General features: G+C 39.9%; 54 protein-coding genes and 1 pseudogene (2 of these 55 running past the window's edge). 37 read left to right on the top strand and 18 right to left on the bottom strand.

Annotation, left to right across the window (positions count from 1 at the left end; genetic code table 11):
- From ICN28_RS03935 to ICN28_RS03890, 10 genes and pseudogenes are all read left to right on the top strand, one after another.
- Positions 1-1,103, top strand: partial view of a mannose-1-phosphate guanylyltransferase/mannose-6-phosphate isomerase gene (locus tag ICN28_RS03935; protein WP_216286378.1) — the 3' portion only. 352 nt of this gene lie to the left of the window's left edge; the window shows 1,103 of its 1,455 coding nt (coding positions 353-1,455); its start codon lies off the left edge, out of view; it ends in the stop codon at positions 1,101-1,103.
- Positions 1,104-1,105: 2 nt separating this feature from the next.
- Positions 1,106-2,191, top strand: a complete 1,086-nt coding sequence (gene gmd / locus ICN28_RS03930; RefSeq protein WP_216286375.1) for a GDP-mannose 4,6-dehydratase — start codon at positions 1,106-1,108, stop codon at positions 2,189-2,191.
- A gap of 14 nt (positions 2,192-2,205) precedes the next feature.
- Entirely contained in the window at positions 2,206-3,135 is a 930-nt protein-coding gene (locus ICN28_RS03925; protein WP_216286373.1) for a GDP-L-fucose synthase, read from the top strand.
- A complete protein-coding gene (locus tag ICN28_RS03920) occupies positions 3,135-4,301 on the top strand; it encodes a DegT/DnrJ/EryC1/StrS aminotransferase family protein (RefSeq protein ID WP_216286371.1) in 1,167 nt (388 codons plus the stop codon). The genes ICN28_RS03925 and ICN28_RS03920 overlap by 1 nt, the downstream gene beginning before the upstream one ends.
- Before the next feature lie 370 nt (positions 4,302-4,671).
- A pseudogene (locus tag ICN28_RS09655) lies at positions 4,672-4,836 on the top strand (DapH/DapD/GlmU-related protein); the annotation flags it as partial.
- A gap of 86 nt (positions 4,837-4,922) precedes the next feature.
- On the top strand, positions 4,923-5,834 hold the full coding sequence (locus ICN28_RS03910; protein ID WP_216286369.1) for a glycosyltransferase family 10 domain-containing protein: 912 nt from the start codon (positions 4,923-4,925) through the stop codon (positions 5,832-5,834).
- An 82-nt stretch (positions 5,835-5,916) separates the two neighbouring features.
- On the top strand, positions 5,917-7,347 hold the full coding sequence (locus ICN28_RS03905; RefSeq protein WP_216286367.1) for a hypothetical protein: 1,431 nt from the start codon (positions 5,917-5,919) through the stop codon (positions 7,345-7,347).
- Positions 7,337-8,197 (top strand): alpha-1,2-fucosyltransferase, encoded by an 861-nt coding sequence (locus tag ICN28_RS03900; protein ID WP_216286365.1) that lies wholly within the window; start codon positions 7,337-7,339, stop codon positions 8,195-8,197. The genes ICN28_RS03905 and ICN28_RS03900 overlap by 11 nt, the downstream gene beginning before the upstream one ends.
- Positions 8,198-8,225: 28 nt before the next feature.
- The gene (locus ICN28_RS03895; protein ID WP_216286364.1) at positions 8,226-9,152 is read left to right on the top strand and encodes a glycosyltransferase; all 927 of its coding nucleotides are present in this window, start codon (positions 8,226-8,228) and stop codon (positions 9,150-9,152) included.
- A gap of 4 nt (positions 9,153-9,156) precedes the next feature.
- Positions 9,157-10,185, top strand: coding sequence for a glycosyltransferase family 2 protein (locus ICN28_RS03890; protein ID WP_216286363.1), 1,029 nt, complete (start codon positions 9,157-9,159; stop codon positions 10,183-10,185).
- Here ICN28_RS03890 and ICN28_RS03885 read toward each other — a convergent pair.
- Complete coding sequence (locus tag ICN28_RS03885) at positions 10,147-11,385, bottom strand: O-antigen ligase family protein (RefSeq protein ID WP_216286362.1); 1,239 nt, start codon at positions 11,383-11,385, stop codon at positions 10,147-10,149. The two genes, ICN28_RS03890 and ICN28_RS03885, sit on opposite strands and share 39 nt — an antisense overlap.
- Before the next feature lie 161 nt (positions 11,386-11,546).
- Between ICN28_RS03885 and ICN28_RS03880 the strand changes: the two genes are divergently transcribed.
- From ICN28_RS03880 to ICN28_RS03850, 7 genes are all read left to right on the top strand, one after another.
- The gene (locus ICN28_RS03880) at positions 11,547-12,413 is read left to right on the top strand and encodes a glycosyltransferase (RefSeq protein WP_216286361.1); all 867 of its coding nucleotides are present in this window, start codon (positions 11,547-11,549) and stop codon (positions 12,411-12,413) included.
- Positions 12,410-13,375: an NAD-dependent epimerase/dehydratase family protein gene (locus ICN28_RS03875; protein ID WP_216286360.1), complete on the top strand. Its 966-nt coding sequence runs from the start codon at positions 12,410-12,412 to the stop codon at positions 13,373-13,375. The genes ICN28_RS03880 and ICN28_RS03875 overlap by 4 nt, the downstream gene beginning before the upstream one ends.
- A gap of 9 nt (positions 13,376-13,384) precedes the next feature.
- On the top strand, positions 13,385-14,215 hold the full coding sequence (locus ICN28_RS03870; RefSeq protein WP_216286359.1) for a glycosyltransferase: 831 nt from the start codon (positions 13,385-13,387) through the stop codon (positions 14,213-14,215).
- The gene (locus tag ICN28_RS03865; RefSeq protein ID WP_216286358.1) at positions 14,212-16,137 is read left to right on the top strand and encodes an HAD-IIIA family hydrolase; all 1,926 of its coding nucleotides are present in this window, start codon (positions 14,212-14,214) and stop codon (positions 16,135-16,137) included. Before ICN28_RS03870 ends, ICN28_RS03865 begins: the two co-directional genes overlap by 4 nt.
- Before the next feature lie 10 nt (positions 16,138-16,147).
- Positions 16,148-17,134, top strand: a complete 987-nt coding sequence (locus ICN28_RS03860; protein ID WP_216286356.1) for a GHMP kinase — start codon at positions 16,148-16,150, stop codon at positions 17,132-17,134.
- Between the two features lie 6 nt (positions 17,135-17,140).
- Positions 17,141-17,707, top strand: coding sequence for an SIS domain-containing protein (locus ICN28_RS03855; RefSeq protein WP_216286354.1), 567 nt, complete (start codon positions 17,141-17,143; stop codon positions 17,705-17,707).
- A 169-nt stretch (positions 17,708-17,876) separates the two neighbouring features.
- The gene (locus ICN28_RS03850) at positions 17,877-18,872 is read left to right on the top strand and encodes an NAD(P)-dependent oxidoreductase (RefSeq protein ID WP_216286352.1); all 996 of its coding nucleotides are present in this window, start codon (positions 17,877-17,879) and stop codon (positions 18,870-18,872) included.
- Between the two features lie 154 nt (positions 18,873-19,026).
- Here the strand turns inward: ICN28_RS03850 and ICN28_RS03845 are convergent, their stop codons facing one another.
- Positions 19,027-19,632 (bottom strand): tyrosine-type recombinase/integrase, encoded by a 606-nt coding sequence (locus tag ICN28_RS03845; RefSeq protein WP_216286350.1) that lies wholly within the window; start codon positions 19,630-19,632, stop codon positions 19,027-19,029.
- Positions 19,633-19,641: 9 nt separating this feature from the next.
- Positions 19,642-19,941, bottom strand: coding sequence for a hypothetical protein (locus ICN28_RS03840; RefSeq protein ID WP_216286348.1), 300 nt, complete (start codon positions 19,939-19,941; stop codon positions 19,642-19,644).
- A gap of 64 nt (positions 19,942-20,005) precedes the next feature.
- On the opposite strand from ICN28_RS03840, the gene ICN28_RS03835 reads away from it, so the two are divergent.
- The 6 genes from ICN28_RS03835 to rfbC all read left to right on the top strand — a co-directional run bounded on the left by ICN28_RS03835 (position 20,006) and on the right by rfbC (position 24,915).
- Positions 20,006-20,239, top strand: a complete 234-nt coding sequence (locus ICN28_RS03835) for a DNA-binding transcriptional regulator (RefSeq protein ID WP_216286346.1) — start codon at positions 20,006-20,008, stop codon at positions 20,237-20,239.
- Between the two features lie 9 nt (positions 20,240-20,248).
- Positions 20,249-21,076 carry a hypothetical protein gene (locus tag ICN28_RS03830; RefSeq protein WP_216286345.1) on the top strand — a complete coding sequence of 276 codons (828 nt, stop codon included), beginning with the start codon at positions 20,249-20,251 and terminating at the stop codon, positions 21,074-21,076.
- Between the two features lie 173 nt (positions 21,077-21,249).
- Positions 21,250-22,317, top strand: a complete 1,068-nt coding sequence (gene rfbB, locus ICN28_RS03825) for a dTDP-glucose 4,6-dehydratase (RefSeq protein WP_216286344.1) — start codon at positions 21,250-21,252, stop codon at positions 22,315-22,317.
- Between the two features lie 73 nt (positions 22,318-22,390).
- On the top strand, positions 22,391-23,383 hold the full coding sequence (gene rfbD, locus ICN28_RS03820) for a dTDP-4-dehydrorhamnose reductase (protein WP_216286343.1): 993 nt from the start codon (positions 22,391-22,393) through the stop codon (positions 23,381-23,383).
- A 50-nt stretch (positions 23,384-23,433) separates the two neighbouring features.
- Positions 23,434-24,315, top strand: a complete 882-nt coding sequence (gene rfbA, locus ICN28_RS03815) for a glucose-1-phosphate thymidylyltransferase RfbA (RefSeq protein WP_216286342.1) — start codon at positions 23,434-23,436, stop codon at positions 24,313-24,315.
- A gap of 48 nt (positions 24,316-24,363) precedes the next feature.
- Positions 24,364-24,915: a dTDP-4-dehydrorhamnose 3,5-epimerase gene (gene rfbC / locus ICN28_RS03810; protein ID WP_216286341.1), complete on the top strand. Its 552-nt coding sequence runs from the start codon at positions 24,364-24,366 to the stop codon at positions 24,913-24,915.
- Here rfbC and ICN28_RS03805 read toward each other — a convergent pair whose 3' ends face one another.
- Entirely contained in the window at positions 24,916-26,154 is a 1,239-nt protein-coding gene (locus tag ICN28_RS03805) for an O-antigen ligase family protein (RefSeq protein ID WP_216286340.1), read from the bottom strand.
- 195 nt (positions 26,155-26,349) lie between these two features.
- The gene (locus tag ICN28_RS03800) at positions 26,350-27,174 is read right to left on the bottom strand and encodes a glycosyltransferase family 2 protein (RefSeq protein WP_216286338.1); all 825 of its coding nucleotides are present in this window, start codon (positions 27,172-27,174) and stop codon (positions 26,350-26,352) included.
- A 36-nt stretch (positions 27,175-27,210) separates the two neighbouring features.
- Here ICN28_RS03800 and ICN28_RS03795 point away from each other — a divergent pair, with 36 nt between their 5' ends.
- Positions 27,211-28,086 (top strand): beta-1,4-mannosyl-glycoprotein beta-1,4-N-acetylglucosaminyltransferase, encoded by an 876-nt coding sequence (locus tag ICN28_RS03795; protein ID WP_216862361.1) that lies wholly within the window; start codon positions 27,211-27,213, stop codon positions 28,084-28,086.
- Here ICN28_RS03795 and ICN28_RS03790 read toward each other — a convergent pair.
- The 5 genes from ICN28_RS03790 to ICN28_RS03770 are packed head-to-tail and all read right to left on the bottom strand — an operon-like array spanning position 28,073 to position 32,451.
- A complete protein-coding gene (locus ICN28_RS03790; RefSeq protein WP_216286337.1) occupies positions 28,073-29,044 on the bottom strand; it encodes a glycosyltransferase in 972 nt (323 codons plus the stop codon). The two genes, ICN28_RS03795 and ICN28_RS03790, sit on opposite strands and share 14 nt — an antisense overlap.
- 12 nt (positions 29,045-29,056) lie before the next feature.
- Positions 29,057-29,614 carry an acyltransferase gene (locus tag ICN28_RS03785; RefSeq protein WP_216286335.1) on the bottom strand — a complete coding sequence of 186 codons (558 nt, stop codon included), beginning with the start codon at positions 29,612-29,614 and terminating at the stop codon, positions 29,057-29,059.
- Positions 29,615-29,622: 8 nt separating this feature from the next.
- The gene (locus tag ICN28_RS03780) at positions 29,623-30,732 is read right to left on the bottom strand and encodes a DegT/DnrJ/EryC1/StrS aminotransferase family protein (protein ID WP_216286333.1); all 1,110 of its coding nucleotides are present in this window, start codon (positions 30,730-30,732) and stop codon (positions 29,623-29,625) included.
- The gene (locus ICN28_RS03775) at positions 30,729-31,682 is read right to left on the bottom strand and encodes a WxcM-like domain-containing protein (protein ID WP_255536116.1); all 954 of its coding nucleotides are present in this window, start codon (positions 31,680-31,682) and stop codon (positions 30,729-30,731) included. The genes ICN28_RS03780 and ICN28_RS03775 overlap by 4 nt, the downstream gene beginning before the upstream one ends.
- A gap of 22 nt (positions 31,683-31,704) precedes the next feature.
- Complete coding sequence (locus tag ICN28_RS03770; protein WP_216286331.1) at positions 31,705-32,451, bottom strand: FkbM family methyltransferase; 747 nt, start codon at positions 32,449-32,451, stop codon at positions 31,705-31,707.
- A gap of 87 nt (positions 32,452-32,538) precedes the next feature.
- Between ICN28_RS03770 and ICN28_RS03765 the strand changes: the two genes are divergently transcribed.
- A complete protein-coding gene (locus ICN28_RS03765; RefSeq protein WP_216286329.1) occupies positions 32,539-34,542 on the top strand; it encodes an acyltransferase family protein in 2,004 nt (667 codons plus the stop codon).
- A gap of 5 nt (positions 34,543-34,547) precedes the next feature.
- Here ICN28_RS03765 and ICN28_RS03760 read toward each other — a convergent pair whose 3' ends face one another.
- The 3 genes from ICN28_RS03760 to ICN28_RS03750 are packed head-to-tail and all read right to left on the bottom strand — an operon-like array spanning position 34,548 to position 37,386.
- On the bottom strand, positions 34,548-35,549 hold the full coding sequence (locus tag ICN28_RS03760) for a hypothetical protein (RefSeq protein ID WP_216286326.1): 1,002 nt from the start codon (positions 35,547-35,549) through the stop codon (positions 34,548-34,550).
- A gap of 1 nt (position 35,550) precedes the next feature.
- Positions 35,551-37,017, bottom strand: coding sequence for an MBOAT family protein (locus ICN28_RS03755; protein WP_216286323.1), 1,467 nt, complete (start codon positions 37,015-37,017; stop codon positions 35,551-35,553).
- A 24-nt stretch (positions 37,018-37,041) separates the two neighbouring features.
- Complete coding sequence (locus tag ICN28_RS03750) at positions 37,042-37,386, bottom strand: zinc ribbon domain-containing protein YjdM (protein ID WP_216286321.1); 345 nt, start codon at positions 37,384-37,386, stop codon at positions 37,042-37,044.
- A gap of 152 nt (positions 37,387-37,538) precedes the next feature.
- Here ICN28_RS03750 and ICN28_RS03745 point away from each other — a divergent pair, with 152 nt between their 5' ends.
- The 3 genes from ICN28_RS03745 to ICN28_RS03735 are packed head-to-tail and all read left to right on the top strand — an operon-like array spanning position 37,539 to position 41,204.
- Positions 37,539-38,015 (top strand): hypothetical protein, encoded by a 477-nt coding sequence (locus ICN28_RS03745; RefSeq protein WP_216286319.1) that lies wholly within the window; start codon positions 37,539-37,541, stop codon positions 38,013-38,015.
- 26 nt (positions 38,016-38,041) lie between these two features.
- Positions 38,042-39,151 (top strand): lipopolysaccharide heptosyltransferase I, encoded by a 1,110-nt coding sequence (waaC, locus tag ICN28_RS03740; protein WP_216286317.1) that lies wholly within the window; start codon positions 38,042-38,044, stop codon positions 39,149-39,151.
- A 49-nt stretch (positions 39,152-39,200) separates the two neighbouring features.
- Positions 39,201-41,204, top strand: a complete 2,004-nt coding sequence (locus ICN28_RS03735) for an acyltransferase family protein (protein WP_216286315.1) — start codon at positions 39,201-39,203, stop codon at positions 41,202-41,204.
- Between the two features lie 38 nt (positions 41,205-41,242).
- Here ICN28_RS03735 and ICN28_RS03730 read toward each other — a convergent pair whose 3' ends face one another.
- Positions 41,243-42,784 carry a Fic family protein gene (locus tag ICN28_RS03730; protein ID WP_216286313.1) on the bottom strand — a complete coding sequence of 514 codons (1,542 nt, stop codon included), beginning with the start codon at positions 42,782-42,784 and terminating at the stop codon, positions 41,243-41,245.
- Between the two features lie 381 nt (positions 42,785-43,165).
- Between ICN28_RS03730 and ICN28_RS03725 the strand changes: the two genes are divergently transcribed.
- The 3 genes from ICN28_RS03725 to ICN28_RS03715 all read left to right on the top strand — a co-directional run bounded on the left by ICN28_RS03725 (position 43,166) and on the right by ICN28_RS03715 (position 47,217).
- Positions 43,166-45,571: a Tex family protein gene (locus ICN28_RS03725; protein ID WP_216286889.1), complete on the top strand. Its 2,406-nt coding sequence runs from the start codon at positions 43,166-43,168 to the stop codon at positions 45,569-45,571.
- A gap of 126 nt (positions 45,572-45,697) precedes the next feature.
- Positions 45,698-45,967, top strand: a complete 270-nt coding sequence (locus ICN28_RS03720) for a transcriptional regulator (RefSeq protein WP_216862360.1) — start codon at positions 45,698-45,700, stop codon at positions 45,965-45,967.
- A complete protein-coding gene (locus tag ICN28_RS03715) occupies positions 45,967-47,217 on the top strand; it encodes a HipA domain-containing protein (RefSeq protein WP_216286311.1) in 1,251 nt (416 codons plus the stop codon). The genes ICN28_RS03720 and ICN28_RS03715 overlap by 1 nt, the downstream gene beginning before the upstream one ends.
- Before the next feature lie 106 nt (positions 47,218-47,323).
- Here ICN28_RS03715 and ICN28_RS03710 read toward each other — a convergent pair whose 3' ends face one another.
- A complete protein-coding gene (locus tag ICN28_RS03710; RefSeq protein ID WP_255536115.1) occupies positions 47,324-48,847 on the bottom strand; it encodes a TolC family protein in 1,524 nt (507 codons plus the stop codon).
- Between the two features lie 269 nt (positions 48,848-49,116).
- Here ICN28_RS03710 and ICN28_RS03705 point away from each other — a divergent pair, with 269 nt between their 5' ends.
- From ICN28_RS03705 to trmB, 5 genes are all read left to right on the top strand, one after another.
- A complete protein-coding gene (locus ICN28_RS03705; RefSeq protein ID WP_216286309.1) occupies positions 49,117-50,409 on the top strand; it encodes an efflux RND transporter periplasmic adaptor subunit in 1,293 nt (430 codons plus the stop codon).
- Between the two features lie 28 nt (positions 50,410-50,437).
- Complete coding sequence (locus tag ICN28_RS03700) at positions 50,438-51,160, top strand: ABC transporter ATP-binding protein (RefSeq protein WP_216286307.1); 723 nt, start codon at positions 50,438-50,440, stop codon at positions 51,158-51,160.
- Complete coding sequence (locus tag ICN28_RS03695; protein ID WP_216286305.1) at positions 51,160-52,380, top strand: ABC transporter permease; 1,221 nt, start codon at positions 51,160-51,162, stop codon at positions 52,378-52,380. Before ICN28_RS03700 ends, ICN28_RS03695 begins: the two co-directional genes overlap by 1 nt.
- An 87-nt stretch (positions 52,381-52,467) precedes the next feature.
- Positions 52,468-53,355 carry an undecaprenyl-diphosphate phosphatase gene (locus tag ICN28_RS03690; RefSeq protein ID WP_216286303.1) on the top strand — a complete coding sequence of 296 codons (888 nt, stop codon included), beginning with the start codon at positions 52,468-52,470 and terminating at the stop codon, positions 53,353-53,355.
- A gap of 16 nt (positions 53,356-53,371) precedes the next feature.
- Entirely contained in the window at positions 53,372-54,187 is an 816-nt protein-coding gene (gene trmB / locus ICN28_RS03685; protein ID WP_216286302.1) for a tRNA (guanosine(46)-N7)-methyltransferase TrmB, read from the top strand.
- 13 nt (positions 54,188-54,200) lie between these two features.
- Here trmB and ICN28_RS03680 read toward each other — a convergent pair whose 3' ends face one another.
- On the bottom strand, positions 54,201-55,607 hold the full coding sequence (locus ICN28_RS03680; protein WP_216286301.1) for an NAD-dependent succinate-semialdehyde dehydrogenase: 1,407 nt from the start codon (positions 55,605-55,607) through the stop codon (positions 54,201-54,203).
- A 467-nt stretch (positions 55,608-56,074) separates the two neighbouring features.
- Here ICN28_RS03680 and ICN28_RS03675 point away from each other — a divergent pair, with 467 nt between their 5' ends.
- Entirely contained in the window at positions 56,075-56,887 is an 813-nt protein-coding gene (locus ICN28_RS03675) for a transglycosylase SLT domain-containing protein (RefSeq protein WP_216286300.1), read from the top strand.
- A gap of 85 nt (positions 56,888-56,972) precedes the next feature.
- On the opposite strand, the gene nusB is transcribed toward ICN28_RS03675, so the two are convergent.
- Together nusB and ribH are read right to left on the bottom strand one after the other, a co-directional pair.
- Positions 56,973-57,413, bottom strand: coding sequence for a transcription antitermination factor NusB (gene nusB / locus ICN28_RS03670; RefSeq protein WP_216286882.1), 441 nt, complete (start codon positions 57,411-57,413; stop codon positions 56,973-56,975).
- 72 nt (positions 57,414-57,485) lie between these two features.
- Positions 57,486-57,671 carry the final stretch of a 6,7-dimethyl-8-ribityllumazine synthase gene (ribH, locus tag ICN28_RS03665; protein ID WP_216286299.1) on the bottom strand. 306 nt of this gene lie beyond the right edge of the window, so only the last 186 of its 492 coding nucleotides appear in the window; its start codon lies off the right edge, out of view; its stop codon occupies positions 57,486-57,488.

The following is a 57,671-nucleotide window of genomic DNA, read 5'->3' as shown; positions in this document are numbered from 1 at the left end:
TGGTGACGCCTGCAGATCAAACAGTGGTGGATGGCGCAGCCTTTACAGAGGCTTTACAAAAAAGTATTAGAGTTGCTGATACGGGCGCAATTGTTATTTTAGGTATCACACCCACCAAACCTGAAACTGGTTATGGCTATATACAGCGCACAGGAACTATTGGTAGCTTTGGCGAATATACCGTTGCTCAGTTTGCAGAGAAACCTGATTCAGAAACTGCACAAGGTTATTTAGCGAGTGACGACTATTCGTGGAATGGTGGCATGTTTGTTTTGAAGGCGAGTGTTTGGTTAAAAGCTTTAAAACAATTTAGACCGGATATTGCACAGGCTTGCGAAAAGTCTTGGGCTGATAAAAAAACAGATGCACCTTTTGTGCGACCTCATAAAGAATCATTTACTGCGATTCCATCCGAATCGATTGACTATGCAGTCATGGAAAAATGTCCGCGCTCTGATATCGCGATCAAGATGATGCCGCTCAATGCGGGTTGGAATGATTTGGGTGCTTGGGATGCTGTTTGGCAAGTAGGTGTCACTGATGGCGATGGTAATGTGACAAATGGCGATACGCTCTTAGTAGATACCACTAATACCTATATCCATGCCAGCACTCGTTTAGTAAGTGCTGTTGGTTTAGATAATCTAGTGATTGTTGAGACAGCTGACGCTATTTTGGTGGCTGATAAGAATCAAAGCCAGCATGTTAAAAAAATTGTTACTCAATTAGAGCAACAAAAACGTGAAGAAAAAGATCTTCATCGTAAAGTGGCTCGCCCTTGGGGTTGGTATGACAGTATTGATGAAGGTGAGCGATTTAAAGTAAAACGCATCATGGTGAAACCTGGCGCTTCATTAAGTCTACAGATGCATCACCATCGTGCTGAGCATTGGATTGTGGTGAGAGGTACAGCTGAAATTACGAATGGTGAAAATGTAATTATGTTGGCTGAAAATCAATCAACTTATATACCGCAGGGGCAAACTCATCGCCTAAGAAATCCTGGTGTTGTTCCTCTAGAAATTATTGAGGTTCAGTCAGGTAGTTATTTGGGTGAAGATGATATTGTTAGATTTGAAGATACATATGGAAGGACTAATTAAATATGGCTAAAGTAGCCTTAATTACTGGTGTTACTGGTCAAGATGGAGCATATCTTGCTGAAATGTTGCTCGATAAAGGTTATGAGGTGCATGGCATTAAGCGCCGCAGCTCATTATTTAATACTGCACGTATAGATCATTTGTTTCATGATGTACATGAAAAAGGAAGACCCTTTTATTTACATCATGGCGATATGACTGATTCGTCTAGCCTAACACACATTATTCAGAAGGTTCAGCCTGATGAAATCTACAATTTGGCAGCGCAGAGCCATGTGGCTGTATCTTTTGAGGAGCCTGAATATACGGCAAACTCAGATGCTCTTGGTGCGTTACGAATTCTAGAGGCAATTCGAATCTTAGGATTGACTAAAAAAACTCGTTTTTATCAAGCATCAACATCTGAATTATACGGATTGGTTCAGGAGATTCCACAAAAAGAAACAACCCCTTTTTATCCAAGAAGTCCTTATGCTGTTGCAAAACTTTATGCCTATTGGATAACTGTTAACTATCGTGAAGCTTATGGTATTTATGCCTGTAATGGAATTTTGTTTAATCACGAATCACCTATTCGTGGTGAAACATTTGTTACTAGAAAGATTACTCGTGCTTTAGCCAGAATTAAATTAGGTCTTCAAGAATGTTTGTATTTAGGGAATATGGACTCTTTGCGGGATTGGGGTCATGCCAAAGATTATGTTGAAATGCAATGGATGATGCTTCAACAAGAAAATCCAGAAGATTTTGTTATTGCTACGGGTGTTCAATATAGCGTTAGAGATTTTGTAAATGCAGCAGCAAAAGAGCTTGGTATCGATATTGTATGGTCTGGCCGTGGTGTTGAAGAGAAGGGTTTTGATGCATCTGGAAAATGTATTGTTGCAGTTGATCCCCGTTATTTTAGGCCTACAGAAGTAGAAACACTTCTCGGAGATGCCACTAAGGCAAGAGAAAAACTTGGTTGGACGCCAAAAATTACATTTAATGAGTTAGTGACTGAGATGGTTCAAGAAGACTTAATTGGCGCAGAGCGTGATGAGTTGATTAGGAAGAATGGTTATGCTGTATTCCGGCCACAAGAGTAACTTGGTTAGATGTGATGACTAAACTAAAAGTTCTATTAACCGGTGGTGGTGGAATGGTTGGGCGAAATATTCTTGAGCATTCAGCAATTGATGAGTTTGATATCCTAGCTCCTCGAAGTGCCGAACTTGATCTTCGGAATTTTGATGCCATTAAAACCTATTTAGACAAGTATCGACCAAATTTTGTAATTCATGCTGCTGGAAAAGTTGGTGGCATCCAGGCAAATATGCGAGAACCAGTCGGATTTTTATTGGAAAATTTGGATATGGGCCGTAATATTGTCTGGGCATCACGCCAAGCAGGTATTAAGAAATTTATTAATTTAGGTAGTTCTTGTATGTATCCACGTGGACATGAAGAACCACTAAAGGAAGAGATGATTCTTAAGGGGGAGCTTGAGCCTACGAACGAGGGATATGCTTTAGCTAAAGTGTTGACTGCAAAGCTATGTGAATATGTTACTCGAGAGGATGCATCTTACCAATATAAGACACTAATCCCATGTAATCTTTATGGGCGGCATGATAAGTTTGACCCTAAGCATTCGCATCTTTTGCCAGCAATTATTCATAAGGTACATCAAGCCAAAAAAAATAATGAAAAAACTGTAGAAATTTGGGGAGATGGCACAGCACGTCGTGAATTTATGTACTCCGGTGATTTAGCGGATGCGGTTATTGAGTCCATTAATCAGTTTGATTCATTGCCTTACTATATGAACATAGGGTTGGGACATGATTACACAATCAATGAGTACTATCAGACTGTTGCTGAAGTAATGAATTTTCAGGGAACATTCATTCATGACCTTACTAAGCCTGTTGGCATGGCGCGTAAATTAGTTAATGTGAATCGTCAGATCTCATGGGGTTGGACTGCTAAGCATGATCTAACTGCTGGGATTAATAAAACTTATGAATTTTATTTGAAGGAATATATGTAATGGCTATTAGATTTCCATTGGCTACAGCAACTTGGGGGCAAGAAGAGCAGGACGCAATGCAGAGAGTTATTGCATCGGGTATGTTCACTATGGGTGAAAACGTTAAAGCATTCGAAAATGATTTTGCTAAGTATGTTGGAAGCAAATATTGTGTAATGGTGAATTCTGGGTCATCGGCCATTTTGTTAATGGTTGCTGCGTTGTTTTACACTAAAAACTTAGATCTGAAACTGAAGCGTGGTGATGAAGTTATTGTCCCTGCTGTATCTTGGAGCACAACTTTTTATCCTTTGTATCAGTATGGTTTGAAAATCAAGTTTGTGGATATTGATTTAAATACATTAAATTATGACCTCGATCAATTAGCACAAGCTGTCACCGATCAAACAAAGGCTATTATGGCCGTTAATTTGTTGGGTAACCCTAATGATTTTAGACGTATTAATGAAATTATTGGTGACCGAAAAATAGTGTTACTAGAAGATAATTGCGAGTCAATGGGGGCAAGATATGAAGGTAAGCAAGCTGGTACCTTCGGGGTTATGGGTGGGTATAGTTCTTTTTTTAGCCATCATATTTCCACAATGGAGGGCGGGATAATTGTCACTGATGATGAAGAGTTATATCAAATTCTTCTCTCTCTTAGAGCGCATGGTTGGACGCGTAACTTACCCCAGAAAAATCTAGTTTGCAGTGATAAAAGTGATGATCCGTTTGAGGAGTCTTTCCGTTTTATTTTGCCTGGGTATAACGTCCGACCACTTGAAATTGAGGGTGCATTAGGTGTGGAACAGGTAAAACGTCTGCCTACTTTAATCGAGTCTCGTAGAGAGAATGGAAAATTATTGCAACTTACGATGGCTAATCACCCAGAGCTAATAATTCAACAGGAAATTGGTGAAAGCAGTTGGTTTGGCTTTAGTTTAGTTATACGTCCAGGAAGTAAGTTAACGAGAAAATTATTGATTTCTAAGTTGAACAAATTTGGCTTTGAATGCCGCCCTATAGTAGCGGGAAATTTTTCGAAGAATGAGGTTGTAAAATACTTTGATTCAGAAGTACATGGAAATTTGAAAAACGCTGATCATATTGATCGAAATGGCTTGTTTGTAGGTAATCACCATTACCCAATACACGATGCCATAAATATTCTAGGATCTATCTAAATTGTTAGATAAGTTGCTAAATTTATATAGAGTATACCGCCCCACAATAAGAGGATTAATACACGTTTTTTTATATAAAAATTTGTATAAAACAATAGGAAATAAAATTTACATAGGTGAATATACATACATAAAAAATAAAAAAAACATAAAGTTTGGAAACTCTGTTTCAGTCCCTAGTTATTGCCACATTGATCCAATTAGTCTAGAGGTAGGAAATAATACTTGGCTTGGAGTTCGCTCTTTCATATGTGGAGTTGTTAAGATTGGAAGTGATGTTGCAATAGGTCCCGGAGTCTCTATACCTGGCGCAAGTCATAAAATAAAGCCATGTTATATAAAAATAGTTGACAATGAATTGGAAATTTTGGGAACGGTTATTGAAGATGATGTGTGGATAGGGTCAAATGTGACCATAGTTGATGGAGTTAGAATAGGCAGAGGCGCGGTAATCGGAGCCGGTTCAGTTGTGACAAAGGATGTGGAAAGTTACTCTATTTATGCAGGGGTTCCTGCAAAGAAAATCGGTGCTCGAAATTGAGAAAAATACTTCTTATAGATTGGACTGAGGGCAAAGATGTAATTTTTTCAGATAGTTACATCGGCAATAGAGATAACTGTTTGAATTATGTTCGTTATTTAAAGTCTTATTTTAAAGAGCGCGGCTATGATTTATCAAATAATCATAAAAATCATAATGACGCCGTTTTAAATATTACAGGGCTGTATGCAGGACATAAAGAAGAATATGGTGTTATTTTTGAAACTAAATACATACAAAAAAAAGCCTACAAAAAAGATAACCTAAAAAAATTTAAAAAAATCTATACCTGGAATGAGGAAATTCTTAACATTTACAAATCAAGGTATGTAAGTTTCCCTAATAATATTAATGTAAATAATGATTTTTCTAATAGCTTTGATGACAGAAAGAAATTTTCTGTTATGGTTGCGGGAAACAAAATAGCTGAATTACCTTCATCTAAAGTTCTATATCAAGAGCGATTTAAAATAATAAAGTGGTTTGAAAAAAATAACATTGATTCATTTGAGCTCTATGGTTCAGGTTGGGATGCACCTTTCCTATTTAATAATGTGATTAAAAAGCTATTTAATATTTTAAAAATTGGTAGAGCAGTCTTTCCTTTGCGAGTGTATAAAGGAAAAGTATTATGTAAATCAGATATATTAAGTCAGTCAAAATTCTCATTTTGTTTAGAAAACGTTGTGTCCAATAATTATATAACTGAGAAAATATTTGATTCTTTTGTAAGTGGTTGTGTGCCTATATACTGGGGACCAAATAACATAGATAATTTTATTCCCAAAGAAACATATATAGATTATAGAAATTTTAAATCTTTAAATTCAATGCTAGATTTCTTACAAAACATTGATTATTTAAAATATAGAACATATCAAGATAATATATATAAATTTCTCCAATCAGAAATGGCTTTTAAATTAAGTGATAAAAGTTTTGCAAAAAATGTGGTTGATGATTTAATTGGTGATTTAAGTATATCTGTTTGATATATTTAAATCACCGAATAGATTTTTAAGTTTTTATTAATTAGTATTTGAGTGAAAGTTAGGCATAGATAAATCATTTTTTTTGATTCTTACTGGTAGATTTATAACAGCTATTGTTGGGATTTTATCAATAAGATTATCTACATCATTTCTGATTCCATATGAGTATGGCATTTTAGCCGTATTGATTTCAATTCAATCATTTTGTGGACTGTTTTTAATCAATCCAGTTGGTCAATATATTAATAGACACACTCATGAGTGGATTGATCATAAAACACTATTTTCTAAATTGCAGCGATATTTAACTTATTTAATCTTTGTTGGATTTATAAGTGGTCTCATTGTTTATATTTGGTTAAAAAATGAATCAGAAATTATTTCGCCCTATTTGGGGTATGAGTTAGCTATTTTTACAATGGTTCTTTTTGGAACTTTAAATGCTACATATATAGCAATATTAAACATGATGGGATATAGATTTGAATCCGTATTGTGGTTGAGTTTAACTTCAATTTTAGGCTTACTTTTTTCTAGTGTATTAATACAATTTCATCCTGAGGGGCTGTATTGGTTTTGGGGGCAAGCTGTTGCTATGTTAGTTGGGTACATGGGTGCTAAGTATCAGCTCGAAAAGAAATTACAATTTTTTTCAACAGGTAGTCTTAACTTGCTAGAAAAAGATGTGTTAAAAAACTATATATGCCCACTAGCAATTTCAACATTTTTTATTTGGTGGTTAACTAGTGGTTATAGAATATATTTTGAATCTCAATGGGGATTAGAAAGTTTAGGATATCTGGTAGTTGGAATGGGGGTATCTTCTGCAATCTGGGCGATTATTGAGATATTAGGCATTCAGTTTTTAAATCCATATTTTTATAGAAGAATTAGTTTGGGTAAAATCGGATTGGGATATAAAGCCTACTCTGATCTTGTAAATACGCTTGGACCTATATATTTAGTATTATGTGCATCGAATATATATGTGGCATCCCTACTTTTAAAATTATTAGTTACGGATGTATATAGCAATGCCAGCATTTTTGTAATTTTTGGCGCTATTATAGAATGTTCAAGAGCTATAACCAATTTATATGGGAATGGTGCTCAAATTGAAAAGAAAATTTCCAGTGTAATCATGCCCTATTTAATTGCAAGTTTATTATTTGCAGTTGGCTTATTTTTAATTTATACGCTCAATTTAAATTTAAATTTTGCCCTTATATCACTATTGTGTTCTTCTATAGTTATGTTCTTATTGATGACATTTAAAGCAATATATCTTTATAGGCTGAGATTAGATTGGAAGAGATGGGGTTTGGGGTTTTTTATGATTGGGCTATCAATTCTAATGTCAGTCTTTATGCCTTTTAATGCTAATAATACATTTGATGCTTTTCTTGATATATTGATATTCGGAACTTTCACCCTAATATTCGTATCCATTATGACTCTAACCAGTAAATCGTTAAGAAGATTAGTCTCGGTCAAATTGCGTGATGAAAAATAAAATAATCATTAGATTGATAGGTGGTTTGGGTAACCAAATGTTTCAATATGCAGCAGCTCGTGCTCTAGCAGATGAATTGGATTTTGATTTGCTGTTAGATCTGAGGTTGTTCGATAATTACAAAGTCCATAAATATGGATTAAATAAGTTTCGCATCACAGCAAAAATCGCTGATAAAAATGATCTTATTTGGTGGCCTCATATAATGAGAAGACCATATGAGTTTCTGTCCATGATTGGTCTACCCTGCAGATGGTATAGAGAGAAAAAAAAGGATGTAAAACATCTTTCTGAAATTAATAGATCTTGTTTATTGGATGGATACTTTCAGAGTGAAGTATATTTCCAATCTGTTTATGAAAAATTAAAACTAGAGTTTATTCCTCAAAATAAGTTATCTGAAAAAAATCTAAAAATCCTAGATAAAATTAAAGAGCATGAAAGTGTCATGGTTCATATTCGAAGGGGTGACTATTTATCTAGCCCTCAGAATATGATTATTCATGGTCTCTGTGATATTGGCTATTATGAGACAGCTTATTCACTAATAAATAATAAGATCAATAATCCTTATTTTTTCATATTCTCGGATGATCTTAATTGGGCAAGAGATAATATTCTATTTGGGGATAATGTGACGTTTGTAAGTGGAAACGATAAATATCCTGAAGTAGATATTTACTTAATGTCACAATGCAAGCATCATATAATTGCTAATAGTACTTTTAGCTGGTGGGGTGCTTGGTTATCTAACAATAAAAATAAAATTGTGATTGCGCCGAAAAAATGGTTTGCTTCAACAGAAGTATCAAGTGATTATATTGTCCCAGATAGATGGCTCCGCATCTAACTATTGAGTTTTTTGATAATAAAACAATATGGAAAATAACAGCGTTGTTCTAGTTTCAGTATTGCTGCCAGTATATAAATGTGAAAAATATCTATCTGCTTGCTTGAATTCCATAATTTCTCAGTCATTAAAAAGCTTCGAAGTTTTGGCGGTGTATGATGATTCTGATGACAAAACACTTGAAATACTAACAGAGTACTCAAATATTGACTCTAGAATAAAAATAATAAAGGGGTCTAATCGAGGGCTTATAGGTGCTCTCAATGATGCCTTAGATAAGGCTAATGGTATTTATTTAGCTAGGATGGATTCTGATGATATAAGTATCCCAGACAGATTTGAAAAGCAGGTTAAATTGATGGAATCAACTTCTGCGGATGTTTGTGGGGGCCATTATTTTATAATAGGAAGCTCTGATGAGTATCTGGGCTCTAGAGTTGTTCCATGCTCAGACTATTCTATGTTATTAGCTTTATCACTAAATGTTCCATTTGCACATGGATCAGTAATGTTTAGGGCTGATTTTATAGATAAACATGGCATTAGGTATGGCGCAAGTAAGTATCAAAGTTCAGAGGATTATGCGCTATGGGCCTTAATATACTCATTAGGAGGGAAATTTTGTAATGTTAATGATTGGATTTTTAAATACAGAGAACATGAAGTCTCTTTATCCAAAACTTTGCTCAAAGAAGTAAGATGCGATGCATATAAAATTTCTTCTGAGTTTATAGAGTCAAATAAAACTCAAATATTAATTGCAATTCAAAATTTTATCGGTATAAATCGAACACGTGAGGAGAGTGAGAATCTCGCCACTTTAATATTCATTTTTTCATTTATTGACTTAAATTTTAAGCTCTTGCCTTTTGTCAAAGAGTTAAGTAAGCGGGATATTCTGACAGGCTTTATAAGAGCAGTAAGATTTATTTATTTTAAATACTTTATTAAATGACAGTATGGAAAATAATTCTCTAATTTCTGTATTAATGCCTGCATATAATGTTGAAAAATATATTAGTCAAGCTATAAATAGTGTGCTAAGTCAGTCCTATAGCAATTTTGAATTACTGATAGCTGATGATGGATCTATTGATGGAACTGTTAGAGTAATAGAAGGTTTTACTGATTCCAGAATTAAATTATTTCATAATAATAAAAATTTTGGGCATGTTTATACTAAAAATAAATTATTAAGTAAAGCCTCTGGTGACTTTATTACATTTTTAGATGCAGATGATTTTTCTTCGCCAGATAGGTTATATAGGATGTTGCATGAATTTTTACAGCATCCAGAACTTGGCCTCTGTAGTAGTAATGTAGTTAGGGTTTTTGGAGAGACTTACAACTATCTGCCAAATTTACCAGAGAGTTGTGAAAAAATTAGAATCGCAGGTGAATCAGCATTTCCCGCACCTTCAGCAGTAATGATATCAAAAGATATTTATTTGAGGATTGGTGGTTATAGGAATTTTTTTGATGGTATGTGCTATGAAGATCATGATTGGATCAGTAGGATTATTGAAATGTTCCAATCTAAAATTATTAATCATCATTTGTATTTTTATAGATTTAATCCAACATCCATTGGAAATGTTAAATTCGATTCTAGAAAATTGGCTGCACGGGATATTGTAAATTATCTAAAGCAACAAAGAGCTGTTTATGGTGAGGATGATTTACAAGCTGGCAGAATTGATGCACTTTCTATTTTATATCAGAAAAAATTATCTTACTATTCTCATAAAAAATGGAAATATTATATAGAGTTAAGACGTCTAACTGAGCTAAAAAGCAAAGTAAGATTTTTGATTTGGGCTCGGATGTTTATGTTTTACCCTTTTTCATTAGCAACTTATAAATCATTAATTAGGATTGTTATCCCTGTTAGATCGAAACTTGAATGTTTATTGAGAGAAGGTTGTATCGCATTTAAGTCTAAGCATAAGTTATTTACCTCTAGTATACAAAAGAGCAATCGACAATAGTATCCAGTAACCAACATAAGTTGTACCGTTCAAACCAAAGCTTGATACATATAGGCCGATATTTGCAGAAAAAATAGCAATACCATATAAAGAATATTTAATATCGGTTAAGCTGGAAAGTTGAATGGTATTCAGTAATTTATTGCCAATTTTTATAAGTGCAATAAAGAATAATGTAAGCCCCACTAGACCAAGCTCTGCTGTTAGTGTTGAGAAAAAACCAAAGGTTGGGGCTGACAAATCTGTAACCCCGGCTGATATCCATGAGTCAATTTCATCGCTTAAAAACATATATTCTGGGTAGTAGTTATGAACATAAGCGCCTGCCATACCGGGCCCTACACCGAGAATCGGGTTATCTAAACCAACTAGAAAGCCGGCGTATTGAGCTCCAACCCTAGTAATGTTTGATGATAGTGTTGGGTCTAAAAGGGATTGATATGTGAGTGAAATAACATTTTCACCCTGTAAGATTAAGAAAAATAAAATTATAATAATAAATAGCATCACATTTTTGAGGCTAAATAGCCCATAGTTTTTAGAAATATATTTTATTTTTAGATAATAAAAAAATATTATTTGAATTAATATAGCGACATAAGCAGTTCTTGATTGACTATATATAAGACATAAAATTAAAAATAAAATTAATGTTTTATAAAAAAATTTAAATTTAGTTATGGAGCTTCTTGCCAAAATAAAAGGTAGTATGGTTGCAATATATACACCGTAATAAGAAGGTTCAAAGGATAAACCTCTTACTCTATTGATATCTAAATACTCAATACCTCTTCTTGCATGTAGATACGTGTCGGAAATATTAAGTAATACTCTGGCTAAGTCAATATTAAATATATAAACAAATAATTCTAAAATGGAATAAGGTATAGTCAAATAAAAAGAGTATATAAAATACTTAGATATCCTATATATTATTTTGTCTTGTTGCCCATGAAGATTTATTACTAATAATAAAAAAGTTGAAATTAAAATATAATTCCTCAGACCATTCATGCCAATAGATAAACCGCTAATTTTTATTGAATTTATATAGGAAGATTGATAAACTGATAGTATTGTCGATATAATTATCCATATAAAGAAAAAAAATAACCATAAATTCACATCTTGGAGTTTAAAATTAATAATTTTCTTTCCGTTAATGATATTAGCTAAGAAAATGAATGATGAGATCCACATAAAGAATACGCTCGGACTTCTAAACATTGCACTATCTGAATTTATCAGTGGGAAATCATTAAAAAATCCTATAAATAAAACACATATGGATAAACATGAAATTTCTAAATTTATGTAAGACTTATTTTTTTTAATCAAGATAATTTAGTATTGGAAATTAAATGAAAATAGTGGCGGTTGTGGTAACTTATAACTCTGAATTAGATACACTAAAATCTCTTATTAACAGCTTGCCTTCCGATATCACTACTATTGTATCTGATAACTCAACAGATAGTATAACTAGATTAAAAATAAAAAATTACGTTAGTGATTTTGGTGGAATTTATTTAGATATGATTGGTAATAAAGGTTTAGGGTGTGCTCAAAATGTAGCAATTAAATATGCCAAATCTATTAGTGCTGATTTTGTATTATTTATGGATGATGATTCAGTCCTAAAGGAATGCACACTTAAAAATCTTATAAATTATTTTTCATCATATTACAATGAGCATGGTAAAGAAATAATTGTATGTGCTAATCCTCTTGATATTGATTCGGGACTCCCTCTGAATAGAAATAATTCACAATTTATTAAAAATATGATGAATTCTGGTTCGCTTATATCAATTAATATTTTGAATAAGGTTGGTTATTTTGATGAGGATTTATTTATTGATTATGTTGATTATGATTTTGGTTGGAGAGCAATATCACAAGGCGTTCGGATAAAAATGGTAGATCAGGCTTTTTTTTATCACAAGCTGGGAGACTCTAAGCGAAAAATACTAGGATTTGACTTGAAAATTTCTAGCCCTATTCGACATTATTATCAGACGAGAAATACATTTTTAGTTTTTAATAGAGAGCATGTTCCATATACATGGAAAATAAATAGAATGTTGGCTATTCCAGTTAAATTTCTACTAATTATTTTATTTGCAGATTCTTTTACAATGAGATTAGGTTTTTATTGTAAAGGCTTAATTGATGGTTTCTTAGGTAAGACTGGCGATTTTAATAATAATTTAGAGAAGGTCGAATGATTTCAATAATATTGGGTGGTGCTGGATTTGTGGGAACTAATTTAATTGGCCGTTTAATACAGGAAGGTCAAACAGTAGTCGTATTAGATAATTTCTCAAGAGGCCAAAAAGAATATTCTTCACGATTCATAAAGAGTAATAATTTTCATATTTTTGAATGTGAAGCATCTTCTTTTGATAACTTACATAATTCTTTTAGCTTAGTAGCGAAATTGGGGGGTATTGATGAGGTTTGGCATCTTGCAGCTAACTCTGATATTCCAGCTGGCGTTAATGATCCATGTGTTGATTTTAAAGATACATTTTTAACCACATTCGAATTACTTCGTGTGATGAAAATTTTTGAAATAAAAAAGGTGCACTTTGCTTCCAGTTCAGCAATATACGGGAACTTAGGAGATATTACCTTGCATGAATCAGTTGGACCACTCTTGCCAATATCAAACTATGGTGCCATGAAGCTCGCTTCAGAAGGATTAATATCTGCTGCCGCTGAGTCATTTCTAAACAAGGCAAATATTTTTAGATTTCCAAACGTTGTTGGGGTACCTGCAACTCATGGAGTTCTTCTTGATTTTATAATGAAACTCAAGAAGAACCCCTCAAGACTAGATGTCTTGGGAGATGGTACGCAGCAAAAAGCTTATCTTCATGTTTCTGATCTTGTCGATGCTATGCTCGTTGTGTCCAAGCGAGCCGATGCCGCTAAAGTTGAAGTGATAAATATTGGTCCTGTAGACGAGGGGGTGACAGTTGATTGGATATCTAGGCAAGTTGTTAAGCGCGTAAGTCCAGATGCAAAAATTTTATTTGGTACGGGTAATAGGGGATGGGTTGGCGATGTTCCAAAATTTACTTATTCGACCGAAAAGTTGCAATCATATGGCTGGAAACCCGAGTTAAATTCTGCTGATGCTATTAAGTGTGCAATAGATGAGATTGCGCTTCAATTTGGTAAATAGTTCGCAAGTATGTTGATTCGTGATTTCCCATTGGTGTCTTGTGTGGTGCCGTGTTTTAATGAAAATATTGAAGTCTTAAAAGAAAGCTTAAATAGTCTAAAGAATCAATCGTTCACAAATTTTGAATGTATTTTGATTGATGAAAGTACTGACCAAGATGTAGCTAACGCCTGTAGACAATTTTGTGAAGATGATCCAAGGTTTATTTATGTGCATCCAATTGACAGAGTCGGTTTAGCAGCTAGTCTCAACATTGGTATTGAAAAGTCAAAAGGAGTTTTTATAGCTCGATTTGACTCTGATGACATCTGCATGCCTAATCGGCTTGAACTTCAGATCGCCTTTTTGAGAGCACACCCTGAGATATCAGTCGTTGGAGGGGCAATGGATATTATTAGCACTGGAGGAAGGCTTATCGCCCACCGTATTTATCCACAGACACCAAATAAGATTGCTTCGGCTATGCAGCTTACTAATGCGATTGCACATCCGACAGTTATGTTTCGAAAAGAAGTTATTGATTGTTATGGGGGTTACAACCCCAGTTATCGGTATTGCGAAGACTTAGACTTGTGGTTACGTTGGATGAATGCAGACCTTTTATTTGAAAATTTACCGCAAGTACTAGTTCAATATCGACAAGATAATACACGGCGTGACCATCTTAATTGGCGATATAACCTCCGCGTACGTCTGTCCAATTTTAGTTCGCGACATTTAATTCGACGTATTATTGGCATCACTTGTATTGCAGCTTGGGTGGCTGTTCCAGGAAGGTTGCAAGAGCAAATTTACAAAGTGTTTCTTTTGCGTCGTCGAGACCAAGTGGAAGTTAAATGATTAAAACTACTAAGAAGTGTCAGGTTGCTATCCTTGCGGGCGGTATGGGTACCCGTTTGCGCGAGCGCAGTGGTGACATGCCCAAACCGATGGTTCCAGTGTTGGGAAAGCCTGTTCTGCACCATCAGATCGAACTGTGCCGCAAGCACGGTTTTACAGACATTGCTCTCCTAGTCCAGCATCGTTACGAAAAAATATCAGAGTATTTCGGTGATGGATCAGCCTTTGGCGTCAATCTTAAATATGCTATTGAAGACAAGCCTCGCGGGACCGCTGGTGCTCTGCATGATGCGCTCCCTATGCTCGCCGATCGTATCCTGGTCCTCTACGGCGACACGTTTATGGACGTGGACTTGCGCAAGCTTTGGATGGCGCACGAATCCTCTGGTGCCGTTGGCACCCTGTTTCTACATCCCAATGACCACCCCCATGACTCTGACATCGTTGATATTGATAAGATCGGTATGGTCCGAGAGATTCTGCCTTATCCACACCCAGAGGGGCGCGAAGTGCGTAACCTCGTCAATGCGGCGCTATATGTCCTCAATCGTGCCGGACTGGAGGATGTCACGCCTGCCGAAGGGAAAGCTGACATTGCTAAGCACATGTTCCCTCGCATGCTTGATCTCGGCCGCCCCCTATATGGTTACGTGTCACCTGAATATATTAAGGACATGGGTACTCCAGAAAGACTTGATAAAGTCGAGCGTGACTTTTTAACTGGCTTGCCAGAACGTCTCTCTGGTCGTCAACTTCGGAGTGCTGTTTTCCTTGATCGTGATGGCACCATTAACCGGGAAGTTACTCATCTCAAGTTGCCTGATCAGATTGAGTTGTTGCCCGGTACCGCTGCAGCTATCCGCCGTCTTAACTGTAGCGGTACGTTGGCCGTGGTCGTTACTAACCAGCCTGTGGTTGCGCGCGGTGATGTTAGCATCGAGGGACTGAGGAACATCCACGCCAGAATGGAATCTCAGCTTGGCGCTGAAGGTGCATTTATCGACAGCCTTTATTTTTGCCCGCACCATCCTGATAAGGGGTTCCCAGGTGAGATTGTGGAGCTTAAAGGTTGCTGCAACTGTCGCAAGCCTGAGCCTGGTTTAATTGATAAAGCCTGCTCTGATCTAGGCATAGGCCGTCAGGACTCCTGGATGGTTGGGGATGCGACTTCCGATGTTGAGGCTGGTCGTCGTGCTGGGGTGCGCACCATACTACTGCGCAGCGGGCATGGTGGTGCAGACGCTAAATATGCTGTTCGACCCGACTACACAGCGCCTGACCTCGCGGACGCTATCGACTGGATCCTGAGTGGACACGCGGATCTGACCAGACGCCTTGCGCCGATCGCCATCGAGGTGAGCCATGGCTGTCGCCTTGTGCTTATCGGCGGTCTTGCTCGAACTGGAAAGAGCTATGCTGCGCAGGTATTGAAGGAACTTCTACATATGCTTGGCCGTAAAGCACATGTCATCTCGTTGGATGGTTGGCTTAAGCCTAAGTCTGAACGTAGAGAGGGCATAGGTGTTCGCAGCCGTTACGACTTGGCTACAGCGTCAGCTGCCATTGCTTATGTAGCTAAATCAAGCGCTCGGGTTACTCTTCGCGAGCCTTTATACGACCGTTTAGTACGTGACGCCGACAAACAGCAAATAGAACATTCCCTTGGCCCGAACGACGTACTTATCGTTGAGGGTGTACCCGCACTTCTTATGGACGATCTGCTAGGTCTGTCTGGCGTTATCAAGATCTACGTGGACGTTTCGCGCGATACGCGTGAGATCCGTCTGAATCAGGATTACGCTTGGCGTGGCTTTTTGTCCGAGGAGCAGTTCGCTACCCTGGCGTCGCGGGAACTCGATGAAGTCCCGATCGTAGGGCAATCGAGGATGCATGCGGACTTTGTTATTGGCCAAGAATCTTAAGGAAAGAATAATGATTGTCAGTAAGACCCCATTGAGAATGAGTTTTGTAGGCGGGGGGAGCGATCTCCCCGCTTTCTATCGCGAAGAGGTGGGCGCTGTCCTGTCGACATCGATTGACAAGTATATGTATATCTGCGTTAACAAAAAATTCGACGGCCGTATACGCATTAGTTACACCAAAACGGAAGACGTCGAACACCGTAAAGAGGTAGAACATCCTCTCGTGCGTGAAGCACTAGATTTAGTAGGTATTGATGGCGGTATCGAAATAGCATCGATGGCGGATATCCCATCAAAGGGGTCTGGGTTAGGTTCGTCTAGCACTTACGCCGTCGGCCTCTTGAACGCGCTATACGCTTATCGTAATCAGTTTGCCTCTAAGGAAAAACTTGCATCACAAGCATGTCAAATCGAAATTGATCGTTGTGGCGAGCCTATCGGTAAGCAAGACCAATATGCGGCAGCTTATGGTGGTCTCAACTTGATCCGTTTCCATCCTGATGATTCCGTATCAGTCGACCCCGTGATCTGTAAGCCACATATGCTTCAAGAGATGGAAGACTCTACCTTAATATTCTTTACCGGCCGTACGCGAAGCGCTTCTGCAGTGCTTATGAACCAATCAGCGGCGATGAGGACGACCGACCGTCGCGTTCTTATGCGCCGAATGGTTCAATTAGCGTTCGAGATGAAAGAGCAGTTGGAATCAGGGACACTGGAGCACCTTGGAAATCTGCTTGACGAGAACTGGCGCCTCAAGGCTCAGTTGACTTCAGGCATTACAGATCCGCAAATCGACGCTTGGTACGCTTCCGGCATGGCACACGGTGCTTTAGGCGGCAAGTTGCTGGGCGCTGGCAACGGCGGTTTCATGATGTTTTACGCGCCTAGAGAAAGGCATGCCCAGATTAAGGCCGCTTTATCTGACCTTGAGCCCGTCAAGTTTCGTTTTGATCGAACCGGAGCGCAAATTATTTTTTATCAACCATCAATGTGAGTCCATATGACAACTTTCACCGTTTTAAATTACCTAAATGCACACCAACAACTTGCACGGCGGCTCGACGTTGATGCATTTCAGCAAGGTATTGAGATGATAAAAGTCGCGTTTGAATGCGGCAAAAAAATCATTACTTGTGGCAATGGGGGAAGTGCATCTACTGCATCTCACTACATTACCGACTGGAACAAAATGGTGAGCCTTGCAACAGGAAAAAAATTCCGGGGTGTATCACTTTGTGACAATGTTGGCCTAATCACAGCGTATGGAAACGACCTATCCTACGCTGACGTTTTTGCAGGACAAGTCGACGCGCTTATGGATGAAGGAGACTTACTTGTTGCAGTCAGTGGAAGTGGTAATTCGCCTAATGTGATTAAGGCTATAGAATCTGCTCGCCGAGCAGGCGGAAAGGTTCTTGGGGTTGTTGGCTATGATGGCGGAAAGATGATGCCCTTGTGTGATCACAACGTTTGGGTACCCTCATTCGATATGCAACTTTGTGAGGATATACATCTAATGTTCGGGCATATGGTTATGAAGACGCTTTGCAGCTCAGATATTAAGTAGTTTGCTGAGTTTCTATACAAGACCACCTGCGGAGCTTAGGCTTTGTGGACTTATCTTGTTGGTTGTATGCCATGGTTTATAAATGGTGAATCAATATTCGCAAATAAGGACTTTTAGCTGAGGCGTTTTCGTGAGGCGGGTTGTTTTGATTAAAGAAAAAATAAATTAAATGCAGGCAATAAATGTAATTGGCGGTAGTGGGTTCATCGGGACCCGCTTAGTTCGCCGACTAAAGAGCAAAGAAAAAGTAATTGTGCAAATTACTGACAAAGTGCCAAGTAAAGCAAATCCAGACATAGTTACTTTAGGTGATGTCAGATTAATTGAGCAGCTTCGAAAATCTATTGCTAATGAATCTGTAATTATCAATTTGGCTGCCGAGCACCGCGATGATGTCAGACCTTTGACTCTTTACGACGAGGTTAACGTTGAAGGTGCTGAAAATATTTGTACTATTGCTCGTGAAAAGAGCGTGAAGACGATCATTTTTACTAGTAGCGTTGCTGTATATGGTTTTGCTCAAATAGGAACTGATGAGTTAGGAAAAATCGCTCCTTTCAATGACTATGGACGCACTAAGTATGAGGCTGAACTGATTTTTAAAGCTTGGCAAGCCGAAGCACCCACCGATCGCACCTTAGTGATCATTCGCCCCACTGTAGTTTTTGGAGAGCAGAATAGAGGCAACGTATATAACCTGCTACGACAGATTGCTTCAGGCAAGTTTGTGATGGTGGGCAACGGTGAAAACAGAAAATCCATGGCTTATGTTGAGAACGTTGCTGCGTTCATTGAATATGCCATAAGCTTCAAACCAGGCGTGTATATCTACAACTTCATTGACAAGCCTGACTTTACGATGAATGGTCTAGTGGCAAACGTTAATCGCATACTTGGTCGATCAGAGAAAATTGGCTTCAGGCTTCCGTTTCCTGTTGGGTATGCAATCGGCAAAGGCTTTGATCTGTTTGCAGCGCTGACCGGAAAACGATTTGCCATTAGCGCGATTCGCGTCAAGAAGTTTTGCGTGGACTCTCTTTATAGCACCGCTATTGACCAAACTGGCTTCGTTTCACCTGTGCCTCTCGAGCAAGCTCTCTCTCGGACGGTTCAGTATGAGTTCATGGAGTCAAATGAGCATGAGGGTGTGTTCTACACTGAGTGATCTCATCATAAGATTTTATGTCTTGATGTTTGGATAAGTTGAGGGTTGGACAATCCCTGAATATCTACTCACTGATACTTAGCAGTACTCAGGCGTCGAGAGAATTGGTTCGAAACCAGTCCCCACTGCACCCACCAATTACTACAATCAAACTCTATATGTAATTAATATGCTCCACATACCTCATCACAGTATCAGTCTTTGACCATCTTCCTTTGCCCATAATCATGGGCATACTTTCTCCCGAATTCACCATATCTTGAGCATTCCCCACTCGCAATGAGTGTCCACTAATTTGTTCAATTAATTCTTTACCTAATCCCGCACGTTTAGCTAACCGTTTATAGATTCGGCTAATTTGGCCTGACCCAAGCGAACCAGTAATTTTTTGGCCGCGATTAATTCCTTTAAATAGTTGTCCCTCTTTTGGATTTCTCAGTCTTTCTAACCATAAATTAATTGCTTCAGTTGCTTCTTCACCGAGATTTAATCTTCTACCTTTAGCTAATTGATCTGTTTTACTCTTTCTGATTAAAACACTAGCTCTTGTAATTCCATTAGTTTCTGAGTATCTAATATCCTCTATCATTAGAGAGACTAATTCACTTCTTCTGCACATGGTGTCATAAGCTACCAACAACAAAAGTGCACGATCTCTGGCACCTCGGTTGCCTGCCTCAGTTGCAAGTAGCAACTTCTCTAATATTTCTGCAGTAACACCAAAAGCTTGTTTCTGATAGCGTCCAATTTTGCGATGCATTCGTCTTATTTATAATATGACATCTGGATCTTTGGTGGAGTCTGAAAATCGATTTAACTTATGAATCGTTGTCATGCCTGCCATAACACGCCTAATGCTTGCTGAACTTCTACCATCTTGAATAAGACTCTTTATGTACAAACAAATAGTCTCTGGAGTAGTGGGCAGTGGGCTTTCATTCAACTTTTCACAGTATTTGATGAAGTGCTCAAAATCAACTCGGTAAGCCCTAGTTGTGGAGTCTACGTATGCGCTATCCATCCTTTTAATTGTTTGATTTAAAAGGTCTTTTGGATTAGTATTTTTCATATCAATAAACCTAGCTTTAACATCATAAATTGATATTAAAGCAATCAAATAGATTGTAAAGCGATTGATTACAAGTGATCAAATAAGAGCAGCAAGAGCTCTACTTCAGTGGTCTGCACAGGACTTGGCTGATTCTGCTGGTGTAGGAATAGCTACCGTCAGGAGATTTGAGACCATAGATGGTGTTCCAACTGGTCAGGTTAGGGTATTGAGTGCTATTCAGCTAGCGCTAGAAGATGCTGGTGTTGAATTCATCGGCTCTCCAGATGATAGACCTGGAGTTCGCTTAAAAAAATAAGGCATTTATATGGCGAAAGGTAATCGAACTGGCGGCCCAAAATCCGAACTAGGAAAATTAGCATCATCAAGGAACTCTCTAAAAACAGGCGCTTACTCTGTTCAACAAATTTTGCCAGGGGAAAATCAAAAAGATTTTGAAGAGCTTCATCAAATGTTTATGGATGACTTTCAACCTATGGGGGTTGTTGAAGCATCACTAGTTCATGAAATTACTCTTTTGGCTTGGAAGAAGCTACGTCTTGAACGAATTGAAAATCAATATTTGTATGGCGTTCTCAATGCTATGCCAATACCTGAGGAATATTTCGCTGCGGGACTCCCTAGAAAAGAAGAAATTGTTTGGTTATTACAAGATATGTCAGTGATGACTTACGAGTATGTACAAAAACATCAACAATATTTAGATTGGTCGAGGACTGCTGAGAAGAGAACGCTGACACAAGAAGAAATAAAGCAAATTCAAAATGACGATGGAGATTTTTATATTTATCTTAAGCGAGAGGTTTATGAATCTCATTCGAGCTCAAAGCTACAAATAAGATTTGTTAGGTGGGCAGGTGAGGGTGATGATGAACCTGAGTTATCTGCGGAAGATGTTGCTAAGGCACTAAGTAACATGATTAAGCGATCTGAATCAGTTTTGTATGTCCACAAACATCTTAAAGAAATTACCAATATTCAAAATCTCATACGAGATCGGCGCTTAAAAGCATTTATGGAATCTTCTGGACCGATTCGTGCATATCAGGACTTGTCGCGAGCATTTTTTAAAGTGCTCGATGAACTTAGAAAGCAGCAAGAGTGGCGTTTAAAAAATAAGACCCTGGAATCTTAGTCAATTTTACAAAACGGACTAATTCTCATTTGGGGCTTAGTCCGATTTTATTTTTAGGGCATTAGTTAGCCTAACTTAGGCCCGATAAGCATGTTATTTTCAAGCCTCAAAAATACCTAACTGATTAGCACTTCATGAGAAAATAGCAATAATCTTTATAAATAACTAAAACTATGATTCTAGTCACAGGTGGTGCAGGCTTTATTGCTGGTAACTTTGTTTTGGATTGGTTGGCCAATCCTGCTGCAGAAGGTGTGGTTAATTTGGATAAATTAACCTATGCTGGTAACTTGGCTACTCTTCAGTCATTGTCCTCTGATTCACGTCATGTATTCGTTCAGGGCGATATTGGAGATTTCGATCTTGTTCTTGCTTTGCTTAAAAAGCATTCCATTCGAGCAGTTGTAAACTTTGCTGCTGAATCTCATGTGGATCGTTCGATCCATGGTCCTGGTGATTTCATTCAGACCAATGTGGTGGGTACATTTAATTTACTGGAAGCAGCTCGTGCTTATTGGTCAGAGCTTCCTGAATCAGAAAAAGCCACTTTTAGATTCTTGCACGTATCAACAGATGAAGTCTATGGGTCATTATCACCAACTGATCCTGCTTTTACGGAGACTAATACGTACGAGCCGAATAGCCCTTATTCGGCTTCTAAAGCTGCATCAGATCATTTAGTGCGTGCTTGGCACCATACCTATGGTTTACCAGTATTAACAACCAATTGCTCTAACAACTACGGCCCCTATCACTTTCCAGAGAAGTTGATACCGTTAGTGATTCTGAATGCTTTGGCAGGAAAGCCTTTACCTATTTATGGCGATGGTCAACAAATCCGAGATTGGCTCTATGTCAAAGATCACTGCTCAGCCATTCGTCGAGTATTAGAGGCAGGTAAGTTAGGTGAAACTTATAACGTGGGTGGCTGGAATGAAAAACCAAATCTAGACGTTGTGCACACCATTTGCTCGATCTTGGACAGTTTGCGTCCAAAGGCAGATGGCACCTCTTATGCATCGCAAATTACGTATGTTCAAGATCGTCCGGGTCATGATCGTCGATACGCAATTGATGCTACTAAGCTTGAGCGTGAGTTGGGCTGGAAACCAGCTGAAACGTTTGAGACAGGCATCCGTAAAACAGTACAGTGGTATTTAGATAATCAAGAGTGGACCGAAGGTGTATTGAGTGGTTCTTATCGTGATTGGGTACAAAAGCAATACAAGCAAAATAACTAATTAATGAATGAACTGTTAATTTAATCACTCAACGACTAAAAAACTTAATAACTAACTCAGCAAATAATCTTCAATGTCCTTTTCCTCATTTGAACTCTTAGACCATAGCAAACCGATTTTGGTGTTTGGTCGTGATGGTCAGGTGGGTAGAGCTTTACAAGTTTGTTTGAAAGATCTTAAGGTGCCTGCTGTTTTCTTGGGGCATTCGGATTGTGACCTATCCAATGAGCTGGCAATTAAAGAAGTTCTAAATCACTATCAACCTCAGGTGATTATTAATGCAGCTGCTTATACAGCAGTTGATAAAGCAGAAAGCGAGCGAGAGCTCGCTTTTGCTATTAATGCCAAAGCTCCTGCTGTGATGGCGCACTACATTGCTAATGTAGCTCACGGTATTTTGGTTCACTATTCAACAGACTATGTGTTCGCAGATAGTAAGCAGGGTGCTTATTTAGAGAGTGATGTTGTAGGACCTGTTGAAAAACTAAGCGTTTATGGTCAAAGTAAGTTAGCTGGCGAACAAGCCATTGAAGAAGCATTTAATTTGGCGCATGATTCAGGTCAAGTAACTTACGCTGATAAGTTTGCAAGATATTTTATTTTGCGTACTTCTTGGGTATATGGTGATGGCGGTAATTTCATTCGTACGATGTTGCGATTGGCGAGCGAGCGAGATCAGTTAAAAGTGGTGGTAGATCAGGTAGGAGTCCCTAGCTCTGCTGATTGGCTGGCTGAAGTAGGTGTACAAATGGCAGGTTCAAGAGTTGAATCAGGTATTTATCATGCTGTACCTGATGGTGAAACATCCTGGCACGCTTTAGCTGTATTTGCGATCGAAACAGCGGCTAGCAGTGGTGAAGGTATTGAGGTCAAGTCAGAGAATATCTTGCCTATACCTGCTACAGACTATCCTTTGCCAGCATCTAGACCCTATAACTCAAGATTAAGTAATGCTAAGTTAAAAAAAGCCCTTTCTGAGATGGCTTTTACAGGACAATACCCCCATTGGCAGGAACAAGTGACCGCTTATGTAAAGCGTATCGTTGAAGAGTCCTTAAAAAGTTAACTAATTGATGAGATGTTAAAAGTATGAGTAAAAATGGAGGGTCTTCAACCATGAATCGTAAAGGTATTATTTTGGCCGGTGGCTCAGGCACTCGTTTGTATCCGGTAACACAGGCAGTTTCAAAACAGTTGATGCCGGTTTACGACAAACCGATGGTGTATTACCCATTAACAACTTTGATGCTGGCAGGCATCAAAGATATTTTGTTGATTTCTACACCACAAGATACGCCTCGTTTTACAGAGTTACTGGGTGATGGTTCGCAATGGGGTTTAAATATCCAATACGCAGTACAACCTTCTCCAGATGGTTTGGCTCAAGCTTTTATCATTGGCAAAGAGTTTGTTGGTAATAACCCATCAGCATTGGTATTAGGCGACAATATTTTTTATGGCCATGAGTTAGTCAATCAATTGCATTCGGCTAACAATCAAACATCGGGTGCTACGGTGTTTGCCTATCATGTGAATGATCCAGAGCGTTATGGTGTAGTGGAGTTTGATGATTCTTTTAAAGCCCTATCGATTGAAGAGAAGCCATTAAAGCCAAAAAGTAATTACGCCGTCACTGGTTTGTATTTCTATGACCAACAGGTTTGTGATATTGCTAAATCTATCAAGCCAAGTGCTCGTGGTGAATTAGAAATCACAACAGTCAATGAAGCCTACTTAAAAATGAATCAGCTTCAGGTTGAGATAATGGGTCGTGGTTATGCTTGGTTAGATACAGGTACTCATGACTCTTTATTGGATGCGGCAGGCTTTATTGCAACCCTTCAGAAGCGACAAGGCTTGATGGTGGCATGTCCGGAAGAAATTGCATATCGCCAAGGTTGGATCAGTGCTGAGCATGTTCTTAAGTTAGCTGCACCACTTAAGAAAAATGCTTATGGTCAGTATTTGGAGAAAATGCTAACTGAGCGATTGTCTTGATTTGTTAGTATTTGTGTTCGAATTAAAGATTAAAGAAAATATTAACTGATGCCTATAACTGTAACTCCCACCGCAATACCTGATGTTTTAGTGATTGAGCCTAAAGTTTTTGGCGATGATCGAGGTTGGTTTTTTGAGTCATTCAACGAAAAAGATTTTTCTGAGGCAGTTGGTCAGTCTGTTACTTTTGTTCAAGATAATCATTCTTCTTCCAAGAAGGGTGTGCTGCGCGGTCTTCATTACCAAATGGAGCAAACCCAGGGTAAGTTGGTAAGAGTATGTCATGGCGCTGTATTTGATGTGGCTGTTGATTTGAGAAAGGCATCTTCAACATTTGGGAGGTGGGTAGGAATTGAACTATCCGCAGAGAATAAAAAGCAGTTATGGATTCCGCCCGGATTTGCACATGGATTCTTGGTTTTATCTGAAACAGCCGAGTTTTTATATAAAACAACTGATTACTGGCATGCTGCCAGTGAGAAGTGTCTGGTTTGGAATGACGCCACTTTGAATATCCAATGGCCTAATATCGGTATGCAACCCGCGTTAAATCCTAAGGATGCCGCTGGCTTGAGTTGGATTGATGCGCCAAAGTTTTAATTAACTCTTTTGGTTTTGCCAAAGAACTTGCGCCATGATTCCAGCAATTAAATAACCAAATAAAGAAACAGAATACTTATAAGCTAGTATTTCTGCTGTCATGCTGGTAACTATGCATGTGATGATGACTGCCAGACCACTAAAACAGCCAGGTCTAGAGTAAGCATTGCTTTTGATAAGGTAGTATAAAAATAAAAGTAATGGAGTTATGAAGGTGATTGCGTATGCAAGGGCACCCAATGAGCCGCTTCTAACAATGGCGGCATAGAAATCATTATGAAACCCAGTGTGCTTTGCTAGAAAAATGGTTGTTGATGTGTAATGCGTTACCAGATGATTGGCTATCTCAGGGGTAATAAATAAATTTTCACTCCATCCAAATACAGGTTTTAGAGTTAAAGCTTTAAAAGCCAGGATACCCATGTCAATGCGAACGCCTACAGATGTTTCTTTTGCAGAACCATTAACGTAATTTTTTATTTCTAATACGGCTTGATCAATTCTTGCCAAGCTACTGCTGACATGATTAATTAAATAAAAAATGCAAAGAGCGGTGATTAAAATAAAACCAATTTTTAACCATTTATTTTTCTGATTAAAAATTAAGATGGAAGCTAAAAGTGGAATGGCTAACCAAGAGGTCCGAGATAGGGTTAGAAGTGCTATATAGATAGTGGTGACGAAAGTTGCAATAAAAAAAGTATTTTTAAAAATACTGCTGGCTTTTAATTGAATGTTGATAAAGCTTAAGCACAGCAAGCCAAAACAAGTTAACCAGGCACTTAAAAGGATTGGGTCGATGAATGGTAGTGATAGCCGACCGTTCCACATGCTTTTTGCAAACACAACTTGGTCATTCTTAAAAGTTAAAAAAAGTAAAAATAATATAATACTTATTGGAATAGCAAGTTTTAATATTTTTATAAAGTTAATTCTGTAGTGATATACCGCATAAAAAATAAGCCCCGAGAAAACTAGTCTAGAAGGGGCATCTAATCTATTCGGCACAAAAGACTGATTGGCAATTTGGCTGATACCTGTTGCAAGAAAATAGGTCCATAGGCTAAAAATAACCCACCAATAAAGCTTGGGGTAAGTTGTAGTGGGTTTATTGGACGTTATGGCATTAAAGATCAGCGCGATTAAACATGCTAGATAAGTAGCGATCGCAATTCTTGTTGTGGCACCACCGATGCTGAAGAAGAATATGGGTAGAGCTATTAATAAAGCAACAATCACATAGCTTAGGATTGTTCCAAACCCTCGGGTAGGTGTATTGATGATGCCCCATTGATGTAAGGGTTGAAACTTCATTTAGACCTTATTTCGAATTACCAGAGCTATCTGTCAGATATTGAATTTATAGAAAATATAACTGATTTTACCTTAGATATAGAACATCTCTTGGCAAATAACTAACTTAAATGGCTGTATTTATAACCATTTAAAGGCATTGTTTTCTCTAATGCCGTGCATGGAGATACCGTGCTCTTGGATTTCAGAATTTCTCCAAATTTTTTCTTGTTTTTTTCTAGCAACTTTAGTTAATTTTCTTTCTAGCCAAGATTGATTGAGTAGCTTGTAGTTGTATCTATAGGCAAGATCATCTTTCTCTTTGAGACCTCGCTCAAGTTTCATGGCTGTTTGTGTAATCGATCCGTAGTGATGCAGCCAGGAAGCGCCTGTCATCGCCATTTTAATGTGAGCTTTCTTAGCTTGATTAAAGAAAAGGGTGTCTTCGTACCCTAGCAAGCTAGGAACTGGTTGAAAAAATCCAATATCCATCCAGACTGAGCGATGAACCGCTAAGCAAACAGCATGACGTGCCCCGATTCTGTGGGTATTTTGCATTTTTCGAGAAGCTTCTTGGCCAAAAAGATCAAAGTCGTAATCTAATTTGCCTTCGATTAAAGCAGGGGAGATAATTTTTGCTCCAACTTTCTCAGCTGCGCCAATGAGATTTTCAATCCAGAATGGTGAGACTAGAACGTCATTATTCATAACAATGGTCCATTCTGTCTGTAGGGCTAATATCCCTTGGTTCCAGGCAACACCACATCCATAATTAGCATGATTAAAAACTTTGCCACCTAATGGGAGAGTTTCAAGATACTCTCTCGTTGAGTCCGTAGAGCCATTATCAACAGCAATGAGCCTATCAAGAGGTGTGCCATGCTTGACCATACTCTCGACACATAGTTTGGTATATTCAACTGAGTTGTAGCAAGCAAATGTAAGTGAGTAGCGGTTTGGGTTCATTCTGGCATTATCTCATCATCTTTTGAATATCATATTATGAAAAAACGTATTTACGACTGTTTTTGTTATTTTAATGAAGACCATATCTTAGAACTAAGATTAGAAACTTTATGGGATAGCGTTGATTATTTTGTTATTTCTGAGGCAAGTTATAGCCATGCCGGCAATGCCAGGGAACTTCATTTTGACATCAATCGATTTAAAAAGTTTGAATCTAAGATCAGATACTTACCATTGCATGAGAGGCCACCGGGCCCGAATGATTTCTGGAAAAATGAGAATTTCATAAGAAATAATGTTTCTAAAGGTTTGTATGATGCCCGGCCGGATGATTTAATCATCGTCTCAGATTTGGATGAGATTCCCGAGCCCAAAAAGATCATGGAATTCGACACCAATTACATAAGAGGTGATTTTGACCAACGTTATTACAGCTATTTTTTAAATAACTATTGGATCGGAGATGTTAACTCCTCAGGCAAACTTATTCCTGGTAGCAATATCTGGAAGGGTAGCAAAATAACCACCTATAGTCATTTCACAAGTTTCTTTAATTCAAATGCAACCAGCGTTCGATCTTATAAGTCATCTGGTTTATTACGATCAATCAAGCGTAGTTGGTTTAGATGGTTTCATGTTCAAACCATCAAAGATGGGGGTTGGCATTTCACTTGGATTTTCACATTAGAGGATCTGATTAAGAAAATTGAGAACACCGCTCATCAGGAGTTCAATAACGAGGAGCATAAAAATCCCGAAAGACTCATGAAGCTTATCCAATCTGGACAAGATTTCAATAAACCATTCGCTCGGTATGAGTTACAAAGTATCGATGAACAGTTCCCCAAATTTCTTATCGACAATCAGGAAAAGTTCAAATCCTTTATTAAGGAAAAAGCTAATAACGCTTAATAAGCTTTTTTAACTTAAATATGGGCTGAAGTACCCATGGGAATGTTGTGTAAGTGAGCATTCTCATTTTGAAGAAAAATGAAACACCATCGTTGGCAAAACAACGAATAATTTTTTTTATGGGGTCTTTAAGTTGGTAGAGGTCTAAAGTTAATTGGCACTCTTGTAATTCGGGGTGTAAATGTTTTTCAAGTTCTGAAAAATGATGATCGTGTTGGGCGTCTGATAAAAGTTGCTTCAGATAGATGTATTTATCATTAAAGCCCACTCTAAGAATTTTGGCTTTAGTAGCTAAATCAATATACCTTTTTAAGGTCACACCGCCGCGACGGTGTTTGACGAGCGGTTCTGAGATGGTGTAACCGCCATCAGAAATGAGAGCCCTAAAAACCATGAGATGATCTTCCGCCATCATTTTAGGATTGAGGGGCGGGAATTTATTTAAAAAGTTTCTGGACCAAGAGTGACTGCTGCCAAAAAAATAAGGGGGTCTTTTTATCCAGTCTTGCAAACCTTTGTATTCCTGCAAGATCGAGGTTCTTTTAATACCTAATATATGCCCATCTATCGCCATGTCATAAGCATCTGTTGCAATCAATCCTGGCTGTTTATTAAGCTTTAACCATTCAGACATGACTATTTCGCAACGATTGGGTAGCGAAATATCATCGCCTGCCGCAGCAAAGATAAACTCCCCCTGACAGTGCTCTATAGCCTGATTAATGTTCTGACATAAACCCACATTTGAATCATTAAAGATGACTTTTATTTCATGGGGACCATGATATTGGGATATTTTTGATCGAATCTTTTCTCGAGTGCGATCGCTTGATAGATCATCAGAAATAATGATTTCAAGAGGGGAGTAGGTTTGATTTAATAGGCTGTCGATAGACTCTTCAACCAAGTTTTCTTGATTGAAGGTTAAAAGAATAATAGATGCTAAAGGCTTTGCCATAGTGAGCTTTAATTAGGGAGTTAGCTTGGCGTTAAAGTCTCCAACTTTTTTAGCTGGCACACCTGCCCATATTTCATTTGCTGGGATGTTTTTTGTGACTACCGAGCCGCTACCAATGACAGAATTCTCGTGAATGGTAACGCCTTTTAAAATCGTAACTCTAGAACCAATGAATACATTATCTTTAATGATGACGGGCATGCATTGGTGCTCATTAGAAAGTCTTTTGTTAGGGTTCAATTCATGAAAATCTGAATCATAAACACAAAACTCCGTACCAATTAAGACATGATTGCCAATCTTTATATAAGTTTTTTCTGCAATCATCACAGCATTATTGTTAATTTGAGTATGGTCGCCGATATCAATGTATGAGTGTGGTGATCTCGCCTCAAGATAGGTGTAGCCTGAAAAATAGAATGGGGATTTTTTATTGCCAATCGAACTTTTTCCAATATGGATCTTTCCAAGACCTTCAGCTAGGAGTGGCTGATAATTTTTACCAATATGAGTTACTTTGATAGATAAGAGCTTATAGAATAAAACTCTTAATTTTTGATATATTTTCATAACCTATCTTAGAGAATCTGGCTGCAAGCTTTGCGAGTCAAATCTATGACTTGATGTACTTCTTCATTCGACATTACTGGGCTGATAGGCAGGCTTAATACAGTGCGATGCATTTTTTCTGCAATCGGGAAAGTACCTTCTTTTAGGTTCATTGATGCATAAGCATCCTGAAGGTGAGGGGCAATAGGGTAATGAATCAAGGTGCCAACTCCAAGTTCTTTTAGGCGCTCACTTAATAAGTCCCTTTGCGGGTGGGTTACAACATATAAGTGCCATACCGAATGAGATTCATTAATTTCATGTGGTAATCCTAAATTTGAATCTGACAAACCTTGTTGATACATTCTAGATATTTCACGTCTTCGGGTGTTGTCTGCATCTAAATAGTTAAGTTTGATGCGTAAGAAGGCTGATTGCAGTTCATCTAATCTGGAATTAAAACCAATTAGTTCATTTTTATATTTAATTTGAGAGCCATAGTTTCTGAGCGATCGAAGTTTTTCAGCTAATAAAGGATCGCTGGTAGTAATAATTCCGGCATCACCGAGTGCGCCAAGATTTTTACCCGGATAAAGGCTGATGCCGGCAGCATCTCCTAATGCACCAACTCTAATGTTGTTATACATGGCTCCTTGAGCCTGAGCGCCATCCTCTAAAACTTTTAAATTATATTTTTTGGCAATGGTATTAATTGCATCCATTTCTGCCACTTGACCATACAAGTGAACAGGGATGATCGCTTTTGTTTTGCTTGTAATAGCCGGTTCAATTAATTCAGGATTAATATTAAAAGTGAGTTGTCTTGGTTCAACTGGAATGGGTGTGGCACCGGTATGTGTCACAGCTAACCATGTGGCAATATAGGTGTTGGAGGGTACGATAACTTCATCTCCAGGTCCAATATCCCATGCTCTTAAAACCAAGCTTAAGGCTTCTAAGCCATTAGCCACACCAACAGCAAACTTTGTACCGCAGTAATTTGCAAATTCATTTTCAAAAAGAGTTGTTTGTTTTCCTAGAACTAACCATCCGCTTTCAAGAACCTCATCAAGAGCTTGATGAAATTCTTTTTGATGTCTTAAGTTGATGGACTTTAGATCTAAGAATGGGATGCTCATGATTTTTTATAAGTTAAGAAGTCGTCGTAATTTCTAATGTAATCATTCGCATCATAGCCATGCGAAGCCAAGACCATTAAAACAGCATCCTGGCTATATTTATATTGAACACCCCATACGCCAGGGGGGATGTAAATGCCTAAATGGGGCTTGTTTAATACTATTTCCGATTGATGTGTTCCGTTATCAAGAAGAACGGATACTGATCCTGAAACAGCCACTAAAAATTGGCCGCATTCTTTGTGTGCATGCTCCCCTCTGATTTCTTTATTGGGAACGCCAAATACCCAAAAGCAACGTCTTGGAAGAAAGGGTAAATCTTTGCCGAACTCAGTAAAAGATAAATCACCTCTTAAATCTTTAATGGCGGGAAGGTGATAAAGAAAAGCGCCTGTCTGACCAATTTCAGTAGCTTGCAGAGGTGTATTTTTTTGTACTTCTTGATCCGTGATTGGTTCAATTTTCGATTTTTGAAGATTGGAGTAGCCTACGATTTGAGCTGGATTTCCACGAACAATCGCATTCGGTGGAACATCTTTAGTAACGACACTCCCAGCGCCAATCATGGCATTTTGGTGAATGGTGATGCCAGGTAGGATCGTGGCATTAGCGCCGATACTGGCACCTTTTAAAATATACGTTTTGTGGAAAGACTCGGGGTACTGCTTACTTCTTGGGAAAGGATCGTTAGTAAAAGTAACATTAGGCCCAATAAAAACATCATCTTCAATGCTGATGCCATTCCATATTTGCACGCCACACTTAACAGTTACTCGATCACCTAATTGAACATCTGACTCAATAAATACATGGTCACAAATGTTACAGTCCTTGCCAATAACTGCGCCAGATAAAATATGAGTAAAGGCCCAGACTTTAGTGCCAGAGCCTATCTGAACATTAGGTTCTACGATCCCAGCTGGATGAATAAACATATTAGTTAAAGACATGATGAAGTTAAGTTTGCTTTCATTAGCCAAAAGGCACGTAAAAATCTTTATGGGCAAGTACGACAGAGACTCCACATACTGAAACTAACTCATATCCATTTGCCTCTAGATGCTGAATCATGGGAGATGATTTGTAATCAAATATTGATTGACTCTCAGTAAATTCGCTTAAAAAGTGCTCAATACATAAAACAGGTATGGGGTATTTTTTAAAGTTTGTGCCTTTAATGAGGTCTCCCTCTAAGCCTTCAATATCAACGCTCAGGAATGCAGGCATACCCAGTTCTTTACAGCATAGCTCTAAAACTTCTGATGCTTTAATTGTTTTTGCAATATAGCTATGTTGAGCCGTCTCTTTGTCTAAGTGATTATTTTTATTTAGAGTCGGAGTAATAGACTCACGAGCATCATGGGATCCAGTGGCTAGCATTTCTACCTCTTTCATATCCCAGCTATCAGGAACTACAGCATTGGTTAGGCAGATATCTAAAGGTCTTACTGGGGCAAACTGTTTAATTTTATTTGGATTCGGGTCAACAACTACTCCGCGCCAATTTTTAAGATATAACTTATAGGTATTGCTGCCCTTAAACGGATGAAAAGCACCAATATCAACATAAATAGGGTTGATCTTGCTTTGATCCATTCGCCCAAGGATGTTCATGACAACCATCTGTTCGCCTAATTGGGAATAGTCATCGCTTCCCATATAAAGAAACTTGTTCAGTTTGCGGCGAATGAGGTTACCTACAAAGCTTTTAATTGTCATAGTGTGATTTAGAGTATTAATTGTTCCAATTATCCTTCAAAACAATATAAAAACTACAATATATGGATGAATTTAAAAAGTTTAAAAATGGCCTCCAGTCAGATGGTTTCGGATAAATTATTTTATAGACCTGATATAGATGGTCTTAGGGCACTGGCAGTGCTTTTAGTTATTGCGTTTCATTTTTTTGGAGTGAGGGGCGGCTTTGTTGGCGTAGATATATTTTTTGTAATTTCTGGTTACTTGATAACCAGTATCTTATTGAAGGAATTACAACTTGGTGAGTACACCCTATATGGCTTTTATGCTCGCAGAGTAAAAAGAATATTCCCAGCATTATTGCTAGTTTTAGGGGCTAGCTTAATAGCTGGCTGGTTTGTTTTATTGGCTCATGAATATCAGTTATTAGGCAAACATGTTTTAGCTGGTGCAACTTTTAGCTCCAATATTGTTCTTTGGTTAGAGTCGGGTTATTTTGATAAAGAGTCGCATCTCAAACCTCTTCTGCATTTATGGTCCTTAGGTGTTGAGGAGCAGTTTTATATTTTTTGGCCCTTAATTTTGGCATGGTGTTACAGACGCTCTTGGTCTATTGGCTTTGCGCTGCCAAGTTTGGGGCTGTGCTCATTTTTACTTAATTTATATGTATCTTCAGTTAGCTCGGTAACTGCCTTTTACTGGTTGCCAACAAGGGGTTGGCAACTTTTAGCTGGTGCAGCTATTGCATATATGCAACTAAGACACTCAGCACCCTACCAAACATGGTTGGAAAAGGGCTTTCGGAAGCATATCTTAGGGCTGCTGGGCCTCTTATTGATACTTATATCTGCTTCACAACTTCGATCTGCACATGTCTATCCTGGGTATTGGGCCTTATTTCCAACCTTGGGTGCATTTTTATTAATAAGTTCAGGCCCACTTTCTTGGATCAATCATTATTTTTTTGCTAGACGATGGATGGTGGCTATAGGATTAATCAGTTACCCACTTTATTTGTGGCACTGGCCTTTGATAAGTTTTGCTAGGATTATGGGTAATGGGGAAGTGACTCGTTCCGTGAAGATCATTTGTTTTCTTCTTAGCCTAGCGTTAGCATATTTAACTTATGCGCTGATTGAGAAAAGAATTAAAACCCATTCAAGTCAGAAAATTATTAAGAAATTAGTCATGCTTTTAATAATTTTTGGCAGCCTTGGAGTGGTTGTTAACTTATCAGGCGGCATGTCTAATCGTTATCCAGATAAAGAAAAAATTTATCAGTCTTTTAAATCATCTGATGAGCGATATTTAGAAGATGTTTTAAATAATCCTTGTGAACGACGATTTATGGCTCAAGATTATTTGGGAGTATGTCAAAAATCGTCAATCGATCAGTTGCCTGACAGTTTATTAATTGGCGATAGCCATGCTATCTCAAGTTATCCTGGATTGGCTTATCACTATCAACAGGCTAACCGTTCACTAATGATGATTGCTCGAGGAGCGTGTGTGCCATTAATAGGTGTAGAGACCCATCGAAGGGGTGAGCCTGATGTTTGTAAAAAAATCATGACAGAAATCTATGATTTTGGGGCAACAGAAAACAACATAAAAAACATCATTATTACCTTTAGGGGTCCATGGTATCTCCATGGTGGCGGGAGAAGTTACGATAAAAAAGAGATAAACCCCATACTTTTGAAAGAGCTTAGTTTTGAGGAGGGCATCAAAAAGACTTATCAAGTTTTAGATGCGCTTGGGAAGCGAATGATTGTTTATATTGATATACCTGAGCTCGACTTTCTTCCTGAGGATTGTATGGATCTTCGCCCAGTTGAAATTAGCAGAAGAAATTTAAATACATCTTGTTCAACGCCCTATAAAAAAGCGTTTGAGATATCAAGAGAGTTTCGTGATCGATTAAATATCGTCAAAAAAGAATTGCCAAATTTAATTATTTTTGATGCATTTGAACAATTTTGTGATGAGAGTAGATGCTATGCTCAAATCGGAGATAAGATGCTTTATGAAGATGGGAATCACTTATCTAATCATGGATCGATGCATCTTGGACAAAAGTTTTTTGAAATTAATAAAAATAATTTAAAGTAAAAAACTTACTGGATATGTTTCTTGGCAATCGCGCCCATAAAAAGATATCCACTGGTTGAGAGATGGGAGTCATTGGGAGCATAGAGATCTTTGATGTGGATCTTTTGATCTTGAAACAAGCGATATAAATTGGGGCCCAATTTTTCTCGCTCTAAATCTTCCCAAAACTGGCTAGAAACAGGGCGATGGTAGATGGATGATTTGTTAGGGATTACCAGCCAGGAGACTTGGTAGCCTGAAAGTCTTTGATTGATATCGCGGACTTTAGAAATTAAATCGGCATCGATGGAAGCCTTTTTGTAGTCTTCATGAAAAAACAAGCCGAACTCGCACAATCGGTTGCTAAAGTATGAGCAACCATTTTCTATTTGATAAATATGACCGGACTTTGATCGATAGTTATAAAGCAAATGGTATTGCTCTGAAGTTCTAATAGCTAAAGAGTTAAATATTGTTTTAAGTCCAGCTATAAATTGCCCATTGATATTAAATTCTAATCGAGGATTTAAGAGTGTATTTTGTGCCTTGGTGGATCTTTCCAATTTTTCTGGAAATAAGCGTCCGTTTGCACAATTGACTGATTTCTCTAATTGATTTTTAAAGCCACGTTCAGTTGATTGAATAATTACTTTGGTGCCTTTGAATCCCTTTTTCTTAAGCAGATCTTTGAAGTTCTCACAAATATTATCAATTTGTCCCCAGTGAATAGTTGACACTTTAATTTGATCATTTGTAAAAGTAGATTGCCAATGCAGGTTTTCTGAAAAGCTATCACCAATCACAAGAATGTCTGCTTGATCCAGTGGGCTTGATTGAAGTAGGGAGGAGTCAATGGCTGGCTGGGGTATTTGCCAGCTGAAGTCATGCTCCGTCCATTTACCTATTCTCGTTAAATCGCCATGGTAGTTTGTGAAAAATAAAGAAATCCACACAACTGGCAAACTCAATAAAAATAGAGTCCCGAATATCAGGCAAGCTTTTTTGATGGAGGCTTGTAATGGTGGCATCTTAGAATTGGAAATATAAGAAAGGGTTGTAGTTACCAACCATATTGATGCAGTACATCATGAATAGGAATGTGGCCAATGCCACGACATTCAATTTAAGCCCCAAGGGTATCCATAGAGTTTTTTGATGCCATTGGCGCAAGCTATCTAATAGATGATGGCTTGGTTTCCCTAAGTAAATGATCAAAAATGAAATGCCTAATAACTCGTACAAGCGAGAAGCTTTTAGATGCTCTGCAAAAGCCCAGCTTGATTTGATGTTATCAAAGCCATTGAGGCCTAATAAGCCTCTATAAATCGGTTCCAAATGATGAACATGGTCCACCCTAAATACAACCCAAGTTAGGCAGATAACGATGAATGTGAAGAGCCAAAAAAGAGGTTTTAGAATTCTTTGATTCAAAACTTGGCTGATCGCCAATGATCGCCAAAAATGGTTCCAGCTCAGGAGTAAGCCATGAGCCAAGCCCCACAAAATAAAGGTCCAGTTCGCTCCATGCCATAAGCCTCCAAGAATCATGGTGATCATGAGGTTGATATAGCGTTGACTGATGCCCTTTTTATTGCCGCCTAAAGGGATGTACAAGTAATCTCTGAGGAAGTTGGATAGAGAGATGTGCCATCTTCTCCAAAATTCAATGATGTTGGTGGCTTGGTAAGGGGCATTGAAGTTGATGGGGAGATGAATGCCAAATAGCAAAGAAATACCTATGGCCATGTCGGTATAGCCAGAGAAATCAAAGTAGATCTGGAATGTGTAAGCCAGCGTTCCTAGCCAAGCATTACCAAAGTTGGGAGTGGATTCTGTGTCCACCCCATTGAAGAAGCTGTCTGCATACTCGCCTAAAGGATTGGCAATCAAAATCTTTTTGGCAAGCCCCATGGTAAATACCAGAAGGCCTAGAGCAATTTTTTCGTAATCAAGAGTGTAAGTTTCTTTCTTGGCAAACTGCGGCATCATTTGAGCATGATGTAAGACAGGTCCGGCTATTAAATGAGGAAAGTAAGTGACAAACAAAAGGTAGTGAACAAAGTTTTTCTCTTTGACTTGACCTTGGTAGCAATCAACTAAAAATGCTATTTGAGTGAATGTGAAAAACGAGATTCCAATCGGTAAAGCGATATCTAAGATGGGCAGGGTATCGCTTGAATGGCTCAGGTAATTAACATTATCAATAAAGAAGTTGGCATATTTAAAAAATGACAGTAAAGCTAGGTTAAAAATAATAGCTAGCGTTAACCAAGCTTTTTGGCTTGTAGCTGAAATTTTCAAGCCAAATAAATAGTTGATGACAATAGAGCCAAGAAGTATTGGAAGTGCACCAATACTGAACCATGCATAAAAGAATAGGGAGGCTAAGCCTAGGAAAGCAGCTGCAGAGAGGTGATGTCTTTTACCAATAATAAAAAAGAGTAGAAAGACAACGGGTAAATATGCAAATAAGAATTCGTAAGAGTTAAATAGCATATTGAATTATTCTGCAGGGCTTTTTTAAGCCTTCTTCATGAACTCAGACTTGAGCAACATGCTCTGACCATCGACTTTGCAGTCAATGTCATGGTCACCGTCGACCAAACGAATATTTTTGATCTTGGTGCCGCCTTTGATCACCAAAGAGGAGCCTTTGACTTTGAGGTCTTTGATAAGGGTGACGCTATCGCCATCATTCAAGATGTTGCCGTGAGCATCTTTATGAATTCTTTTTTCTTCGGTTTCTTCTTGATTTGAATTAGCCGACCACTCATGGGAGCAATCAGGACAAATGAAGTTGTCACCATCAGGGTAGGTATTTTCCATGCCACAAACAGGGCATGCTGGGATTGAGTTATTAGGCATACGCTGATTTTAGCCTTCAATGACCCTGGAAAATTCAATATTTACTTATATATTTTATAATAATATTTAACTTTTATTTTTAGGTGTGGCCCTAAAAATAAAAGAGCTAGAACTTGTGTTGTAGTACCCGTAATTTGGCTCAGGAAATAACGATGAAAAAAATATATCCATTGACTGATGGCGGTCTTCGAAACATTTGGTTAGCCAATGGTTTTAAGTTGGAAAAAGGTCCTTATGGCAAGGCTGTAACGATAGAAGATCAAGCTGGATTAACGATGGCGATTTGTAAAGCGCTTGCTATGAAACCAGCTCATTTGACGGGTACAGAGTTTCGTTATATCCGACAGTCCATGTTGTTATCTCAAAAGTCTTTGGGTATTCAGTTTGGTGTGACAGAGCAAGCAGTGGCTAAATGGGAAAAAACTGGCAAATTACCCAAGTATGCTGACAGTTTGATCAGAGTATTTTTCATCGCACATTCAGATGGTCATGAAAAAGTCAGAAACCTTGTGAATGCCATGAACCAAACCGAACAGGTCATTCATCTCATTATGAAAGAAACCTCCAAAGGCTGGAGTTACTCTGAGGAGATTAAAGTAAAGAAAAGAAGCTTAGAAAAGACGATTTGACCTCATCCAAGGGATAAAATGCCCCCATGAAGATTTTGATCGTTAAATTGTCCTCTTTGGGCGATGTTTTACACAATTTGCCGATGGTTTGGGATTTGCGTGCCCACTATCCTGATGCCCAAATCGATTGGGTGGTGGAAGAGGGTTATGTGGGCTTACTGGAGCCTCTTAAAACGCAATCATCTGCTGATGGTGCCTCCTTTGCCGGCATCGATCGGATTATTCCTCTGGCCTTCCGTCGCTGGAAAAAGGCTTTGAAGAGAGGCGAATTTATTCGAAGTATTCAGGAATACATCGCTTTTAAAGCGGATATCTCTCTGACTTCCTACGATCTGATTATTGAAACCCAAGGTTTACTTAAATCTGCTTGGGTGACCAAGTTAGCCAATGTATCAAAAACAGCACGTGTTTTTGGTTTGGCCAATCAAACAGAGTTTTCTGGCTACGAGCCATGGGCTCGTCAGTTTTACAGCGATGCGGTGCAAGTGCCATTCCATTGCCATGCGGTGGATCGCTCTCGCTGGGTGACTGCTTCAGCTCTTGATGTGCCTGTGCCAGATCGCACCTTGTCGCCCCCTCTTTTTTATCCCAAAGCTTATGTTCAGTCTTTGGTGGATGCTGCCAAGTTAGGCTTTGCTTCAACACGGGTTGATTTAGGTTTTGATGTGAGTCAACCCTATGTGATGTGCTTTCATGCGACGGCTGGCAAGTCCAAGCGTTGGTCTGATGAAGCCTGGGTGGCGGTTGGTAAGGCTTTGGTGGCGCGTGGCATCCAAGTGATTCTGCCTTGGGGTAATGACAAAGAAAAAGAAGTGAGCCAGAACTTGGCTAAAAAAATAGCAGGTCAGTACACATTGGCTGGCTTAGTCGGTTCTAAAGCGATTGTGCCGAACTCATTTTCAATTGCTGATGCGTTTGGCTTGGTAGCAGGTGCCAAGATGACGATTGGTGTGGATACAGGATTAACGCATCTGTCGGCTATTTTAGGAATGCCAACCATTGAGCTCTATTGTGACTCGCCTCGTTGGAAAACAGAGGGTTATTGGTCACCCCATATTTATAACTTGGGTGATAAAGGTCAACCACCATCAACCGAAGAAGTTTTATCGGCTATGAATACGGTTTGGGGTGAATGAGAGCTAACTATAGTAGTTGAGTCTTGATATAGAAGAGAGATAAATCGTTATGACTACACCATTCAATCACCATTCCATTTCTTATCGCCCAGATATTGATGGTTTGCGTGCTTTAGCTATTTTGCCAGTTGTCTTGTTTCATGCATTTCCTAATCTTTTGCCGGGTGGTTTTATAGGCGTCGATATCTTTTTTGTGATTTCTGGTTATTTAATTACCAGTATTTTGCTAAAAGATATTCAGGGTGGCACTTATAGTATTAAAACTTTCTATGCGCGTCGTGTGCGCCGTATCTTCCCCGCTTTAAGTGTGGTCTTGTTATGTTGTTTGGTATTTGGTTGGATTGTTTTAACAGCGGTTGAATATCGTGCATTGGGTAAGCATGTGGGTGGCGGTGCGGGCTTTATTGCTAACTTGATGTTTTGGAAAGAAGCAGGTTATTTTGATGCTGCAGGTGACACCAAGCCTTTATTGCATCTCTGGTCTTTAGGGATTGAGGAACAGTTTTATATTGTTTGGCCTCTGTTGCTTTACTTTGTGGTCAAGCGTTCTTGGAATGTTCTTTATGTCATCCTTGCTGTGGCTGTTTTGTCTTTTATTTGGAACGTTGTCCGTATTGGCGTTGATCCGTCTGGTACTTTTTATTCACCATTAAGCCGTTCTTGGGAATTGGCTGTTGGTGCTTTTTTAGCGTACCAAGCGATTCATCCGATAACATCATTGACAGGCATTATTCAGCGCCACAAGAATGTTTTATCTTTGCTAGGCTTGGTATTGATTGTCATTAGTTTTGTGGTGATCAATGAAAGTCGGGCTTTTCCAGGTTGGTGGGCATTATTACCGGTCTTGGGGTCTGGTTTATTGATAGCTGCCGGACCAGAGGCCCTGTTTAATAAATTAGTTTTATCCAAGCGTTTTTTTGTTGGGGTTGGATTAATTAGTTTTCCGCTTTATTTGTGGCACTGGCCATTGCTGTCTTTTGCCAGAATCATTTACTCTGAAACACCACCGGCTGATGTGCGCTGGGTATTGGTGGGTATCAGTGTGTTTCTAGCTGGATTAACTTTTCTACTTATTGAAAAGCCGATTAGAGCTTCGCAGAAGAAACGTTCACTCATTTGGTTTTTATCCATTTTGATGTTTTTGATTTGTTTGGCTGGTGTAGCGGTTTATAAAACAAAAGGTGTTAAATCAAGACACGCAGGTCTATTGAACGCAGATCCTGCCTCTCTTAATATGGGCGCAGATCGTGGCCGTTGGGCGAATGATTGCGGTATCCCTTTAGAGGCTAAATTGATTCTGAATTCTTGTTATAGCCCTAAAGATCAGAAAGCAACGTATGCCGTTTGGGGTGACAGTAAAGGCGAAGCTATTTTTTATGGTTTAGCCAGAGAAGCCGTTAACCAAAATGCACCAAGGTGGATGATGATTGGTAATGCCATTCCGATGGCTGGTGACATTCCTCGCTTGCAAGGTCGTAATGCCAGAAAGAATGAGTATGTGATTGATGCTCTTCTCAAAAATAATGACATCAAAGCTGTTTTATTGGTGCCGGCAGCCCGCGCTATATTTTCACTTGGAGAGGTCTACACCAAAGAAGGCATGGATACCAGCCCTCATTTTGATGAGGGCATAGTGGGCGTGAGTAATGCGATTCAGTTGCTTGAGAAAGCTGGTAAGCGAGTGATGCTCTTAGTGGATCATCCGGGGTTCCCTGACCCGAAAAGTTGTATCAGTGGTGGTCTTACAAAAAGTGAATTCTTCAATCAGTTTTTATATCGCAAAGAAAATCCATTGTGCAGCATGACTTATGAGCAGCACCAGCACACCAATGAGCGTTATCGTTTATGGATTAAAACTATTCAAACGAAGAACCCAAGCTTAATTGTTTATGATCCTACCGGTTTGGTGTGTGATGTGGCTAATAATCACTGCGGCATTTCGAAGGATGGTCAGTTTTTATATAGTTATGGGGATCATTACTCCGATTATGCCAATTCAATGATTGCAAAAGATTTTTTAGCAAAGTTACCGGTTCTATTAAAAGGTCAATAAATACCAATACGGATCAATCGAGTAACTTGAATGATTGACTACTGAGTCATTTCGCCGGCTAAGAATTGAGTGAATGGTTTGATGTCGCCATCCACACTGGCCCTCTCTAGGGCGCTCATGTAGCGCTCTCGTTCACTCAATCGGATGATTGTCCAAGGATACCCTCCCGAAGCGAGCAGCGCATTCATGAGAAATCGTCCTATGCGACCGTTACCATCAAAGTAGGGGTGTATGAATACGAATAAATGATGACCTAATACGGCTCTAACGGATGCCTCTGGTTCAGTAGCGAGAAGATCAAATAAAGTTTCCATGCTATCGAGCAGAGCTTCTCTAGGAAGTGGGGTATGTAAAGAATTACGGATAAAAACGGGCCCCGTTCGATAACCAGCTAATTGATGACTCTGCAAAATACCAGCAAGTACCGCAGGATTGAACATCGAGGCATACCAATCGTGATGATTTTTTCTAATTACTTCTCCTGGATTATCTTTTTCCAAAATTAACTTAATACTTTCCTTCACCTCCTTAAATGCCAAAAAGTAGCCGCGCGCTGCAAGAACATCCTGACTCTTTTTATCTTCTGCACTGATGTCTGGATTCCAACCAGCATGGGCGATGCGCTCAATTAATTCATCCGTTACTTGATAACCCTCAATTGATAGAGAGTTGTAAGCGTCGGTGATATACCGATCGTCTATTTGTTTTAAATAGGCCGTTGATGTTGTTGGTAGTCCAGGAGCTTTTGGGAAATTAGCGATGACATCATCACGCCACTTAGCCCACATCGATTTAATACGAAGGACGTAGGGTGATTTTTCACGTGATTGACTGATGCTCGGTTCAGTGAGTACGAAAGGATTTTTTGCCGTAATAGGATACCCTGCTCTAGCTAACGATTTAATGATGCGTTCTGCATCATCATTTCTTTTGGTAAATGCTAGGGCACCCGCGAGACGGGATGCCGCTGTGGGAAGACATTTATCCAATAATAGAATGGCTAATAGCTCAGATGGATCCCTGATCATAGCTAGTGCAATTTCTACTTCTGTTGGGTGGCTAATAAAGAATTGAGGACCAATAGCACACAATGCCTCTGATAAGGGCAATACCTGAACTCCTTTGAATTCGGTTCTAGTCTTCGAGATACGCTGTTCATCCTGATAAAGTACAAGTGATGTATCAAATGGGAGTTTAAGAATGCTTGTACCACCATCTTGGGTGATGACAGTTATTTGTCGTGGTACGGTTGTGCTACCCGTGTGCAAGAGAAGTGAAGCTTCAGCATTTAGGCAGTAGCGCTTACCAAAACGCTTACCTAAATACCCTGCTATAAAAGCCCAGTAATTGGCATGCCATGCAGTGGAATCACCATCATGGTCACTGGGGTTGGAGCAGACGTACCATCCCTTCATGACTGAGCGAATAAATCCGGTTTCTAGCAGCAGCAAGCGTTGCTGTTCAGTAAGATCTTTTGATTCAATAGCACCCTGATTTTTATTTTGACTATTTTTCAGTGCCTTTAGGGCTTCTGAAAGCCTCTTTGATTCGACTAAATTTTCTTTATTTTTATCTAGCATAAGGAATTAAGTTATTGATTATTAGTAAATTTATATTTAAATTTACTATGTTATTGATATTTAATTTACTTTGTTATTGTACATAAATTTACTATGTTATTGTGATTAAATTTACTTTGTTATTGTCCGAAATAGGCTAAATCCAGTTTGAGATTGCATGATTGCTGGCCATCTGAAGCGCTTAAGTAGATCGTTTTCTACGTTGTCAAATTTCTAAAAAAGTAGAGCCGGCGTTGATGTGTTTAGAATCGATCCTCTTAGAAATACTTCATCATTCCAACTTACACAAAGTCATCTATATTGAATTCTCCAGCTAAACCTCTCATTCTTGAATCAGCAGAGCAAATTGCTCTGCGTATTAATAACCAAATCGCCAAAGAAATGAATGTGCGACCACAGCAAATTGCTGTGTCAATTGCTTTAATGGACGAGGGAGCAACTGTTCCATTTATTGCCCGTTATCGTAAAGAGGTAACCGGTGGTTTAGATGACACCCAGTTGCGTGGCATTGAAGAGCGCTTACTTTATTTACGTGAACTAGAAGATCGCCGAGTAGCGATTTTGAAATCCATCTTCGATCAAGATAAGTTGACCGATGCCTTGGCTAAATCGATTGCTGCCGCAGAGACGAAACAGGCTTTAGAAGATCTTTATCTCCCTTATAAGCCGCGTCGCCGCACCAAGGCCATGATCGCGCGTGAAGCTGGTTTAGAGCCTTTAGCTCGTTCTTTGATGGCAGATCCTACTTTAGATCCTCAGGTCGAGGCTGTTAAATATATCAATATCGATGCAACTGCTTATGCTGCGTTGAGTGCGGATCAAATAAAAAAATCTCAAGCGGGTGAAGAGGGTACTCATCCTTATGTGCCCGATGTCAAAACGGCTTTGGATGGAGCAAGAGATATTTTGTCAGAGGAATTTTCTGAGACGGCGCCGCTATTGTCTAAGTTGCGCGAGTTCTTATGGACTCAAGGTTTCATGACATCGAAGGTGGCAGATGGTAAAGAAATGGCGGAAGAAGAAAAATTCCGTGATTACTATGCTTACTCGGAGCCTATTCGTTTGGTGCCATCTCACCGTGCTTTAGCTCTTTTTAGAGGACGTCAATTGACTGTATTGCAATTGAAGTTATCTTTGGAGGAGTCGCAAGAATCTTTGGTGCCTCACCCGTGTGAAGTGATGATTGCCAAGCATGTGGGCATTGAGTCATTGGGTCGTCCTGCTGATAAGTGGTTAGCAGAGGTATGCCGTTGGACATGGCGTGTAAAAACGTCACTCTCGTTAGAGATGGCACTGTTTACACAGTTGCGCGAAGCTGCTGAGACAGAGGCAATCAAAGTTTTTGCACGCAACCTCCACGAGCTGTTATTGGCCGCTCCTGCTGGCCCGAAAGTAGTGATGGGGGTTGACCCCGGAATTAGAACGGGTTGCAAAGTGGCTGTTGTGGATGCCACAGGGAAGTTGCTTGAAACGTCTACCATCTACCCTCATGAGCCTCGTAAAGATTGGGATGGCTCTTTAGCGGTTTTAGGAGCTTTATGCGTTAAACATCAGGTCTCTTTAGTGGCAATTGGTAATGGTACCGCTAGCCGTGAGACAGATCGTTTGGTGAAAGATCTTATGAAACTTCTATCGGCTAAGCAAGGTTCTGATGCGCATCCTTTGCAAAAGATTGTGGTGTCTGAAGCAGGTGCTTCGGTTTATTCGGCATCCGAGTTAGCCGCTTTGGAATTTCCGGAGTTGGATGTTTCATTGCGAGGTGCTGTATCCATTGCGCGACGTTTGCAAGATCCTTTAGCGGAATTGGTGAAGATTGAACCTAAGGCGATTGGTGTGGGCCAGTATCAGCACGATGTGAACCAATTTCAACTATCTAGAACCCTTGATGCAGTCGTAGAGGATTGTGTGAATGCCGTGGGTGTGGATCTCAATACAGCATCTGTGCCATTACTGTCTAAAGTATCCGGTTTGAATGCGGGCTTGGCTAGAAACATTGTTTCTTTTAGAGATACCAAAGGACGCTTTAATAATCGTGAGGCTTTAAAAGAAGTGCCACGCCTTGGTGATAAAGCATTTGAGCAAGCCGCTGGCTTCCTGCGTATCAGTGGTGGTGATAACCCCTTGGATCAATCATCGGTTCATCCTGAGTCTTATCCTTTGGTGGAGAAGATCCTCAAGCAATTAGGTCAACCCGTTACCGAGGTGATTGGTAATAAAGAGCTGATCAAGCAAGTTGCTGCTAATGATGTGATTAAAAAGTTGGTGGATGACAAGTTTGGTGTTGTAACCATTAAAGATATTTTGGCTGAGTTGGAAAAGCCTGGTCGTGATCCACGGCCCGAATTTAAGACAGCCACTTTTGAAGATGGCGTGGAAGATATCAATCAATTGATTCCAGGCATGATCTTGGAAGGTGTGGTGACTAACGTTGCAGCCTTTGGTGCTTTTATTGATATTGGTGTTCATCAAGATGGATTGGTTCACGTGTCAGCTTTGGCTGATAAGTTTGTGAAAGATCCGCATGAGGTGGTTAAAGCGGGTCAAGTTGTGAAAGTAAAAGTACTTGAAGTGGATGTGAAGCGTCGCCGCATTGGTTTAACGATGAAGTTAAATGATTCTGCACCGTCATCTTCCAACTCATCTGCTTCATCCTCTCGTTCAGAGGCTGGTGATAGATCGCAAGCCAGATCATCAAAACCCTCTCACCAAGCTCAGTCGAGATCGCAGGCGCCGCAAGGCAATACAGCTTTTGCGGAGGCATTTGCTAAGTTGAAAGCTAAAAACTAATACGGGTTTTATACAAAGCTTGTTTAAACCTCAGCCATTCTAAATATTGTTACTTTTCGGTAACAATATTTAGAATCTAGGCGTATAATCATATTTAATTACCGTTAGGTAACTAAATATTAAAATATGCTGAAAAATCATAAAAAATTACCGTTAAGTAATATAGAGGGGCTAAAGGTCAGTGACACTAAAACCTTAGGTGAGTTGATGCGCGCTCAAAGAAAAGCCTTGGGTTTGACTCAATTAGATATAGCTGGCGTGAGTAATAGTGGTAACCGATTCATTATTGAATTAGAGGCTGGTAAGCCAACAGTACAGTTCCAGAAAACTTTGGACACCCTCAACCTGTTAGGTTTGGAGATGGTGATCAGAGAAAAAACATCGGGTGATCTTTGATGCCTCAGGAGTCCTTAGATATTTACTGGGAGGGTGAACTAATCGGCCATCTAGTCGATGGATCACCACTATCTTTTGAGTATGACTCAGGGTGGTTATCAAAAAAAGATCACTTTGCTCTTTTGGGTATTCCCAAAATAGTTGGATTACAAAATGGTCCAATGATCACTTCATTTTTTGAAAACTTATTGCCTGAAGCAGAGTTAAGGGAGTATTTGACTTCACAGCACAAGGTTGGAAGTTTGTTTGGTTTACTGTGGAAATTTGCAGGTGACACGGTGGGAGGTTTCATTATGACTCCCTCAGGAACTGGTGTTGATCCACTGGCTTATGAGAAAACCACTTGGGAAAAGCTAGCTAAAAAAATTCAAAAAGATGGCATTCATAATGCTGGTGGATTACTCGAAGCAAGTCGCATCTCAATTGCTGGAGCTCAACGAAAATTTTCAATTGCAATTTTTAATGATGATCAAGTGATGCTGCCAATAGGGGTGTCGCCATCAACTCATATTGTCAAACCAGAAATCATCAAATTTGAAAATATTTGGCGTTCAGCCCTAAATGAAGCCATCATCATGAAGACTGCATCTTTGTGCGGCTTAAAAGTTGCAGAGACATTTTATGAGCCACACACCGAATCATGTGTTGTTAAAAGGTTTGATAGATTTTTTGATGGAGAAGTAAGAAAAGAAAACCTTAAAAGAGTTGTTCAGTATGATTTTTGTCAATTATTTGGCAAAACTTCAGATAGAAAGTATCAGCAAGATGGTGGCCCCGGTTTTGTAGACTGTGCAAACTTAATTAAGAATCATAGCTTTGATGCTGTCAATGACATAAAGTCATTGGTGCAGTGGTTGTTTTTTAATTTGATGGTAGGTAATCATGATGGCCATGCTAAAAACCTATCCATCAATAAGATAGATGGTAAGTTTTATTTGTCACCTTTCTATGACTTAATGTCAACCCAGGTTTATAAAGGAATTTCTTCAAATTTAGCGATGTCAGTCAATGATCAATATGAGGCTGGTCAGATTGGCGATAAAGAGATCACGGGCTTTTGTGAAGATCTGAATCTTCAGCGAAGCTACGTGATCAAGATTGCTGAAGATTTATTTGAAAAATTACCAAGATCTTTAGATGAGGCTATTTTGAGTTGCAATGCCAAGGACCCTAAGAGCCAAAGTTTTATAGACAAGCTACAAATTTACGTTATGAGTAACAGCCGTAAATTAATGAAGCGAATAGCTTAAGTATTTTTAAGTAGAACTCGCAGAAATTTGTCTAATTCAAATAATTGTTTTTGCATTATGGTGCAATTTTAGAATGAAAAAAATTGCACCATAGTACAAGATGTACTTACTTCAACAACGCATTCACTGACTGTAGATCCTCATCGCTAAGAACTGCAGCTTGAGCTTTTAGTTTAAGACCATTCAGAATGGTGTCATAGCGTGCTTTGGCTAGATCTCTGCGTGTTGTAAATAAAGTGTCTTGAGCATTTAAGACGTCAATATTGATACGCACGCCAACTTCGTAGCCTAGCTTATTCGACTCCAAAGCGCTTAATGCGGATATCTCAGCAGCTTCATAGGCTTTGACTTGAGCCAAGCCATTATTAAATCCAAGGTAAGCTTGGCGAGTCGCTTGGGCTACTTCACGACGCTTCGCTTCGTAGTCTGAAAGAGCCTTGCTAGCAAGTGCTGATTTCTCTCGGACAAGTGATTGCGTGTAGCCGCTAGAAAATAGAGGAACTGTGACCTGAACGATGACTTGGTTGGAATACGTTTTTGAAGATGTGATGGCATCTGTCCCTACGGCACCTTCAGAATCGTTGTAACCACGTTGCGCTACTAAATCAACAGAAGGAGCATGGCCTGCCATTGCTCTTTTGGTATCTTTGCTGGCGATTTCGTAAGCTAGCTTGCTAGCTAAGATGCCATAGCTCACGTCTTCAGCTTGTTTCACCCAATCTTGGATGGTCTGGCCTGGTTGCACTTGTGTTGTAGACTCAATATTCACTTTTTGTGATTTTTGATAGCCTTTGTTTTTTAGCTTGCGATCTTTAGCGACCACTTCAATTTTGGCGTTACCGTTCAAGCTTTTTAGATTGCCAATCTGAGAGCCCGTTAATTGCTCTAGGGCGCTGCGCTTAATCAGTAAGTCCGCTTCTGCTGCCAACTCTTGCGCAACAACTAAGTCGAAGCGTGACTGCGCTTCATGGGTATCTGTGATGGTTGAGGTACCCACTTCGAAATTACGTTTGGCTTGTTCTAATTGCTCGCTAATTAATGCTTTTTTATTTCTATTGAGATTAAGCGTGTCTTGCGCATTGAGAACGTTGAAGTAAGCTTCAGTAACTCTCAAAACTAAATCTTGCTCAGCTGCAGCAAATTGAGCCTCTGCAATCGCGGCGCTCAAGTTACCTTGGCCAAATTGTTCCCATTTATCCCAACTGAATAAGGGTTGGGTTAAGCGGACGTTCCAGCCGCGGCTCTTAAGGTCTGAAGAGCCTAGGGCTGGACTTCGTCTGTACAAATCATTTTTGGTTTCATTACCGGTGGCGTTCACTTGAGGTAATAAGACTGAAAGTCCTTGCCAAGTTTTTTCTTTTCCAGCAAGGAGGCTGTATCGGGCAGAAGTAAAGGTGGGGTCACTCAGAGCGGCTTGACGATACAAGCTGAGTAAGTCAGTCTCTTGAGCTTGATTGGCTTTGGTCGAACTTAAAGCAGCTTTGCTAGGCTCAACCACCATCACCGGAGGCTTATCTTGTGCAAACGAAGGGCTGGTCATCAGCGGGGCACTCCAAGCCAGGGCTAAGAGCAGCACTAGTTGCTTATGTTTTGGGCGTAATACGGTATCCATCATGCTTTTTGCTTTCATTTCCCTATTTTCCACCAAACTGGTTTGCTTTGCAGATTTTTAAAAAACCTTCAAAAAGGACTGACCCCGAAGGCTTTTTATTTCATGGATTGAAAAATGCTTATGCCTTTCCTATAAGTATTCTTTAGCTTTGAATAAAATGATGCTTTTATTGATGCAAATTAACTCAATTAACACTTAATCATCAGGCTTTTAAACTAAATTCAGTTTTTGATTCACAATAGAAATGTAAATCGTCAAAGTTAATTTTTAGCTTATAGAAAGCAGTCATGCAAAACATTTGGAATCAGCGCCTCGTGTACTTCAACACTATCCGTCAATGGATAGGTGCTCACGCATGGGTTCGTAAAGCTCTCTATAGCTTTTTAACCTTTATTGTATTCATAGTGATTTGGAAGTTCTTGGCAGCTTCATTCGGATGGAGTGATCCACAATATAAAACTGTCGCTGTGGAAGAGGGTCCTCTAGCAGTAACAATCAGTGCCAGTGGTACCTTGAATCCTGTTAAGTCAGTTCAAGTGGGTACGCAGGTTTCCGGCATGCTGCAAGATATTTATGTCGACTTTAATGATGTTGTTAAAAAAGGTCAGGTGATTGCACGTATTGACCCACGTGAGTGGCAAGCTCGCTTTGAGCAAGCGGAGGCTAATTACATATTAGCGAACCGTAATCATGAGAACAATAAAAAGTTAATCGAGAAAAACTTTATTTCACCGTCTGCTTTTGATCAAACTTTGAGTGCTTATAAGAGTGCTAAAGCTTCTATGGCGATGGCTAAAAAAGCTTTAGATGATACGGTCATTAGAGCGCCAGTTGATGGTGTAGTGGTCAAGCGCAGTGTGGAGAGAGGTCAGACGGTAGCCGCTAGCTTGCAGGCGCCAGAGTTGTTCATCATCGCTCAAGACTTATCTGATATGCAGGTTGAAACATCGATTGATGAAGCGGATGTGGGTCGCATTACAGCGGGTATGGCTGCTAGTTTTACAGTCGATGCTTTTCCAGGTCAAACTTTTCAGAGTCAAGTGAAGCAAGTTCGTAAGGCGCCATTGAATGTTCAAAATGTCGTGACTTATACCGTTCTTCTCAGCGCCTCCAATCCTGATTTAAAACTATTGCCTGGTATGACAGCGAACACCAGCATCATCACCGAGCAAAAAGAAAAAGTCTTGCGTTTACCCAATGCTGCTTTACGTTTTAAGATGCCGGATGCGGTGATGGGTAAGGGTGCTGAAAATAATTCTGCTAAAGAATCCAAAACCTCAAAACCAAATAAGTCGGACTCGAACACGACTTCAGCTACAACTGATAAATCTTCTTTAAAGCCTTATGGCGGGATGCCAAAAGCCACTTCTCGTAAAGTCTGGGTTTTGGAAGAGGGCGGACTTAAGAAAAAACCTGTTCAAAAAACAATTCAAGTAGGTTTAAGTGATGGTACTGCCAGTGAGATTTTGCCTACCGAAAATGGAGAATCTTCATTGAAAGTAGGAGATCAAGTCATTATTGGCGTGCAAAAGACAGGTGGTTCAGAGGCTGCTCGGCCAACTGGCCCTCGTTTCTTCTAATTTTATAAATTAAGAATTTCTGACGATCATGTCATTTATCCAAGCCCGCCATCTTGTGAAAACCTATGGAGTTGGTGAACAGTTGGTGCATGCCTTGAATGATGTTAGCTTAGAAATACAGCAAGGTGAATTTGTGGCGATTGTGGGTGCCTCGGGTTCAGGTAAGTCAACCTTCATGAACATGATTGGTTGCTTGGATCAACCTACCAGTGGCAGTTGTTTGATAGCGGGTGAAGACATAGCCACCATGGATAGCAATGCGTTGGCAACCCTTCGCAATCGCCGCATTGGTTTTGTATTTCAGCAATTTAATCTATTGGCTAGAACTTCCGCTCTTGAGAATGTAGCTTTACCTTTGCTCTATGCTCGCGAGGGAGTTCTTGCGGGGTTGACTAAGCAAGAGCGCTTGGATCATGCCCAGCAACGTTTACAGCAAGTGGGTTTGGGTGAGAGGTTGAACAACACGCCAGCTCAGTTATCCGGTGGTCAACAGCAGCGAGTGGCTATTGCTAGAGCATTGGTGAATGACCCAGATTTAATTTTGGCGGATGAGCCCACAGGTGCATTGGATTCTAAAACCAGTGGCGAGGTCATGGACTTGTTGACGCATTTAAATCAACAAGGCATAACTGTCGTGGTAGTGACGCATGAGCAAGATGTGGCGGCCTATGCGCAACGCACCATTACTTTTAAAGATGGTCGTGTTTTATCGGATCAGAAAAATCCACCAAGGATTGAGAGTAAAACTTAATGAACTTACTCATCGCCCTTCAAGCTCTCAAGATCAATAAGTTACGTTCTGGTTTAACGATGCTAGGCATCATCATAGGCGTGGCTGCTGTGATTGTGATGGTGGCCGTTGGAAGTGGTGCTCAAGCAAAAGTCAAAGAACAGATTGCAGGTCTGGGCTCTAATTTGATGATCCTTTGGGCTGGCTCCGTCACAACAGCGGGTGTTCGCGGTGGAACAGGGACTGCGCAAACACTCGTGGAGGATGATGCCTGGGCTGTGATGCGCGAGATACCCGAGATTCAGGTAGCAGCCCCAACTCAAAGAGGCAGTGGCCAAATTGTTTGGGGGAATACCAACTGGTTAGCAGCCATTGTGGGTGCTACGCCTGAATATTTTGAAGCACGTGATTGGGGTTTGGTGAGTGGGCGGATGTTTGAATACGGTGAGTTATCCAGTTCTGGCAAAGTTGCCATTGTTGGTCAAACCGTCGCGCGTGAACTCTTCGGTGAAACTGATCCAGTGGATCAAATCATTCGTGTGAGAGGTGTGCCTTTTACTGTGATTGGTCTTTTAGAAAAAAAGGGCCAAAGCATGATGGGGCAAGATCAAGATGATATTGTGATCTTGCCGCTGTCGACTGCCAGAAATAAAATATTTGGCGCCTTGCAAGGACGCATTGGTCGCGTTAGTTCAATTTTCATCAAGTCTCGAGATGGGGTTGATATGAAAGAGGCTGAAGATAAAGTTAGAGAGTTGCTGAGGCAGCGTCATCGCTTGTCTCCTAATACCCCCGATGATTTTTCATTACGCAATTTGACAGAAATACTACAAGCTCAAGAAGCAGCTAGCAAAGTGATGTCCATTTTGCTAGCTGCTGTTGCCTCTGTGAGTTTATTGGTGGGGGGTATCGGCATCATGAATATCATGTTGGTATCTGTGACTGAGAGAACTCGAGAAATTGGTTTACGTTTGGCTGTTGGCGCTAGGGGCAAAGATATTTTGAGTCAGTTTTTAGTCGAAGCAATTACCTTGTCCACTATCGGCGGCTTCTTGGGGATCTTATTGGGTGTTCTGGGAACTTGGTTGGTGGCAAACTTAGCTGGTTGGCGAGTAGAGCTGACCATCTTCCCCATTATCTTGGCGGTTGGTTTCTCAGCCATGATTGGTATTTTCTTCGGTTACTACCCGGCACGTAAAGCAGCGGCTATGCAGCCGATACAAGCTTTGAGGTATGAGTAAGATCAGCAAAGATCATCAATAACTTTATTACCTTTACTAAAACTATAAATTAATAGATATTTCCCGTAAGCCCTTTATCATGGCGGTATGGATATCTACTTATTACTTAAAGCGGTTATTTTGGGCTTGGTGGAGGGTTTCACTGAGTTTTTGCCTATTTCATCGACAGGTCATTTGATCCTTGTCAGTGACATGCTTAACTTCAATGATGAAAAAGGTAAAGCCTTTGTTGTGATCATTCAGTTCGGTGCAATTTTGGCTGTTTGTTGGGAATACCGCCAAAGACTTGTTAGCGTTTTATCGGGTTTATTCACTAGACGACAATCTCAGCGTTTTGCGATCAATATCACGGTAGCGACGATCCCCGCGATTGTTCTAGCATTGTTATTGGGTAAATATATCAAAGCTGCACTCTTCTCGCCTGTGCCTGTGGCCGCTGCGTTTATTGTGGGTGGTTTGATTATTTTTTGGGTAGAGTCGCGCCAGAAAAAAATAACCGTTCAGTTATCCGATTCTGTTTTAACTAGAACAAGTATTCAGAGTGTCGATGATTTGCGTTGGCAAGATGCTCTCAAAGTCGGTCTAGCTCAGTGTGTGGCTTTGATCCCCGGGACATCACGCTCGGGTGCAACGATCATTGGGGGCATGATGTTTGGTTTGCCTCGTCATGTGGCTACAGAATTTTCTTTCTTCTTAGCTGTTCCCGTGATTTCAGGTGCAACTGTTTATGAGTTATTTAAGCTACGTGATGTTTTAGGTGATTTGGGTTCAGATGGTGGCGCGAGTTGGTCAACATTTGGACCGGCCTTGGGTATTGGTTTTGCTGTTTCTTTTGTTTCAGCATTTGTTTGTATTCGTTGGTTGATTCGTTATGTGGCAACCCACGATTTCACGATGTTTGCTTGGTACAGAATTATCTTTGGCTTGATTGTTTTATTAACCGCATGGACTGGAACCGTGCAGTGGTCCAACTAATCTAATTAATAAAACTATGTCAGAGATAAAACGTAAAACGTCAGATCAGTCATTTTCTCAAGATGAAAAATCCAGCGCTCCACGCTTGTATGAGCGACCTGATCTCGAGAAAATCGCTGCAGGAGAGCATTACCTAAATCGTATCAAGTCATTTGTTTTACGAACAGGGCGCTTAACGCCGGGTCAAGCCAAAGCGATTGAAACCTTGGGGCCGCAATTTTTATTACCTTATACAGGCGCAGCTATAGATTGGGCGAAGGCTTTTCAATCAATAGCTAGCCCAACAGTCAACTCAACGGCTCGCCCCAAAATATTAGAAATTGGTTTTGGCATGGGGGAGACCACGGCTAAGATTGCCCAAGCTCGTCCTGAAGATGATTTCTTAGCAATTGAGGTTCATGAGCCGGGTGTGGGTGCTTTGCTAAAAGTGATTGGCGAGCAAACGATCACTAACTTGCGTTTAATGCGTCACGATGCGGTGGAAGTGGTGCAGAACATGATCCCCGAAAACTATTTGGATGGTGTCCATGTTTACTTTCCAGACCCATGGCATAAAAAGCGCCACAACAAACGCCGTTTGATTCAGCCAGAGTTTGTGGCTTTATTAGCTAGTCGTATTCGACCAGGTGGGTATTGGCATTTAGCCACGGATTGGCAAGAGTATGCCGAGCAGATGATGGAAGTTCTATTGGCAGAGACTAGTTTGCAGAACACAGGCCAACTTGAAGGGGGCTATGCTGAAAGACCCGGCTATCGACCTGTGACCAAGTTTGAAAACCGAGGTATCCGTTTAGGACACGGTGTTTGGGATTTGGTATTTAAGAAAAAGTAAGATTTACTTTTTCTTAAAGGCCCAAGCAAACGTATTTCATCTCGAGGTATTCATCGATACCCCAAGTGCTTCCCTCGCGACCTAAGCCTGATTGTTTAACACCACCAAATGGCGCAACTTCATTGGTAATCAATCCAGTATTGACTCCCACCATACCAAACTCTAAAGCTTCAGCTACCCGCCAAACGCGCCCAATATCTCGGCTGTAGAAGTAGGAGGCCAAGCCAAACTCACTGGCGTTAGCTGCTGCAATCACTTCTGATTCTGATTTAAATGGTATGACCGCTGCCACAGGACCAAAGGTTTCTTCGGTTGTGATCAGCATGCCAGGTTGAACTCCTGATAAAACGGTGGGCTCATAAAAGGTGCCGCCTAAGGCGTGACGTTTGCCACCAGACTCAAGGCGAGCTCCTTTTTGTAACGCATCTTGAACGTGGGCTTCTACCTTTTGAACTGCTTGTTCATCAATCAAGGGGCCTTGTTGAACGCCTTTCTCTGATCCTGGACCTACTTTAATCATTTGGCTGGCTGCAGCTAACTTTTGCACAAATGCGTCATGCAAACTTTCATGGACATAAAAGCGATTGGTGCATACGCAGGTTTGTCCGGCATTACGGTATTTAGACGAAATGGCACCCTCAACCGCTGCATCTAAGTCAGCATCTTCAAAAACAATAAAAGGTGCATGGCCACCGAGCTCTAGGGCTAGTTTTTTAACAGTTGGGGCACATTGCGCCATCAGAATCCGCCCTACGGGGGTTGATCCTGTAAATGAAAGGTGTCGAACAATAGGAGAGTTGCAAAGCACCTGACCCACCAAAATTGAATGATCCGCATCGGCAGTGACGATATTGATCACACCATCGGGTATACCTGCTTCTTTAGCTAGTTCAGCTAGAGCGAGAGCTGAAAGTGGTGTTTGTTCGGCTGGTTTGATGATAATGGTGCATCCTGCAGCAATTGCAGGGGCTACTTTCCGGGTGATCATCGCTAGAGGGAAGTTCCAAGGCGTGATGGCAACGCAAACGCCAATCGGCTGCTTGAGTACCAGCATACGTTTATCCGTCCAAGTGGTGGTTGGTATAGCGCCAGTCACTCGTTTTGCCTCTTCAGCAAACCATTCTAAGAAAGAAGCAGCATAAAAAACCTCACCTCTGGCTTCAGCCAAAGGTTTCCCTTGTTCTTGTGTCATCAGCTCTGCAAGGCGATTGCTATCGCGTGTGACTAATTCAAACCATCGTTTAAGAGCCGCTGCTCTTTCTTTTCCGGTCTTAGCTTTCCATGAGGTTAGAGCTTCATTAGCTTTTTGAATCGCTAACTCTGCCTCCATCGCGCCCATATTGGGCACGTGAGTAATAACTTGTCCCGTGGCGGGGTTGAGAACAGGAAAGCTTGGGGTTTTATTTTGATCTTGGCTCATGGGTTGAAGGTTAGCACACTGCTCATCATGAAACGACGCCTCACCTTGCGCTGATCGAATGAGGCCTTTGGGTTGTTTTAAAAATTAGGAAGATGGTTCGTTGTGTCATGCATGATTCACGAATATTTCATCAGCTCTAGAGTGAATACGAATCTATCTATCGATTTTTATTTAAAAAAAGACACTAAATATAGTTTTTTTACATTATGAAGTTAGTGTTTGCTAACCAATATTTTATCCTTATAGGTCAATGACTACCCAATCATATGGGCATAAAAGCTGGCTATTCATACAGTCTTTTAATAACTAAAAATATGAATATATATATTCTATATTCTTGACAGGTTATATAACTCTTCCTAATATTCGTTATCACAAATAGATGTTGCGGTGCACCATTTTTAAAGCAGTTGAATGAGGTGCAGTTTGAAAAAAGCAATCAAGACATTTTTTGAAGGTAAAGGTAAATGGATACAAACACACTAAAGATGACTGAGATCACGAGCAAAGGCAGAGTAACAACTGTGCCGGTCGCCGTATCGACTCACTTTCCTGTGATGAAGGCCAAGTTAGGTAATTTGATGAGCGCCATGGGTGTACTCACTTGCTTTACTCTCGGCGCCCTTTGGATTAACCAACCCATGCGTGTTGAGTTGGGTACATGGTTAATACCAGCGCAAGCCTACAAAATCTTAGAGAATAGCTTTGGTACAGTTCCCTCTGTAGCAGAGGAAGCGGCAAAGATCCCAGCTAGCATGATTGATGGTCAAGCCATGGATCAACAGATTCTGAAAAGCTCAGCAGAGCGTCAGGCAGTGGCTCGCTATGTTGCTGACAAATATAAGATTGCCCACTCAACTAGCTTAGAGTTTGTTGATAAGGCGATTCAAGTCAGCCGTGAGGTTGATTTAGACCCCACTTTGATTTTGGCTGTAACGGCTGTTGAATCAAGTTTCAATCCTTTTGCTGAGAGTAATAAAGGGGCCCAAGGTCTCATGCAAGTGATGACCCAAGTGCATACGGACAAATATCAGTTATTTGGTGGTCATGCCGCAGCTTTAGATCCTGATGCCAATATGCGTGTAGGTTCATTGATTCTGCGCCAGTACATTGCTAAAGGTGGTTCATTGGATGCCGGTTTACGTTTATATGTAGGCGCTTCATCGGTGTGGATCAATGATGGCGGATACGGTAAAAAGGTGTTGGCTGAGCGCGAACGGATCCGCAATGTGGCTTCAACCAAGTTTGCTTCTGTCACTTTCTTAAGCAACCCTCTTTAAGCAACTAGGACGAATAGCAAAAAACCTCCCTAGGGAGGTTTTTTTATTGATTCAATTCAGCGTTAGATGGCAAATGATTGACCCATTACATTTCATGAGGTCTTAACTGCTGCGCTAGCTTATCTAATACACCGTTGACGTATTTATGACCATCCGTACCACCAAAGACCTTAGCGAGCTCCACAGCCTCGTTAATAGCCACTTTAAATGGCACACTGATATCTTCAGCTAATTCAAATGCTGCAATTAGAAGGGCGCCATATTCCACTGGCGATAATTCTTCCATTGGGCGATCAATATGCTGTTTGATATGGTTCTCCAACGTGTCGTAGTGATTCACAACACCAGAGAACAAATGATCAAATAATTCTTTTTGAGCTTTTTTAAAGCCAGGATCTTCACCTAATTGTTTTGCAATAGTGGCGTAGTCCGCAAACCCGCCAGCGGCCTTAACGACTAACCATTGGTAGACACCTTGTAATGCGTATTCTCGCGCGCGACGACGTGGCGTGAGAGACCGTTTCACGGTTACGGAAGAAATGGGCTTATTGAGTTGTTGGGGATCAAAGTTCATGGCGATATAAGCTCTTATCTTTGATTATTCTTCTTCAACTTCATCATCAGGTGTCAGGCCAATAGAAAGATTAGCCATCTCAACTGCTGTACGAGCACAATCGCGGCCCTTTTCGATAACCCGTGCTTGAGCTTGAGCATCAGTTTCACAAGTCAAAATGCCGTTAGCAATCGGAATACCATAATCGAGACTGATTCGAGTTACGCCTGC

It is taken from the genome of Polynucleobacter sp. 30F-ANTBAC (genome assembly GCF_018882385.1).
GTDB lineage: Bacteria > Pseudomonadota > Gammaproteobacteria > Burkholderiales > Burkholderiaceae > Polynucleobacter.
This window is presented reverse-complemented; position numbering and strand designations above follow the sequence as displayed.

What these genes read in the sequence shown, in the direction of transcription:
- gmd (WP_216286375.1), top strand. Translation starts at nt 1,106, where the DNA reads ATGGCTAAAGTAGCCTTAATTACTGGTGTTACTGGTCAAGATGGAGCA.
- ICN28_RS03925 (WP_216286373.1), top strand. Translation starts at nt 2,206, where the DNA reads ATGACTAAACTAAAAGTTCTATTAACCGGTGGTGGTGGAATGGTTGGG.
- ICN28_RS03920 (WP_216286371.1), top strand. Translation starts at nt 3,135, where the DNA reads ATGGCTATTAGATTTCCATTGGCTACAGCAACTTGGGGGCAAGAAGAG.
- ICN28_RS03900 (WP_216286365.1), top strand. Translation starts at nt 7,337, where the DNA reads ATGAAAAATAAAATAATCATTAGATTGATAGGTGGTTTGGGTAACCAA.
- ICN28_RS03895 (WP_216286364.1), top strand. Translation starts at nt 8,226, where the DNA reads ATGGAAAATAACAGCGTTGTTCTAGTTTCAGTATTGCTGCCAGTATAT.
- ICN28_RS03890 (WP_216286363.1), top strand. Translation starts at nt 9,157, where the DNA reads ATGGAAAATAATTCTCTAATTTCTGTATTAATGCCTGCATATAATGTT.
- ICN28_RS03885 (WP_216286362.1), bottom strand. Translation starts at nt 11,385, where the DNA reads ATGTGGATCTCATCATTCATTTTCTTAGCTAATATCATTAACGGAAAG.
- ICN28_RS03880 (WP_216286361.1), top strand. Translation starts at nt 11,547, where the DNA reads ATGAAAATAGTGGCGGTTGTGGTAACTTATAACTCTGAATTAGATACA.
- ICN28_RS03875 (WP_216286360.1), top strand. Translation starts at nt 12,410, where the DNA reads ATGATTTCAATAATATTGGGTGGTGCTGGATTTGTGGGAACTAATTTA.
- ICN28_RS03870 (WP_216286359.1), top strand. Translation starts at nt 13,385, where the DNA reads ATGTTGATTCGTGATTTCCCATTGGTGTCTTGTGTGGTGCCGTGTTTT.
- ICN28_RS03865 (WP_216286358.1), top strand. Translation starts at nt 14,212, where the DNA reads ATGATTAAAACTACTAAGAAGTGTCAGGTTGCTATCCTTGCGGGCGGT.
- ICN28_RS03860 (WP_216286356.1), top strand. Translation starts at nt 16,148, where the DNA reads ATGATTGTCAGTAAGACCCCATTGAGAATGAGTTTTGTAGGCGGGGGG.
- ICN28_RS03855 (WP_216286354.1), top strand. Translation starts at nt 17,141, where the DNA reads ATGACAACTTTCACCGTTTTAAATTACCTAAATGCACACCAACAACTT.
- ICN28_RS03850 (WP_216286352.1), top strand. Translation starts at nt 17,877, where the DNA reads ATGCAGGCAATAAATGTAATTGGCGGTAGTGGGTTCATCGGGACCCGC.
- ICN28_RS03845 (WP_216286350.1), bottom strand. Translation starts at nt 19,632, where the DNA reads ATGCATCGCAAAATTGGACGCTATCAGAAACAAGCTTTTGGTGTTACT.
- ICN28_RS03840 (WP_216286348.1), bottom strand. Translation starts at nt 19,941, where the DNA reads ATGAAAAATACTAATCCAAAAGACCTTTTAAATCAAACAATTAAAAGG.
- ICN28_RS03830 (WP_216286345.1), top strand. Translation starts at nt 20,249, where the DNA reads ATGGCGAAAGGTAATCGAACTGGCGGCCCAAAATCCGAACTAGGAAAA.
- rfbB (WP_216286344.1), top strand. Translation starts at nt 21,250, where the DNA reads ATGATTCTAGTCACAGGTGGTGCAGGCTTTATTGCTGGTAACTTTGTT.
- rfbD (WP_216286343.1), top strand. Translation starts at nt 22,391, where the DNA reads ATGTCCTTTTCCTCATTTGAACTCTTAGACCATAGCAAACCGATTTTG.
- rfbA (WP_216286342.1), top strand. Translation starts at nt 23,434, where the DNA reads ATGAATCGTAAAGGTATTATTTTGGCCGGTGGCTCAGGCACTCGTTTG.
- rfbC (WP_216286341.1), top strand. Translation starts at nt 24,364, where the DNA reads ATGCCTATAACTGTAACTCCCACCGCAATACCTGATGTTTTAGTGATT.
- ICN28_RS03800 (WP_216286338.1), bottom strand. Translation starts at nt 27,174, where the DNA reads ATGAACCCAAACCGCTACTCACTTACATTTGCTTGCTACAACTCAGTT.
- ICN28_RS03795 (WP_216862361.1), top strand. Translation starts at nt 27,211, where the DNA reads ATGAAAAAACGTATTTACGACTGTTTTTGTTATTTTAATGAAGACCAT.
- ICN28_RS03790 (WP_216286337.1), bottom strand. Translation starts at nt 29,044, where the DNA reads ATGGCAAAGCCTTTAGCATCTATTATTCTTTTAACCTTCAATCAAGAA.
- ICN28_RS03785 (WP_216286335.1), bottom strand. Translation starts at nt 29,614, where the DNA reads ATGAAAATATATCAAAAATTAAGAGTTTTATTCTATAAGCTCTTATCT.
- ICN28_RS03780 (WP_216286333.1), bottom strand. Translation starts at nt 30,732, where the DNA reads ATGAGCATCCCATTCTTAGATCTAAAGTCCATCAACTTAAGACATCAA.
- ICN28_RS03775 (WP_255536116.1), bottom strand. Translation starts at nt 31,682, where the DNA reads ATGTCTTTAACTAATATGTTTATTCATCCAGCTGGGATCGTAGAACCT.
- ICN28_RS03770 (WP_216286331.1), bottom strand. Translation starts at nt 32,451, where the DNA reads ATGACAATTAAAAGCTTTGTAGGTAACCTCATTCGCCGCAAACTGAAC.
- ICN28_RS03765 (WP_216286329.1), top strand. Translation starts at nt 32,539, where the DNA reads ATGGCCTCCAGTCAGATGGTTTCGGATAAATTATTTTATAGACCTGAT.
- ICN28_RS03760 (WP_216286326.1), bottom strand. Translation starts at nt 35,549, where the DNA reads ATGCCACCATTACAAGCCTCCATCAAAAAAGCTTGCCTGATATTCGGG.
- ICN28_RS03755 (WP_216286323.1), bottom strand. Translation starts at nt 37,017, where the DNA reads ATGCTATTTAACTCTTACGAATTCTTATTTGCATATTTACCCGTTGTC.
- ICN28_RS03750 (WP_216286321.1), bottom strand. Translation starts at nt 37,386, where the DNA reads ATGCCTAATAACTCAATCCCAGCATGCCCTGTTTGTGGCATGGAAAAT.
- ICN28_RS03745 (WP_216286319.1), top strand. Translation starts at nt 37,539, where the DNA reads ATGAAAAAAATATATCCATTGACTGATGGCGGTCTTCGAAACATTTGG.
- waaC (WP_216286317.1), top strand. Translation starts at nt 38,042, where the DNA reads ATGAAGATTTTGATCGTTAAATTGTCCTCTTTGGGCGATGTTTTACAC.
- ICN28_RS03735 (WP_216286315.1), top strand. Translation starts at nt 39,201, where the DNA reads ATGACTACACCATTCAATCACCATTCCATTTCTTATCGCCCAGATATT.
- ICN28_RS03730 (WP_216286313.1), bottom strand. Translation starts at nt 42,784, where the DNA reads ATGCTAGATAAAAATAAAGAAAATTTAGTCGAATCAAAGAGGCTTTCA.
- ICN28_RS03725 (WP_216286889.1), top strand. Translation starts at nt 43,166, where the DNA reads ATGAATGTGCGACCACAGCAAATTGCTGTGTCAATTGCTTTAATGGAC.
- ICN28_RS03720 (WP_216862360.1), top strand. Translation starts at nt 45,698, where the DNA reads ATGCTGAAAAATCATAAAAAATTACCGTTAAGTAATATAGAGGGGCTA.
- ICN28_RS03715 (WP_216286311.1), top strand. Translation starts at nt 45,967, where the DNA reads ATGCCTCAGGAGTCCTTAGATATTTACTGGGAGGGTGAACTAATCGGC.
- ICN28_RS03710 (WP_255536115.1), bottom strand. Translation starts at nt 48,847, where the DNA reads ATGAAAGCAAAAAGCATGATGGATACCGTATTACGCCCAAAACATAAG.
- ICN28_RS03705 (WP_216286309.1), top strand. Translation starts at nt 49,117, where the DNA reads ATGCAAAACATTTGGAATCAGCGCCTCGTGTACTTCAACACTATCCGT.
- ICN28_RS03700 (WP_216286307.1), top strand. Translation starts at nt 50,438, where the DNA reads ATGTCATTTATCCAAGCCCGCCATCTTGTGAAAACCTATGGAGTTGGT.
- ICN28_RS03695 (WP_216286305.1), top strand. Translation starts at nt 51,160, where the DNA reads ATGAACTTACTCATCGCCCTTCAAGCTCTCAAGATCAATAAGTTACGT.
- ICN28_RS03690 (WP_216286303.1), top strand. Translation starts at nt 52,468, where the DNA reads ATGGATATCTACTTATTACTTAAAGCGGTTATTTTGGGCTTGGTGGAG.
- trmB (WP_216286302.1), top strand. Translation starts at nt 53,372, where the DNA reads ATGTCAGAGATAAAACGTAAAACGTCAGATCAGTCATTTTCTCAAGAT.
- ICN28_RS03680 (WP_216286301.1), bottom strand. Translation starts at nt 55,607, where the DNA reads ATGAGCCAAGATCAAAATAAAACCCCAAGCTTTCCTGTTCTCAACCCC.
- ICN28_RS03675 (WP_216286300.1), top strand. Translation starts at nt 56,075, where the DNA reads ATGGATACAAACACACTAAAGATGACTGAGATCACGAGCAAAGGCAGA.